Annotated in this window: 54 protein-coding genes, 1 tRNA gene and 1 pseudogene (1 of these 56 cut by a window edge); 24 read left to right on the top strand and 32 right to left on the bottom strand. The window is 70.2% G+C overall.

Annotated elements, in window-relative coordinates; all coding sequences use genetic code 11:
• A protein-coding gene (locus AB0G04_RS29975; protein WP_360989280.1) for a DUF4307 domain-containing protein crosses the window boundary here: on the top strand, window positions 1–43 show its 3' portion. The gene continues 377 nt to the left of window position 1, outside the view; the window shows 43 of its 420 coding nt (coding positions 378–420); its start codon lies beyond the left edge, outside the window; its stop codon occupies window positions 41–43.
• 191 nt (window positions 44–234) lie between these two features.
• On the top strand, window positions 235–729 hold the full coding sequence (gene greA, locus AB0G04_RS29970; RefSeq protein ID WP_360989277.1) for a transcription elongation factor GreA: 495 nt from the start codon (window positions 235–237) through the stop codon (window positions 727–729).
• Between the two features lie 186 nt (window positions 730–915).
• Here greA and ilvA read toward each other — a convergent pair whose 3' ends face one another.
• From ilvA to AB0G04_RS29955, 3 genes are read right to left on the bottom strand one after another with little or no spacing between them, the layout of a single operon-like run.
• Entirely contained in the window at window positions 916–2163 is a 1248-nt protein-coding gene (ilvA, locus tag AB0G04_RS29965) for a threonine ammonia-lyase (RefSeq protein WP_360989275.1), read from the bottom strand.
• Window positions 2164–2210: 47 nt separating this feature from the next.
• Entirely contained in the window at window positions 2211–3569 is a 1359-nt protein-coding gene (locus tag AB0G04_RS29960; RefSeq protein ID WP_360989272.1) for an amidase family protein, read from the bottom strand.
• A 24-nt stretch (window positions 3570–3593) separates the two neighbouring features.
• The gene (locus AB0G04_RS29955) at window positions 3594–4745 is read right to left on the bottom strand and encodes a cystathionine gamma-synthase (protein WP_360989270.1); all 1152 of its coding nucleotides are present in this window, start codon (window positions 4743–4745) and stop codon (window positions 3594–3596) included.
• A 24-nt stretch (window positions 4746–4769) separates the two neighbouring features.
• Here AB0G04_RS29955 and AB0G04_RS29950 point away from each other — a divergent pair, with 24 nt between their 5' ends.
• The 5 genes and pseudogenes from AB0G04_RS29950 to AB0G04_RS29930 form a co-directional block, all read left to right on the top strand.
• On the top strand, window positions 4770–5216 hold the full coding sequence (locus AB0G04_RS29950; protein ID WP_360989267.1) for an HIT family protein: 447 nt from the start codon (window positions 4770–4772) through the stop codon (window positions 5214–5216).
• 2 nt (window positions 5217–5218) lie between these two features.
• Window positions 5219–5881 (top strand): peptide-methionine (S)-S-oxide reductase MsrA, encoded by a 663-nt coding sequence (gene msrA / locus AB0G04_RS29945; RefSeq protein ID WP_360989264.1) that lies wholly within the window; start codon window positions 5219–5221, stop codon window positions 5879–5881.
• Window positions 5882–5984: 103 nt separating this feature from the next.
• The gene (locus AB0G04_RS29940) at window positions 5985–6215 is read left to right on the top strand and encodes a hypothetical protein (RefSeq protein WP_360989261.1); all 231 of its coding nucleotides are present in this window, start codon (window positions 5985–5987) and stop codon (window positions 6213–6215) included.
• On the top strand, window positions 6205–6516 hold the full coding sequence (locus tag AB0G04_RS29935; protein ID WP_360989258.1) for a type II toxin-antitoxin system PemK/MazF family toxin: 312 nt from the start codon (window positions 6205–6207) through the stop codon (window positions 6514–6516). The genes AB0G04_RS29940 and AB0G04_RS29935 overlap by 11 nt, the downstream gene beginning before the upstream one ends.
• A gap of 38 nt (window positions 6517–6554) precedes the next feature.
• A pseudogene (locus tag AB0G04_RS29930) lies at window positions 6555–6656 on the top strand (peptide-methionine (S)-S-oxide reductase); the annotation flags it as partial.
• A 552-nt stretch (window positions 6657–7208) separates the two neighbouring features.
• Here the strand turns inward: AB0G04_RS29930 and AB0G04_RS29925 are convergent.
• The 3 genes from AB0G04_RS29925 to AB0G04_RS29915 all read right to left on the bottom strand — a co-directional run bounded on the left by AB0G04_RS29925 (window position 7209) and on the right by AB0G04_RS29915 (window position 9047).
• On the bottom strand, window positions 7209–7772 hold the full coding sequence (locus tag AB0G04_RS29925) for a SigE family RNA polymerase sigma factor (RefSeq protein WP_360989255.1): 564 nt from the start codon (window positions 7770–7772) through the stop codon (window positions 7209–7211).
• Window positions 7769–8350 (bottom strand): permease-like cell division protein FtsX, encoded by a 582-nt coding sequence (locus AB0G04_RS29920; RefSeq protein WP_360989252.1) that lies wholly within the window; start codon window positions 8348–8350, stop codon window positions 7769–7771. Before AB0G04_RS29920 ends, AB0G04_RS29925 begins: the two co-directional genes overlap by 4 nt.
• 61 nt (window positions 8351–8411) lie before the next feature.
• A complete protein-coding gene (locus AB0G04_RS29915; protein WP_360989249.1) occupies window positions 8412–9047 on the bottom strand; it encodes a hypothetical protein in 636 nt (211 codons plus the stop codon).
• Between the two features lie 147 nt (window positions 9048–9194).
• Between AB0G04_RS29915 and AB0G04_RS29910 the strand changes: the two genes are divergently transcribed.
• Window positions 9195–9524 carry a hypothetical protein gene (locus AB0G04_RS29910; RefSeq protein WP_360989247.1) on the top strand — a complete coding sequence of 110 codons (330 nt, stop codon included), beginning with the start codon at window positions 9195–9197 and terminating at the stop codon, window positions 9522–9524.
• 18 nt (window positions 9525–9542) lie between these two features.
• Here the strand turns inward: AB0G04_RS29910 and AB0G04_RS29905 are convergent, their stop codons facing one another.
• Window positions 9543–9716, bottom strand: a complete 174-nt coding sequence (locus AB0G04_RS29905) for a hypothetical protein (RefSeq protein ID WP_360989244.1) — start codon at window positions 9714–9716, stop codon at window positions 9543–9545.
• A gap of 116 nt (window positions 9717–9832) precedes the next feature.
• On the opposite strand from AB0G04_RS29905, the gene AB0G04_RS29900 reads away from it, so the two are divergent.
• The 4 genes from AB0G04_RS29900 to AB0G04_RS29885 all read left to right on the top strand — a co-directional run bounded on the left by AB0G04_RS29900 (window position 9833) and on the right by AB0G04_RS29885 (window position 14004).
• Complete coding sequence (locus AB0G04_RS29900) at window positions 9833–11251, top strand: CYTH and CHAD domain-containing protein (RefSeq protein WP_360989242.1); 1419 nt, start codon at window positions 9833–9835, stop codon at window positions 11249–11251.
• Between the two features lie 45 nt (window positions 11252–11296).
• On the top strand, window positions 11297–12238 hold the full coding sequence (gene ppk2 / locus AB0G04_RS29895) for a polyphosphate kinase 2 (RefSeq protein ID WP_360989240.1): 942 nt from the start codon (window positions 11297–11299) through the stop codon (window positions 12236–12238).
• Between the two features lie 341 nt (window positions 12239–12579).
• The gene (locus AB0G04_RS29890; RefSeq protein WP_360989237.1) at window positions 12580–13482 is read left to right on the top strand and encodes a ribonuclease Z; all 903 of its coding nucleotides are present in this window, start codon (window positions 12580–12582) and stop codon (window positions 13480–13482) included.
• Window positions 13483–13500: 18 nt separating this feature from the next.
• Window positions 13501–14004, top strand: coding sequence for a GNAT family N-acetyltransferase (locus AB0G04_RS29885; RefSeq protein WP_360989235.1), 504 nt, complete (start codon window positions 13501–13503; stop codon window positions 14002–14004).
• A gap of 325 nt (window positions 14005–14329) precedes the next feature.
• Here AB0G04_RS29885 and AB0G04_RS29880 read toward each other — a convergent pair whose 3' ends face one another.
• Entirely contained in the window at window positions 14330–14662 is a 333-nt protein-coding gene (locus AB0G04_RS29880; RefSeq protein ID WP_360989233.1) for a hypothetical protein, read from the bottom strand.
• Window positions 14663–14823: 161 nt separating this feature from the next.
• Between AB0G04_RS29880 and AB0G04_RS29875 the strand changes: the two genes are divergently transcribed.
• Window positions 14824–15465, top strand: coding sequence for a hypothetical protein (locus AB0G04_RS29875; protein ID WP_360989230.1), 642 nt, complete (start codon window positions 14824–14826; stop codon window positions 15463–15465).
• Window positions 15419–15646: a hypothetical protein gene (locus AB0G04_RS29870; RefSeq protein WP_360989227.1), complete on the top strand. Its 228-nt coding sequence runs from the start codon at window positions 15419–15421 to the stop codon at window positions 15644–15646. The genes AB0G04_RS29875 and AB0G04_RS29870 overlap by 47 nt, the downstream gene beginning before the upstream one ends.
• Before the next feature lie 5 nt (window positions 15647–15651).
• On the opposite strand, the gene AB0G04_RS29865 is transcribed toward AB0G04_RS29870, so the two are convergent.
• On the bottom strand, window positions 15652–17010 hold the full coding sequence (locus tag AB0G04_RS29865; RefSeq protein ID WP_360989224.1) for a cystathionine beta-synthase: 1359 nt from the start codon (window positions 17008–17010) through the stop codon (window positions 15652–15654).
• 3 nt (window positions 17011–17013) lie between these two features.
• The gene (locus tag AB0G04_RS29860; protein ID WP_360989221.1) at window positions 17014–17358 is read right to left on the bottom strand and encodes a YkvA family protein; all 345 of its coding nucleotides are present in this window, start codon (window positions 17356–17358) and stop codon (window positions 17014–17016) included.
• 143 nt (window positions 17359–17501) lie between these two features.
• On the opposite strand from AB0G04_RS29860, the gene AB0G04_RS29855 reads away from it, so the two are divergent.
• From AB0G04_RS29855 to AB0G04_RS29845, 3 genes are all read left to right on the top strand, one after another.
• Window positions 17502–18524: an SGNH/GDSL hydrolase family protein gene (locus AB0G04_RS29855; protein WP_360989219.1), complete on the top strand. Its 1023-nt coding sequence runs from the start codon at window positions 17502–17504 to the stop codon at window positions 18522–18524.
• Between the two features lie 16 nt (window positions 18525–18540).
• Window positions 18541–19329, top strand: a complete 789-nt coding sequence (locus AB0G04_RS29850; protein ID WP_360989217.1) for an SGNH/GDSL hydrolase family protein — start codon at window positions 18541–18543, stop codon at window positions 19327–19329.
• Between the two features lie 70 nt (window positions 19330–19399).
• On the top strand, window positions 19400–20641 hold the full coding sequence (locus AB0G04_RS29845) for an acetyl-CoA C-acetyltransferase (RefSeq protein ID WP_360989215.1): 1242 nt from the start codon (window positions 19400–19402) through the stop codon (window positions 20639–20641).
• Between the two features lie 298 nt (window positions 20642–20939).
• Here the strand turns inward: AB0G04_RS29845 and AB0G04_RS29840 are convergent, their stop codons facing one another.
• The 17 genes from AB0G04_RS29840 to eno form a co-directional block, all read right to left on the bottom strand.
• The gene (locus tag AB0G04_RS29840; RefSeq protein WP_360989212.1) at window positions 20940–21251 is read right to left on the bottom strand and encodes a hypothetical protein; all 312 of its coding nucleotides are present in this window, start codon (window positions 21249–21251) and stop codon (window positions 20940–20942) included.
• Window positions 21252–21573: 322 nt separating this feature from the next.
• On the bottom strand, window positions 21574–22413 hold the full coding sequence (locus AB0G04_RS29835) for a Bax inhibitor-1/YccA family protein (RefSeq protein ID WP_360989209.1): 840 nt from the start codon (window positions 22411–22413) through the stop codon (window positions 21574–21576).
• A 181-nt stretch (window positions 22414–22594) separates the two neighbouring features.
• Window positions 22595–22679: transfer RNA gene (locus AB0G04_RS29830), tRNA-Leu, on the bottom strand.
• Between the two features lie 56 nt (window positions 22680–22735).
• Entirely contained in the window at window positions 22736–24094 is a 1359-nt protein-coding gene (locus AB0G04_RS29825; protein ID WP_360989207.1) for an NAD(P)/FAD-dependent oxidoreductase, read from the bottom strand.
• Window positions 24095–24181: 87 nt separating this feature from the next.
• A complete protein-coding gene (locus tag AB0G04_RS29820) occupies window positions 24182–24736 on the bottom strand; it encodes a hypothetical protein (RefSeq protein ID WP_360989204.1) in 555 nt (184 codons plus the stop codon).
• A gap of 13 nt (window positions 24737–24749) precedes the next feature.
• A complete protein-coding gene (locus AB0G04_RS29815; RefSeq protein WP_360989201.1) occupies window positions 24750–26105 on the bottom strand; it encodes a DUF58 domain-containing protein in 1356 nt (451 codons plus the stop codon).
• Window positions 26098–27087, bottom strand: coding sequence for a MoxR family ATPase (locus AB0G04_RS29810; protein ID WP_360989199.1), 990 nt, complete (start codon window positions 27085–27087; stop codon window positions 26098–26100). The genes AB0G04_RS29815 and AB0G04_RS29810 overlap by 8 nt, the downstream gene beginning before the upstream one ends.
• A 27-nt stretch (window positions 27088–27114) precedes the next feature.
• The gene (locus AB0G04_RS29805) at window positions 27115–27693 is read right to left on the bottom strand and encodes a hypothetical protein (protein WP_360989196.1); all 579 of its coding nucleotides are present in this window, start codon (window positions 27691–27693) and stop codon (window positions 27115–27117) included.
• Complete coding sequence (locus tag AB0G04_RS29800) at window positions 27690–28391, bottom strand: DUF4129 domain-containing protein (protein WP_360989193.1); 702 nt, start codon at window positions 28389–28391, stop codon at window positions 27690–27692. The genes AB0G04_RS29805 and AB0G04_RS29800 overlap by 4 nt, the downstream gene beginning before the upstream one ends.
• Window positions 28392–28433: 42 nt before the next feature.
• The gene (locus AB0G04_RS29795) at window positions 28434–29186 is read right to left on the bottom strand and encodes a uracil-DNA glycosylase (protein ID WP_360989190.1); all 753 of its coding nucleotides are present in this window, start codon (window positions 29184–29186) and stop codon (window positions 28434–28436) included.
• Window positions 29187–29296: 110 nt separating this feature from the next.
• The gene (locus AB0G04_RS29790; protein WP_360989187.1) at window positions 29297–30295 is read right to left on the bottom strand and encodes a hypothetical protein; all 999 of its coding nucleotides are present in this window, start codon (window positions 30293–30295) and stop codon (window positions 29297–29299) included.
• Complete coding sequence (locus tag AB0G04_RS29785) at window positions 30292–30621, bottom strand: PadR family transcriptional regulator (protein WP_360989185.1); 330 nt, start codon at window positions 30619–30621, stop codon at window positions 30292–30294. Before AB0G04_RS29785 ends, AB0G04_RS29790 begins: the two co-directional genes overlap by 4 nt.
• 69 nt (window positions 30622–30690) lie before the next feature.
• Window positions 30691–31602 (bottom strand): Ppx/GppA phosphatase family protein, encoded by a 912-nt coding sequence (locus AB0G04_RS29780; protein ID WP_360989182.1) that lies wholly within the window; start codon window positions 31600–31602, stop codon window positions 30691–30693.
• A complete protein-coding gene (locus AB0G04_RS29775; protein ID WP_360989180.1) occupies window positions 31599–32093 on the bottom strand; it encodes an amino-acid N-acetyltransferase in 495 nt (164 codons plus the stop codon). Before AB0G04_RS29775 ends, AB0G04_RS29780 begins: the two co-directional genes overlap by 4 nt.
• Window positions 32090–32593 carry a DUF501 domain-containing protein gene (locus AB0G04_RS29770; protein ID WP_360989178.1) on the bottom strand — a complete coding sequence of 168 codons (504 nt, stop codon included), beginning with the start codon at window positions 32591–32593 and terminating at the stop codon, window positions 32090–32092. Before AB0G04_RS29770 ends, AB0G04_RS29775 begins: the two co-directional genes overlap by 4 nt.
• A gap of 10 nt (window positions 32594–32603) precedes the next feature.
• Window positions 32604–33173, bottom strand: a complete 570-nt coding sequence (locus AB0G04_RS29765) for a septum formation initiator family protein (protein WP_360989175.1) — start codon at window positions 33171–33173, stop codon at window positions 32604–32606.
• A 99-nt stretch (window positions 33174–33272) separates the two neighbouring features.
• Window positions 33273–34556 (bottom strand): phosphopyruvate hydratase, encoded by a 1284-nt coding sequence (eno, locus tag AB0G04_RS29760; RefSeq protein WP_360989172.1) that lies wholly within the window; start codon window positions 34554–34556, stop codon window positions 33273–33275.
• A 171-nt stretch (window positions 34557–34727) separates the two neighbouring features.
• On the opposite strand from eno, the gene AB0G04_RS29755 reads away from it, so the two are divergent.
• Together AB0G04_RS29755 and AB0G04_RS29750 are read left to right on the top strand one after the other, a co-directional pair.
• Window positions 34728–35408, top strand: coding sequence for a hypothetical protein (locus tag AB0G04_RS29755; protein ID WP_360989169.1), 681 nt, complete (start codon window positions 34728–34730; stop codon window positions 35406–35408).
• Window positions 35409–35873: 465 nt separating this feature from the next.
• Complete coding sequence (locus tag AB0G04_RS29750; RefSeq protein ID WP_360989166.1) at window positions 35874–36578, top strand: hypothetical protein; 705 nt, start codon at window positions 35874–35876, stop codon at window positions 36576–36578.
• A gap of 91 nt (window positions 36579–36669) precedes the next feature.
• On the opposite strand, the gene AB0G04_RS29745 is transcribed toward AB0G04_RS29750, so the two are convergent.
• The 4 genes from AB0G04_RS29745 to mfd all read right to left on the bottom strand — a co-directional run bounded on the left by AB0G04_RS29745 (window position 36670) and on the right by mfd (window position 43818).
• The gene (locus tag AB0G04_RS29745; protein ID WP_360989164.1) at window positions 36670–38286 is read right to left on the bottom strand and encodes a DUF885 domain-containing protein; all 1617 of its coding nucleotides are present in this window, start codon (window positions 38284–38286) and stop codon (window positions 36670–36672) included.
• A gap of 95 nt (window positions 38287–38381) precedes the next feature.
• Window positions 38382–39341 (bottom strand): nucleoside triphosphate pyrophosphohydrolase, encoded by a 960-nt coding sequence (locus tag AB0G04_RS29740; protein WP_360989161.1) that lies wholly within the window; start codon window positions 39339–39341, stop codon window positions 38382–38384.
• A complete protein-coding gene (locus AB0G04_RS29735) occupies window positions 39338–40153 on the bottom strand; it encodes a hypothetical protein (RefSeq protein ID WP_360989159.1) in 816 nt (271 codons plus the stop codon). Before AB0G04_RS29735 ends, AB0G04_RS29740 begins: the two co-directional genes overlap by 4 nt.
• Window positions 40154–40182: 29 nt before the next feature.
• A complete protein-coding gene (mfd, locus tag AB0G04_RS29730) occupies window positions 40183–43818 on the bottom strand; it encodes a transcription-repair coupling factor (protein WP_360989157.1) in 3636 nt (1211 codons plus the stop codon).
• 189 nt (window positions 43819–44007) lie between these two features.
• On the opposite strand from mfd, the gene AB0G04_RS29725 reads away from it, so the two are divergent.
• From AB0G04_RS29725 to ppc, 5 genes are all read left to right on the top strand, one after another.
• Entirely contained in the window at window positions 44008–45783 is a 1776-nt protein-coding gene (locus AB0G04_RS29725; protein WP_360989155.1) for an enoyl-CoA hydratase-related protein, read from the top strand.
• 3 nt (window positions 45784–45786) lie between these two features.
• A complete protein-coding gene (locus AB0G04_RS29720) occupies window positions 45787–47583 on the top strand; it encodes a glycosyltransferase family 2 protein (protein WP_360989153.1) in 1797 nt (598 codons plus the stop codon).
• Window positions 47580–49526, top strand: coding sequence for a galactose oxidase early set domain-containing protein (locus tag AB0G04_RS29715; protein WP_360989150.1), 1947 nt, complete (start codon window positions 47580–47582; stop codon window positions 49524–49526). Before AB0G04_RS29720 ends, AB0G04_RS29715 begins: the two co-directional genes overlap by 4 nt.
• A 4-nt stretch (window positions 49527–49530) precedes the next feature.
• Window positions 49531–50511, top strand: a complete 981-nt coding sequence (locus AB0G04_RS29710) for a glycoside hydrolase family 6 protein (RefSeq protein ID WP_360989147.1) — start codon at window positions 49531–49533, stop codon at window positions 50509–50511.
• 100 nt (window positions 50512–50611) lie between these two features.
• Complete coding sequence (ppc, locus tag AB0G04_RS29705) at window positions 50612–53407, top strand: phosphoenolpyruvate carboxylase (RefSeq protein WP_360989144.1); 2796 nt, start codon at window positions 50612–50614, stop codon at window positions 53405–53407.
• A 1929-nt stretch (window positions 53408–55336) separates the two neighbouring features.
• Here ppc and AB0G04_RS29700 read toward each other — a convergent pair.
• On the bottom strand, window positions 55337–55618 hold the full coding sequence (locus tag AB0G04_RS29700; RefSeq protein ID WP_360989506.1) for a pentapeptide repeat-containing protein: 282 nt from the start codon (window positions 55616–55618) through the stop codon (window positions 55337–55339).
• Between the last annotated feature and the right edge of the window lie 834 nt (window positions 55619–56452).

The raw sequence follows: 56452 nt of genomic DNA, 5'->3' as shown, positions 1-56452 counted from the left end.
GGGCTCCGTCGGTGACGTGATGGGTTGCCGCGCCGCGGACTGACAGCGTCCGGCCGAGATCCGTCCGGCCGAGATCCGTCCGGCTGAGATCCGTCCGGCGTTGAAATCCGACAACAATTCAGCTTCCGGACGGCCCGCATACCGCTGGTAAGCTTGGTAATTCGCTGCGTTCAGCATGCCTCCGGTGAGGGCGGCATGTTTCAACACTGCCCAGTTCCAGCAAGGAGATCGACCGTGTCCAGTTCCGAGGCGCCGAAGACCTGGCTCTCCCAGGACGCTTACGACCGGCTGCAGGCCGAGCTCGACGAGTTGATCGCCAATCGCCCGGCGATAGCGGCGGAGATCAACGCCCGGCGCGAAGAGGGTGACCTCCGGGAGAACGGCGGCTACCACGCGGCGCGTGAGGAGCAGAGTCGCCAGGAAGGCCGCATCCTCTACTTGAAGGAGTTCCTGCGGAACTCGGAGGTCGGCGAGATCAAGGCCGCCGACTCGGTGGGGCCCGGCTCGGTCGTGACGATCTACTTCGACGACGACCAGAGCGACACCGAGACGTTCCTGCTGGGCTCCCGGGAGATCGCCTCCACCACCAAGCTCAAGGTCTACAGCCCGGAGTCGGCGCTCGGCCAGGCCATCCTCGGCTCCCGCCCCGGCCAGACGGTCACCTACGCGGCGCCCAGTGGCGCGGACATCAAGGTCACCGTGGTCGAGTTCGGCCCGTTCGAGGGCTGATCCCCGCCTGATGAGCGAGCCCGCGGCCGATCGCTGTGGGCTCGCTTCATGAGAGACGCCGGCTCGCCCCACGAGAGAGCCGGCTCGCCGCAGGAGAGAGCCGGCTCGCCGCACGAGAGACGCCGGCTCGCCCATGAGGGAGCCGTGGGCCCGCCTCATGGAGGAACTCGCCCCTGACGGAACAGGTCAGGGCGTCGTGTCGGCCAGCAGGGCCACCCGGTAACCCGCGTCCCGCAGCGCCTTGATCAGCGCCGACGAGTGGGCCGGGCCACGGGTCTCCACCGACAGCGCCACCTCCACCTCACCGAAACTGAGCCGCGGGCTCTGCCGGGAATGGTTCACGTCGACGACGTTCGCCCGGTGCTCGGCGATCTCCCGCAGCAGCCGGGCCAGCTGACCAGGCCGGTCCGTGCAGCGCACCGCCAGCCGCAGGAACCGCCCCGCCGACGCCAGCCCGTGTTCGATCACCCGCAGCAACAGCATCGGGTCGATGTTGCCGCCGGACAGGATCGCCACCACCGGGCCGGCATGCGGCACGTAGGCGCCGGTCAGCAGGGCCGCCGCAGCCGCCGCACCGGCCGGCTCGACCACCGACTTGTGCCGCTCCAGCAGCACCAGCAACGCCGCCGACAGATCCTCGTCGCTCACCGTGACGACCTCGTCGACGAGCTTCGCGACATGCGCGAATGTCAGATCACCGGGCCGCAGCACGGCGATGCCGTCCGCGATGGTCGCGCACGACTCCAGCTTCCGCGGGGCTCCGGCCGCGAGCGACAGCGGGTACGCGGCCGCGCCGCTCGCCTGCACGCCGACGATCCGGATGTCCGGCCGCAACGCCTTGGCCGCGACCGCCAGCCCGGAGATCAGCCCACCGCCGCCGACCGCGGTCACGATCGTCGTCGCCTCCGGGCACTGCGCCAGGATCTCCAGTGCCACGGTGCCCTGCCCGGCGATCACGTCCGGGTGGTCGAACGGGTGGATCAACACCGCACCGGTCGTACGGGCGAAGTCGTTCGCCGCCTCCAGCGCGTCGTCCACGCTGGTCCCGGCATACTCGACCGCCGCGCCGTACCCCTTGGTGGCCGAGACCTTGGGCAGCGGTGCGCCCTCCGGCATGAAGACGGTGGCGCGGGCGCCGAGCAGACCGGCCGCGAGCGCCACCCCCTGGGCGTGGTTGCCGGCGCTGGCCGCGACCACACCCCGGGCCCGCTCGGTGGCCGACAGGCGGGAGATCCGGGTGTACGCCCCACGCACCTTGTACGACCCGGCCCGCTGCTGGTTCTCGCACTTGAGCCACACCGGCACCCCGGTGATCTCACTGAGCGGCCGGGACGGGATCAGCGGCGTCTCCTTCACCACCCCGGCTAGCAGGTCGCGGGCGGCCTCGACGTCGGCGAGGGTGAGAAGGTCGAGCGGTGTCCCAGCAGCGGTCATGAGCACCTATCGTGCCACCCGGTCATCACCCCGGCCCATGGCGCCCGTTACACCAGTGCGTGCCGCTGCCAGGGATTGGCGACCTCGAACTGACCGGCCACCGAGAGCATCAGCAGTTCGGAGCCGGGCGGGCCGACCAGCTGCACGGCAAGCGGCAGACCGTCCGGCCGGAAACCGACCGGGATCACGATCGCGGGCAGCCCGGCGTAGTTCCACGGCGCCGCATAGGGCGCGTACGACGCGTTGGCCCACATGTTCTTGCGCCACGGCGACGCCGAGTACTGCACGGCCGGCGGCGGGGCGGTGGCCAGCGCCGGGGTGAGCAGCAGATCGATCGACCTGTCGGCGAAGAACTGGATGGACCGCTCCCGCCAGGCCGCCCGCTGTTTCTCTCGGACCAGCCCGGCCCGCGTCATGGCCCGGCCGAGAGCGATGTGGCGGCGGGTGCGCGGCTGCAGCCGCTCCAAGGGCAGACCTTCGGAGTTCTTGTACGCCCCGGCGAACCAGGTCGCCAGCACGCCGAGAGCCACACCGGCCGGGTAGACCGGATCCGCGGTGACGGTGTCGTGCCCCGCCTCGACAAGCAGTTTCGACGCCTTGGCGACTGCCGAGACGTTCGGCTCGTCCGGTCTGACGCCGACGGCCGGGGAACGCACCGACACGCCGATCCGCAGTTTCGAGGGCTCGACCAGTTTCGGCGGGGTCAGGCCGGCCAGCACCGAGAAACCGAGCACGGCGTCGGCCACCGTGGTGGTGAGCACACCGTTCTCCACCAGGCCGAACCAGTCCTTGTCGCCGAAGTCGACCGGCACGACGCCGCGGCCCGGCTTCAGCCCGACCAGGCCGCAGCAGGCCGCCGGAATCCGGATCGAGCCGAGCCCGTCGTTGCCCTGCGCGATCGGCACCAGACCGGCCGCCACCGCGGCGGCCGAACCACCGGACGAGCCGCCCGGGGTCCGGTCCAGGTCCCACGGGTTGCGCGTCGGGCCGTCCTCGTCGTCGGTGACGGCCCACAGACCCATCTCCGGCATCCGGGTCACCCCGACGACCACCGCGCCGGCCCCGCGCAGCCGCCGGACCACCTCGTGGTCCTCCTCGGCGACCTCGGGGGTACGCGCGGCAGCCGAACCGTGCCACGTCGGCAGGCCGGCCACCGCGGTGTTCTCCTTCACCGCCACCGGCACGCCGGCCAGCGGAAGGTTCGCCAGGTCCTCCTGGTCGTCGACCTTCTCCGCCTCGGTGATCGCCTCGACGCCGCGGACCACGCGGAACGCGCCCAGCGCCGGGTCGGAGATGGCGATCTGCTCCAGATGGTCGGCCACGACCTGGGTGGCGGTCGCGTCTCCACGTCGCACCGCACGGGAGATCTGTTTGGCGGTTGCGCCCACCCAGGTCGTCGATTCCATCGCGCAGTATCTCCAGCGTCGGTCTTATCCGAGGGCCTGCTCGAGGTCGGCGAGCAGATCGTCAACGGTTTCGATGCCGACAGACAGTCTCACGAGATCGGCGGGAACCTCAAGCGCTGAGCCCGCAGCCGACAGATGTGTCATCTGGCCCGGGTGCTCGATCAGCGACTCGACGCCACCGAGCGACTCGGCGAGCACGAAGAGCTTCGCCCGGTTGCAGATGGCGATCGCCGCGTCCGGGCCGCCGGCCGCGCGGAACGACACCATGCCGCCGAACCGGCTCATCTGCTTCGCCGCGACCTCGTGACCGGGGTGGGTGTCCAGGCCCGGGTAGAGAACGCTCGCGACGGCCGGGTGCTCACGCAGGTAGCCGACGATCCGCTCGGCGTTGTCGCAGTGCCGGTCCATCCGTACGCCCAAGGTCTTGATCCCCCGGAGCGTCAGCCACGCGTCGAACGGACCGTTGACGCCGCCCATCGCGTTCTGATGGAAGGCCAGCTCGTCGCCGAGCCCGGCGTCCGCGGTGATCAGCGCACCACCCACCACGTCCGAGTGCCCACCCAGATACTTGGTGGTCGAGTGGATCACCACATCGGCGCCGAGGGTGATCGGCTGCTGCAGGTACGGCGAGGCGAACGTGTTGTCCACCGCGAGCATCGCGTCGTACTCGTGGGCGAGACCGGCCAGCTGAGCGACGTCGTTGACGTTGAGCAGCGGGTTGGTCGGCGTCTCGGACCAGATCATCCGGGTGTGACCGGGCCGGAAGGCCGCCCGCACCGCGTCGATGTCGTCGAGCGGGGCCGCCGTCCAGTCCAGGCCCCACCGCTCGGCCACCTTGCTGAACAGGCGGAACGTGCCGCCGTACGCGTCGTTCGGGATGACCACGTGGTCGCCGGGCCGGCACACCGTACGCAGAAGGGTGTCCTCGGCCGCAAGGCCGCTGGCGAAGGCCAGCCCACGCTGCCCGCCCTCGATCGCGGCCAGGCACTCCTGCAGAGCGTCCCGGGTCGGGTTGCCGGATCGGCTGTACTCGTAACCCAGGCGGGGGGCGCCGACGGCGTCCTGGGCGTAGGTGCTCGTCTGATAGATGGGCGGCACCACCGCGCCGGTCCGCGGATCCGGCTCCTGGCCGGCGTGGATGGCGAGGGTGTCGAACCCGTAGCTGTTAGCCGTCATGTTGCGCAAGGCTAGTCTCACCTGATGGCGGACTGCGTGTTCTGCGGCATCGTTTCGGGTTCCGTTCCGGCGTTCACGGTGGCGGCCTCGCCGGCCGGCATCGCTTTCCTCGACATCCGCCCGGTCTTCAAGGGTCACGTCCTGGTGATCCCACGCCCGCACATAGTCACGCTGCCCTCGCTGGACGCCGACCTCCTGCCGGACTACTTCCGCTTCGTCCAGCTGATCTCAGCGGCCGTGCCCGCCGCGCTCGGAGCCCAGGGCACCTTCGTCGCCATGAACAACATCGTCTCCCAGTCGGTGCCGCACCTGCACACCCATGTGGTCCCCCGCACCAAGGGCGACGGCCTGCGCGGCTTCTTCTGGCCCCGCCACAAGTACGACAGCGACGACGAGGCCGCGTCGATCGCCGGCACCATCGGTAAGGAATACCTTCGTCTCAGCGTTGCAGAGAGCGGACGAAGGGAGTGACCGTGTTCCTGCGGCACAAGAAGTTCGACCTGCCCACCGCCGACACCGCCGCACCCGGCCGCGACGCCGAGATGCCGGTCGCCGCCACCCACACCGTGCTGGGCACCCCGTTGAAGGGCCCCTGGCCGGCCGGCCTCGAGGTAGCGGTCTTCGGGATGGGCTGCTTCTGGGGCGCCGAGCGGATCTTCTGGCGCCTGCCCGGGGTGTACTCCACCTCGGCCGGTTACGCCGGCGGCTTCACCGCGAACCCCACGTACGAGGAGACCTGCAGGGGCACGACCGGGCACACCGAGGTGGTCCAGGTCGTTCACGACCCTGCCAAGATCAGTTACGAGGACCTGCTGAAGGCGTTCTGGGAGAACCACGACCCCACCCAGGGCATGCGCCAGGGCAACGACGTCGGCACGCAGTACCGCTCGGCGATCTACACCACCACGGACGCCCAGGCGGCCGCCGCGGCGGCCTCTCGAGACGCCTTCCAGCCGGTGGTGACGGCAGCCGGCCGCGGCACCATCACGACCGAGATCAAGCCGCTCACCAGGTACTACTACGCCGAGGACCATCACCAGCAGTACCTGTCCGACGTGAAGAACCCGTATGGCTACTGCAACCACGGCCCGAACGGGATGACCTGCCCGATCGGCGTCGCCAAGAGCGGCGCCTGACGTCTGGACTCGCACCACGACAGGCCGCTGGGCTCCGGCTCTGCGGCCTGTCCGGCCTTACGGTGACTTGGCTACCCACGCGCCGCGTCATACACTTTGTCTTATGTCAACGATTACGTTTCGTGCAGACGATGCCGTCGACCAGGCGCTGGCCGACCTCACTTCGGGCGATCGTGATCGGTCGCAGGTCATCCGCGAGGCAATCCTTGCGGCCTGGCGCACCCGGCGTGAGGAGCAAATCCGAGCCGAGGCCGAAGCGGTGGCCGCTGACCCCGAGGACCGCGCCGAAGCACGCGCGGTGCTGGCGGACATGGATTCGCTCCGTGCGGGGTGATGTGTACCGGCTGAAAGCACCGCGCGATGCGCGCGGTCATGAGCAGCGCGGAAATCGCTACGCGGTCGTCGTTCAGTCGGACCTCCTGCCGCTGTCCACATGGCTCGTCGCGCCCACGTCCACCAGCGCACGACCGACCAGCTTCCGCCCAGAGATCGAGGTTCAAGGCAAGAACACCTATGTCCTGGTCGAGCAGACCGCCGCCGTCGACCCCGAACGACTCGGCGAGTTGATCGGTCATCTCACCAGGCCCGAGCTCACAGCCGTTGACGACGCGCTCCGCACCGTTCTGCATCTATGAATGCCACGGAATGCACGAGCTCAGACGGGATCCGCAACCACCAGCAGTACCTGTCCGACGTGAAGAACCCGTATGGCTGCTGCAACCACGGCCCGAACGGCATGACGTGCCCCATCGGCGTCGCCAGGACCGCCGGCTGACTTTTCGGTCGCCTTCGGGTGAGAGGGGCTCGCCTCCACCACCCAGACGATCCGACGATCAGGATCCGGGCAGTACCAGATGCGACCTCCTGAGGTCACCTCGTACTGCCATTGATCCAGCCGCCTCCCGCCGACTTCGCGGGTGGCCAAGGCTCCGCGGAGGCGGTGCTGCCGCGCCGGGTTCTCCGGCGCGGCGGGCCGCTCGGTGAGAACAATCCAGGCCTCCCCAGTGTTGGATCGTGCTGTCTGGCACAGCTGCTCCCACCCCTTGGCGGCCTCCGTGGTCGCTTCCCACCCGTCCGGGTGGCGCCACCCGGTCGCCTCGCTTACCTGGCATCGCCGTCCGCCTTGACCGGAGCGGTCACCGAACCGAAGTCTTCGGTCAGCGGCTCGGTCAGCCGACGCAACAACGGCGGGTCGGCATAAACAGCGGCGGTAGCCTTCCACTCCCGGCGGCATCAAACACTCCGAGAGTCCCGCCCCGTGACAATGGCGAGGAGAGATCGCCGAGACCGCCTGGCCACCCTTGACCGGGTGCACCTGACCGGGCGGTCACTGCCGGGCGAAGTCCTCGCCCAGCAGGTCCCGCAAGCGGGCCAGCGCCCGCATGCTCTGCATCTTCACCACCGAGACGGAGACGCCCAGGATCTCGGCGACCGTCTCGACGCTGTGGTCCTCCCAGTGCCGCAGCACCACGATGGCCCTGTCCCGCAGCGGCAGGGTGGACAGCGCACGCATCAGCGTGACGTGCAGTTCCGCGGCCTGCTCCGCCGGGTGGCCGGGGCGGTCCGGCAGGTCGGCGGACACCACCTCGGCACTGCTGCGACGTTTGCGCTGATCGAAGACGGCGTTCATCAGCACCCGGCGGCTGTACGCCTCCAGGTCCGCGGTACGACCGATCCGCGCCCACGACGAGTACATCCGGGCCAGGGTCAGCTGGGTGAGGTCCTGCGCCAGGTGCCAATCCCGGCACATCAGGTACGCGGTACGCCGCAGCCGTGGTGTCGCGGCGGCCACGAACGCGGTGAACTCCTCGTCGCGTACGGCCCGGTCCGTCCGCCTGGTCAGGCTCCAGCGGGGCCGGGACGACGCGGTGTCCGCCGTTCGCCGGCTCACGGGCACACTCCGCCGGCGACGTATGCGACGCCGGGACGGCCGGCGTACCCGGCAACGATCTTCGAGTACTCCGCCGGTCCCGTCAGTTTCAGCCGGAACGAGTCGGTCACCGACGACGGGTCGATGGCGGCGACGAAGTCGGGGCTGTCACTCCACAGTTGTTTCAGCCTCTCGTACACGACTTCCCGGCTGTCGAAGCGCACGTTCCGGACGAGCGGATCGGCGTGCAGAGCGTCCCGGAGGGCGTCGTGTTGCTGTTCGGAGCTGTCCGGCCGCAGGGAGATCCAGACATCGGTGGCGTTGTCGGACGCCGGCCAGGTGCACTGCGGCTCCGTCTGCGCCACCAGCGCCAGGGCCTCCGGGATCCATGGCGGCGGACCGGTGGGTGCCGGGGTGAGGCCGAGCGCCGCCACGACGGCGACTGCAGCGGCCGCCATGGCGCCGCCGGCCAGCAGGCCGTGGCGCCGCCGGCGGATGCCTCTGCCCTGAGCCATCACCTGCCGGGCGAAGTCCCCGTCGGGCAACGACGGCTCGTCGTCCAGCGCTCGGTCGAACAGGTCCTTCAGATGGTCCGGCACGGCTCGCTCCCGGGGTTGTCGGCGTCCTCCCCCTACATGACCGCCTGGAGGCCGGGATCGGTCACCTCCCCCGGCCCGGTGCCGTGAGATCCGGGAGGAGATCTGCCCGCTGAAGCAGGCGCAGCCAGGCGTCGGTGAGTTCGCCCTTGTCCCGGCCCTTCCGGATGCGGTGTTCGAGCATGCCGGGACCGAGCACGAGCGAGACCAGCTCGGGGTAGCGCGGCCCGAAGACCCACTCGGTGAAGAAGGTGACCGCGTCCGGCGCGATCGGGTGGTGGACGTCCTCGACGGCTTCCCAGTCGATGTTCTCCTGGAACCACATCCAGTCCTCGACGTAGTACACGTCGCCGTCGACCGGGTCGAGGGAGATGGTCTCGCCACCTCGTACGCCGAGGCGGCCTTCTGTCCGGGACCGCCACGACCGCATCTCCCAGCCGAGGTCGATCGGCGCGGGCCGGAGCATCTCGATGTCGGGACGTGCCCGCCATCCCTCGATCGAGCGCAGCTCGTCGGGGCAGTCGAACCGGAAGAGCGGACCGTCGACCCATTCGAACAGCCGGTACGCGGCGACGGCGGCCGGCGGCGCGGCCTCGGGAGCCTCCGGCAGGGCGAGTGGTGGCCCGATCTCGACCGCCAGACCGGACCCGATCGCGGCTGCCCGGCACCGGTCGACCCTGATGCGCAACTCTTCCAGCATTCGGATCATTCTCGGCTACGGAGGGGTTGATCAGGTGGGGTGGCTGGTGGCAAGTCGGCAGCCCAGATTTCACGCTGCCGATCGAAAAAAATCGACATGTCCTGAAATCCCGCTCAGACTCGAAATCGAGCCAGCGGGAGGTGCACGATGTCCCCGATCTACCACCACAACGATGAGGAGCGGGCGGCCTGGGATCTTGCCGAGTCTCTGCTTCAGCAGGCGCGCGCGATGATGCGTGAGGCCGAGGCCGCGCTCGACATGTGGCGGACCGGCAAGGAGATGAACAGACTGCGCTGCGAACGGCGCGGCATCAGCACCACCGATGCCGAGATCCGCTGGTCCGCGTCGGCCAACGCGAAGAACGCGCTGACCAACAACAGTTTCCACGTCGGTCTCGCCACTATGTACTACAACGCGGCGACCGCGAATTACGCCCGTGCCCTTTACCTGCACAATCGCGACGACGCGCGGCTGTGACTCGCGGCGGAGCCGGCCTCAGCTCTCCGGTGCGTCGTCGGACTGGGTGGTGGCCGGCGGGCGGGGCGGGTCGGCCTGCGCGGGAGCGGAAGGCACCGCGAGTGCCAGGCCGAGGACCGCGCCGGCGCCGATGAGGCGCAGGCCGGCGAGTGAGACGGCGAGAGGGATCTGGCGGCGTTCAGACTTCTCCATGCAGCACTCCATTTCGCTGGCCGGGCCACCGGGATGGCGCCGGCCGGGCCACCACCATGACAGCCGAACCTGAGACACCGCTGTGCACAGGGCCTCCTGGCAGGCACCATGTACAGGTGGAGATCGCCACCGAGACCGAGCGCAAATACGACGTCCCCGCGACGTTCGAACTTCCCGACCTGGTCGGCGCCGGAGCAGTCGCCGGCGCCGACGATGCCGAGATCCACGATCTCGATGCCACCTACTTCGACACCGAGGACCTCCGCCTGATGAGAAACCGGCGGACTCTTCGGCGGCGCAGCGGTGGTAACGACGCCGGGTGGCATCTGAAGACGCCAGGGGACGGTTCCGGGCGTACCGAGCATCGGCTGCCCGCCGACGGGGACACGGTTCCGGACGAGCTGGTCGCCGTGGTCCGGGCAATCGTGCGGCGTCGCCCGCTGGGGCCGGTCGCCCGGCTGCGGACACACCGGGTGGAGACGCCGCTGCGCGACGCCGACGGCCGGACCCTGGCGCTGGTGGCGCAGGATCAGGTCCGCGCCGAGTCGCAGGGCGAGGAGAGCACCTGGCAGGAGATCGAGGTCGAGCTGGTCGACGGCGACACCGCGGTGCTCGACGAGGTGGAGCGGCGGCTGTTCGAGGCCGGCGCCCGCCCGGCGGAGGGCCCGTCGAAGGTGGCGCGCGCGCTGGCCGGCCGGCTGGCCTCCCTCGACAAGGGCACGACCAAGGGCAAGGTCAACCCCGTTCTGCGGTACGCCCGTGAGCAGCGCGACGCCATCGTGGGCCACGACCCCGCGGCCCGTCGTGGCGAGCCCCGGGCCGTGCATCAGATGCGGGTGGCGACCCGGCGGCTGCGGAGCACCTTGAAGACGTACAAGCGGTCGTTCCCGGAGTCGGATCTGCGTGACGAGTTGCGCTGGCTGGCCGCGGTGCTCGGCGCGGTCCGTGACCCGCAGGTCCTGGAGGAGAAGCTGCTCGGGCTGGTGACTGATGCGGGCGACGAGTTCGCTCCGGCCGCCGAGCGGATCCGTGCCCATCTGGAGGACCGGATCGAGAGCGGCCGCGCCGATCTGGTGGCGGCTCTCGACTCGGACCGGTACCTGACTCTGCTGGACCGCATCGACGAAATGGTCGCCACGCGCAAGCTGGAGATCCCGGATCCGGTCGAGCGGGCCCGCCAGGTCCTGGCGAAGGCGGACCGGAAACTGGACGAGGCGCTGGACAGCGGGGTGGAGGAGGAGATCCACGACTCGCGGAAGGGCTTCAAACAGGCGCGTTACGCGATCGAGCTGATCGCGCCGGATGCGGGCAAGTCCACGAAGCGCCTGGTCAAGGCGTTGACCGCGCTGCAGGACGGGCTGGGCGCCTACCAGGATTCGAACATCGCCCGTGAGGTGCTGCGCGAGCTGGGTGAGAACAATTTCCATTTCGGGGTGCTCTACGGCCGGCAGGAACAGGTCGGGCGCGAGACGCTGGCCGAGGTGCCCACTCTGGCGAAGGCGGCGCGCCGGCGAAAAGTTCGGCGAGTGTTCTGATCGAGTCGGTTGTGGTCCCGGTCCTGGCGGGTATGAATCGTTGCCATGCAACCCGAGCACGACCTTGCGGCCACCCAGCCCTACTCCGGCCCGATCGCCGAGCTGTCCGGCTACCGGGTCGTCGACGACGAGGACGACGACCCTCAGCTGCTGAATGCCGACGGCGAACCGGTCGACACGTGGCGCGAGGACTACCCGTACGACGAGCGCATGTCCCGCGCGGACTACGACCATGACAAGCGCCTGCTGCAGATCGAGCTGCTGAAGCTGCAGAACTGGTGCAAGGACACCGGTCAGCGGCTGCTGATCCTGTTCGAGGGCCGGGACGCGGCCGGCAAGGGCGGCACGATCAAGCGGTTCATGGAGCATCTGAACCCGCGGGGCGCCCGGGTCGTGGCCCTGGAGAAGCCGAACCAGCGCGAGAGCACCCAGTGGTTCTACCAGCGCTACATCAAGCATCTGCCGGCCGGTGGCGAGATCGTGCTGTTCGACCGGTCCTGGTACAACCGGGCCGGCGTCGAGCGGGTGATGGGCTTCTGCGACCGCAAGGAGTACCTGGAGTTCCTCCGCCAGACCCCGGAGCTGGAGCGGATGCTGGTCCGGTCGGGGATCCACCTGGTGAAGTTCTGGTTCTCGGTCACCCAGGGTGAGCAGCGGACCCGGTTCGCGATCCGGCAGGTCGACCCGGTCCGGCAGTGGAAGCTCTCACCGATGGACCTGAAGTCGCTGGACCGGTGGGACGACTACACGGAGGCCAAGGAGGCGATGTTTTTCTGGACCGACACCGCGGACGCCCCGTGGACGGTGGTGAAGAGCAACGACAAGAAGCGGGCCCGGCTGAACGCGATGCGGCACGTGCTCAACCGGTTCAAGTACGACGGCAAGGACGAGGACATCGTCGGCGTCCCGGATCCGGAGATCGTCGGGCCGGCCTCGCTCGTGGTGGAGAGTCCCAACGATTCGCCGCAGGTATTCCCTCGGCTGTAGTGATTCAAAATCATTGGCGCTCCCTCCGGCGGCTGGATAACGTGGCCGTACACGTGAAGGGAGGTGGTCCGAAGTTGTATAGCATCGGGACTCGTGAGGTGGCTGTCCGCTAGCCGCTGTCCTTGACAGCTTGGCTGGTCGCTGCCGAGTGAACCTGCTTGACAGCAACCAGATTCAGGGTCTTCAGCTCTTGAAGACAGTCGAGACCGTGTGGCAGCGGTTGCGGCGAATACCAGACAGCTACCCGACCCCTGGGGATCCGGCCTTGTCCGACCGGACCACGTTCGCATCGCGAGCGCGGAAGTCCCCAGGGGTCGCTTTATTTCCCGGGGAGGTCCGAGATGCGTGAGCTGGCGATTCTCGGTTCGGCGAGTCAGGTGCCGACCCGGCACCGCAACCACAACGGTTACCTGCTCCGCTGGGACGACGAGGTGATCCTCTTCGACCCGGGCGAGGGCACCCAGCGCCAGCTGCTGATGGCCGGCCTCCCGGTCACCCCGATCCGCCGGATCTGCATCACCCACTTCCACGGCGACCACAGTCTCGGCCTGCCCGGAGTCCTGCAGCGCATCTCCCTGGACCGGGTGCCGCATCCGGTGCATGTCCACTACCCGGCCGGCGGGCAGGAGTTCTACGACCGGCTCCGGCATGCCACCAGCTACTGGGACAACGCGGACATCGTTCCGGGTCCGGTGGGCGCCGGTTTCGCGGTGGAGACGTCCGCGGGGCGGCTCACCGCTCTGCCGCTGCGGCACCCCATCGAGACGTACGGCTATCGCCTGGTCGAACCGGACTCGAGGCGGATCGTGCCGGCGCTGCTGGCCGAGTACGGCGTCAGCGGCCCGGCCGTCGGCGAGTTGCAGCGCACCGGCCGCCTCGGTGACGTGACCCTTGAGCAGGTGAGTGTGGCCCGGCCCGGCCAGAGTTTCGCCTTCGTCATGGACACCGGCCTGTGTGACAGCGTGTTCGAGCTGGCCCGGGGTGTGGACATGCTGGTGATCGAGTCGACGTTCCTGTCCGAGGACGCGGAGCTGGCCGCTCAGGTGGGGCATCTGACGGCGGGTCAGGCCGCCATGGTCGCGCGCGAGTGTGGCGTACAGCTACTCGTCCTGACGCATTTCTCGCAACGCTATCCGGAACCGGACCGCTTCCTGGAGGAGGCGCGCAAGGAGTTCGACGGCCCGGTGGTGATCGCCGAGGACTTGGCGCGGGTGACCGTGCCCGCCCGCCGGCCGACGGCGTGAGCCTGGTTCTCTGATGCCATGACCGTTTCGCTTCGCCCCGTCGACGACGCCGACCTGTTCGCGGTCGGCGCGCTGCATCACCGTTCCCGTGCCGCCGCATACGCCGGGCTGCTGCCGGCCGAGACGTTCGCCGCGCGCGGTCCGGAGGCGCTGGGTGCCTGGTGGGAGGAGCGGTGGAAGTGGGAGCGGGACACGCACCGGATGACCGTCGCCGAGGCGGACGGCGAGCTGGCCGGGTTCACCTATGTCGGCCCGAGTGAGACCCCCGGTGCCGCCGAGTTGTACGCGATCCACCTCGATCCGCCGCGCGCCGGTACCGGCATCGGCCGGATCCTGATGATCAACGCGTTGGAGCAGCTGGCCGGGTTCGGCGCCGAACGGGCCGTGCTGTGGGTGCTCGCGGACAATCCGGTGGCGCGCCGCTTCTACGAGAAGGGCGGCTGGACGCCGGACGGCGAGACCCGGGTGGCCCCGGTCAACGATCATCCGCTGAAGCAGCTGCGCTACACGCATCCGTTGTGAGACCACGGAAGGCCCGCCGCGGGGTGCGCGACGGGCCTTCCGTGACCTGCTGGTTGAGCGGGAGCACGTGATCGAGTGAATGCGGGGGAACCTGTGATCACGTGCTCCCGCCCACCGCCCCGTCCGAACCGGATGCGCCTGGCCGGAGGCGCTCGATCAGCGGAGGCGTGCCGATCTGGGATCCGGTTCAAGGACGGGTCTGGGCGCGGGATACCGGTGCGCTGGCGGGGCGCGCCGGTGTCACCGCTGGTCGACGTCGACCGGGCCGGGAAGCCGTACTTGCCGGGGGACGGTCAAGCGTGTCGGTGACGTCGTGGTCGTCGGGTCAGACCTCATACCTCCGGTGGTCGTCGTTGCGGTGGTACGGGCCGGCACCGGTGTATCGGGTACCGATCTCGTCCACACCGGCCCGTCTCCCGGGCAGGGCGCGCATGCTGTTCAGGTCGTGCCGCAGCGTCCAGGCCTCGCGCCACGGCCGGCGGGCGACCGCGTCGGCGCGTTCGGCCAGGCGGCGGGCCGAACACGGCCAGCGCCATCCGCACCAGACGCATTTGCCGTCGGCGCCGGCCGCCACATGGCGGCCAAGCATGTGCTGCGCGTCCCGCCACAACAGGCGGTCCACGATGTCGGCGGGCGCCGCCTCGTCGACGTCGACCATTCCCTTACCCCTTCGTCCGGGAGTGGCTCGTAGCTCCGTCACGACACATACAACCCCAGTCGGCCATCAGTCGATCGGACTGTCTGTGCGATTGCGGCAACTATCCGTGACGATCCATGTACCTTGCCGGTCCGTCACCCACGCAGTACCACCTTCCGACCGTGATCGTCAAGAGGCGGCAGAAGTCCGAACCGGCGGCCGCGATCGCGGCCTTCTGGGCCTGGTGGGCGGCCGCCCGGCCGCGCGCCGAGAAGATGATCGAAGGGGCGCCCGACGACGGCCTCATCGAGGAGATCGCCGGCCTGGTCTCGGCGATCCACCCCGATCTGCACTGGGAGTTCGCCGCCGGCACCTCGAGCCGGCACCTGCTGGTGGTCAGCTCCGGCGGTTCGGCGGAGCTACGGTCCCTCGCCGAACGCTGGCGGCGGGCCGGACCACCACCGGACGAGACCTTCGGATACGCGGCCGCCCGGCAGGGGCGGCCCGACGCGCTGGACTCCGCCCGCCTCTCGATCGGCGGTCATGACCTGGACCTGGCCGACCTGCGGTTCCGCGCCGAGCACGACGACGAGCGAGACTGGGTGGACGTGGAGGTCTGGCATCCGGCCTTCGCGCAGATGCGGTCCGGGAAACCGATCCTCGCGATGGCGCAGACCCGGCTCCGGCCGGCCCGCTGGCCCGAGCACGACCTGCACATCCGGATGGACGTTGCCGTACCGGGCCCGGGACGAGAACGGGTTCCCGGCCCGGGAGACGATGCCCGCGCTGCACGCCCTCGAGGACCATGTCGCCGCGCACGCTGACGGCATGGTCCTGGTGGCCCACGAGACCACCGACGGGGTCCGCACGACGCACCTGTACGCCGACAGCCCGGTCGCCGCCGACGTGCTGAAGCCCCTGACCGCCGGCTGGCGGGACGGGCGTGTCCGGATCACCGTCACGCCCGACCCCGACTGGCAGCAGGTGGCACACCTGACTTCCTGAAGGCGCTAGCTCAGATGCGCCAGCAGGTCCTGCCTCGTCAGTACGCCGGCGGGCTTGCCGTCGACGAGGACCATCGCGGCGTCCGACTTCTCCAGCAGGACGACCGCCTCGGCCACCGGCTCGCCGCCACCGATCATCGGCAGTGGGTCGCCCATGTGCCGCTCGATGGTGTCGTGCAGGTGGGCCTGGCCGGTGAAGAGCGCGTCCAGCAGCGCCTTCTCCGAGATGGAGCCGGCCACCTCGCCGGTCACCACCGGTGGCTCGGCCTTGAGGACCGGGAGCTGGCTCACGCCGTACTCCCGCATGTAGTCGATGGCGTCGCGCACCGTCTCGGTCGGGTGCACGTGGATCAGCGGCGGGATCTCGGTACCCTTGCCGGCCAGGGCGTCGGCCACGGTGGGCGTGCCCTCCTGGGTGCGCAGGAAGCCGTACCGCGCCATCCATCTGTCGTTGAAGATCTTCGACAGGTAGCCACGGCCGCCGTCCGGCAGCAGCACCACGATGACGTCGTCGGGACCGGCCTTGCGAGCCACCTCGAGCGCGGCCACCACGGCCATCCCGCAGGAACCGCCGACGAGCAGGCCCTCCTCCCGGGCGAGGCGGCGGGTCATCTCGAACGAGTCCGAGTCGCTCACCTCGATCACCTCGTCGGTGACCTCCCGGTCGTACGCCGTGGGCCAGAAGTCCTCGCCCACGCCCTCGACCAGGTAGGGACGCCCGGTACCGCCGGAGTAGACCGAACCCTCCGGGTCGGCGCCGATGATCCGCACCGGCCCCTGCTCCTTGAGGTAGCGGCCGACGCCGCTGATCGTGCCGCCGGTACCTACGCCCGTCACGAAGTGGGTGATCTTCCCGCCGGTCTGATCCCAGAGCTCGGGGCCGGTGTCCTCGTAGTGGGAGCGCGGGTTGGCCGGGTTGCTGTACTGGTCGGGTTTCCAGGCACCGGGGATGTCCCGGGTCAGCTGGTCGGACACGTTGTAGTAGGAACGCGGGTCCTCCGGCGCGACGGCGGTCGGGCAGACCACCACCTCCGCGCCGTACGCCCGGAGCACGTTCTGTTTGTCCTCGCTGACCTTGTCGGGGCACACGAAGACGCACTTGTAACCGCGTTGCTGGGCCACCAGGGCCAGCCCGACGCCGGTGTTGCCGCTGGTCGGCTCGACGATCGTGCCGCCCGGCTTGAGCAGGCCCGCCTTCTCGGCGTCCTGCACCATCCGCAGCGCGATCCGGTCCTTGACCGAGCCGCCGGGGTTCAAGTACTCGACCTTGGCCAGCACGGTGGCGCTGATGCCTTTGGTCACGCTGTTCAATCGGACCAGCGGGGTGTTGCCGATGATCTCGACTACGTTGTCGTAATAGCGCACGCTTTACTTTACGACCATGTGGGGCCGAGTCCTCTCCCACTCCAGGAACCGTTCGGTCTCGGCGAGCACCGCGCCGGCCAGCCAGGTGACCGCGACCGCGTCGTCGACGAGCCCGAACACCCAGAGGAAGGCCTCGGGGACGACGTCGATCGGGGACACCACGTACGCCGTGGCGGCCGCCATCAGCGCGAGGCGCATGCCCCCGTCGTACTCCCCCCGGGAACTCGCTTTGATCATCCGAGGCAGCGCGCCGAGCCGCTGCGCGAGCGACGGCCCGCCCCGGCTGCCCGCCGTCAGCGCACGGGCGAGCGCGGTGAACGCTGCAGCACGTTTCAACGTTTTGGCCATCTCTGTTCCCCTCTCCGCCACTCAAGCATGACTTGGGTGCGCCATGATTGCCTCTCGCCATCGCGAGTTAGCCTCGAATTCCGACCGCACCCGCCGATCATGGTCAGCCGGCTGGTTCCCTTCGAGCGACAGCGAGGGAGACTATGAGCAGCATCGATGTGACCGATGCCCGGTGGCGGTGGATCAAAACCGCCGGCCGGGTCACCACAGCAGCCGCGGGGGTGACCGCCGTCTCGGCCGGGCTGTTGTGGCATCAGGCCTCCGAGGCGCGCCGGGTGATCCCGATGGCCGAGGCGCCACCGCCGCGCGGCGACGGTGTCTACGGCGCGAAATTCGGCGGCAGGCCGCTCAACCTGGTGATCCTGGGTGACTCGACGGCCGCCGGGTACGGCGTGCACCGCCCTCGCGAGACCCCCGGCGCCCTGTTCGCCACCGGCATCTCGCGCCGCCTGCGCCGCCCGGTCCGCCTGCACCGGCTGGCCGTGGTCGGCAGCGTCTCGGCCTGGCTGCCGTACCAGGTGGACGCCGCGCTCGAGTACCAACCGGACCTGGCGATCATCCTGATCGGCGGCAACGACGTCACGCACGTCTCGGCGCGCGACGCGGCCGTCCGTCACCTGGGTGACGCGGTGCGCCGGCTGCGCGCCGCCGGCTGCCGCGTGGTCGTCGGCACCTGTCCCGACCTCGGCGCCATCCAGCCGATCAAGCCGCCGCTGCGCTGGCTGGCCCGGCGGTGGAGCCGTCAGCTGGCCGCCGCCCAGACCGTCGCGGTGGTCGAGGCGGGCGGGCGCACGGTCTCCATCGGCAACCTGCTCGGCCCGATGTTCGAGGCCCACCCGGCACGGATGTACAGCGAGGATCGTTTCCACCCCTCCGCCGAGGGGTACGCCAGGGCAGCGGCCGTGATGATGCCGACGGTGATGGCCGTGCTCGGCACCGACGACCGTGCAGCGCTGCCGGTCGCCGAGGACGTCCGTGAACTGACCGAGGCGGCCGACGAGGCGGTCCGCGCACCGGGCACCGAAGTGGCACCGGCGGGCCGGTGGGCTCGGATGCGGCGTTACCGCTGGTTCAGTGCACGGCCAGCGACCGCGGCCCCCGTTCCCAGCGGTGACCCCGGAGGTGGGGCCGTAGGGTATACGCCAGAGGATCATCAGGTCGGCTGATGCAGGGAGGCGGGACATGGCCGGGCTGCCGGAAGGACTGACCAGGGCCGCGGCCACGAGCCTGCTGGCCGGGGCGGTGGGCGGAGTCGCGCTGATCGCCGGCGAGATGCTTGCCGCGAAAGCGAGGCGTTACGCCAAACCCACCATGGGCCTGGCACTGCGTACGTCGATGGGCCCGCAGAGCGCGCCGCAGCTGCGACTGGTACTGCTCGGCGACTCGGCCGCGGTCGGGGTGGGCGTGGAGTGGCTGTCCGACACCGTCGGTGGTCAGCTGGCGCGGCTGCTCGCCGACGGCTCTCCCGGAAGCGGGCAGCGGCACGTGCTGCTGTCCAGCGTCGGGGTGGCCGGTTCGCGATCCACCGACCTCGCCACGCAGGTGGCCCGCGCGCTGCTCGGCGACCGTCCGGACGTGGCGGTGATCCTGATCGGCTCGTACGACGCGGCTTCCGGGCGCGGTGCGGACGACTCGGCCGGGCACCTGGGACAGGCCGTCCGCCGGTTGCGTTCGGCCGGTGTCCAGGTGGTCGTCGGGACCTGTCCCGACCTCGGTGCCGCCCGTTCGCTGGCACCCCCGCTGCGGCAGATCGCCGGGCTGATCGGCCGGCGGCTGGCAAAAGCCCAGGCCAAGGCGGTGACCGACGCCGGCGGCGTGGTGGTCGACCTGGCCGCCGAGACGGGCGCGGTGTTCCGCGCCGACGCGGGCACCCTCTGCTACGACGGCTTCCACCCGTCCGCCGACGGTTACCGGGTCTGGGCTCACGCCCTCTATCCGGCGGTCGCGAAAGCCGCGATGTCCGGCGTCTGACGTTGGGTATTTTCACGGCGTGTGACAAATTCGCGCTTCCGACCATGTTACTGATGAGTAAACTGGGCGCATGCCGGAAGCTGTCATCGTCGCCACTGCCCGCTCCCCGATCGGCCGCGCCCACAAGGGCTCGCTGAAGGATCTGCGCCCCGACGACCTAGCCACCACGATCGTCGACGCCGCCCTGAACAAGGTGCCGCAACTCGACCGCACCCTCATCGAGGACCTCTACCTCGGCTGCGGTCTGCCCGGCGGCGAACAGGGCTTCAACATGGCCCGCGTGGTCGCCACCAAGCTCGCCCTGGACGGCCTGCCCGGCGCCACCGTCACGCGGTACTGCTCGTCCTCGCTGCAGACCACCCGGATGGCCTTCCACGCCATCAAGGCCGGTGAGGGCGACATCTTCGTCTCGGCCGGTGTCGAGACCGTCTCCCGATTCGCGCGCGGCAGCTCCGACGGCCTGCCCAGCGCCGCACAGGAACTGGTCGGCCCCTGGCACAACCCGGCCTTCGCCGAGGCCGAGGCCCGCACCATCGCCTCCGCGAAGAACGGCACCACCTGGCACGACCCGCGCGAGGACGGTCTGCTCCCGGACATCTACATCGGGATGGGCTACACCGCCGAGAACCTCGCCCAGATCAAGAACGTCACCCGCGAAGAGATGGACGAGTTCGGCGTACGCAGCCAGAACCTCGCCGAGAAGGCCATCGCCAACGGCTTCTGGGATCGCGAGATCACGCCGGTCACCCTGCCCGACGGCACGGTCGTGTCGAAGGACGACGGCCCCCGTCCCGGCGTCACCCTCGACGCGGTCTCCCAGCTCAAGCCGGTCTTCCGGGAGGACGGCCGGGTCACCGCCGGCAACTGCTGCCCGCTCAACGACGGCGCCGCCGCCCTGGTCATCATGAGTGACACCAAGGCCCGGGAGCTGGGCATCACGCCGCTCGCCCGGATCATCTCCACCGGTGTCACCGCCCTGTCGCCGGAGATCATGGGCCTCGGCCCGGTCGAGGCGTCGAAGCAGGCCCTCAAGCGGGCCGGCATGAGCATCGGCGACGTCGACCTGGTCGAGATCAACGAGGCGTTCGCCGCCCAGGTGATCCCCTCGTACAAGGACCTGGGCATCCCGCTGGAGAAGCTGAACGTGAACGGCGGCGCCATCGCGGTCGGCCACCCGTTCGGCATGACCGGCGCCCGGATCACCGGCACCCTGCTCAACTCGCTCGACTGGCACGACAAGTCGATCGGCCTGGAGACCATGTGCGTCGGCGGCGGTCAGGGCATGGCCCTGATCATCGAACGCCTCAGCTGATCTCTCCCCACCGGCACGGGCCCGGCACGTCGCACCACGTGCCGGGCCCGCACCATTTCCGCAGCGCGGTGACCTACGGTCCTGTCCACACCGCTTCGCACCACGTAGGCCGGGCGCCAACTTGCAGCGTGGTGAGCCACGGCTCGATTCGCGCCAGGAGTTCAGTTCGCTCAGGACGTGCGAGTGACTGCCGCATGAGCCCGGCGGCCGCGTCGGGGCCGGTGCGGCCACCTGCGGCGCGCGGTAGTCCGGAACGGGGTGGTTCGGCTGGACTGTTCCTTCCGTACCGTAAAGGGATTCAGATTTTCCTGCGGACCTCGTCAACCGCGGTGGTGGCGCGGTCCAGGAGGTCGGCCGAGGGTGCGGCGGCCAGGAGGTCGTCGGCGAGGACCCGGAGCTGGTCGCGAAGCACCAGGTCGTGGATGTGCGGTACCGGGCGCGCCGGACGCTTCTCGGCCTCGGCGCCCAGGTCGGCGAGGTGCTGCACGAGGTCGCGCACCTGCTGCGAACGGGTCACCGGCGCGGCCGGCGCGGAAGCACGCCACCGGCGCTCGTCCCAGTGATGGATCTGGGTCAGCAGACGCTCGATGGAGGCGGCGAAGTCGGGCACCCGGCGACGATACCCGCTCGGGAAACGGCAGACCCGGCCGGGAAACGGCGGCGCTCTTGCAAAGCGGCATGCGGGAGCTGACCACCCGGCCGGAGGCGGACCGGCCCGAGGCAGACAGCAAACCGCCCGGGAAACGACGAACCCGGCCGGAAAACAACGGCGCCGCCTCGAAACGACGAACCCGGCCGGAAACGGCGGCGCCGCCTGGAAATGGCGAACCCGCCCGGCGCGTGAGGCGCCGGGCGGGTTCGCTTCGGTTCGGGGACAACGCCCGGTCCGTGGGGAGACGGGCCGGGCGTTGCCGGTGACGACGGACGAACCGTCAGTCGTCGCCGCCTTGGAAGAAGCTCAGCAGGCGGAGGATTTCGATGTAGAGCCAGACAAGGCCGACCAGGATGCCGAACGCCGCGGTCCAGGAGTAACGGCGCGGCAGACCCATCCGCACGCCCTCCTCGATCTCGTTGAAGTTCAGGATGAAGCTCAACGAGGCGACCACGATGCAGATCAGGCTGAAGCCGATGCCCAGAGCGCCGTTGGACCGCAGGCCGGTCTCGACGTTGAACATCGCCAGCACGAAGTTGATCAGCATGACCGCGAAAAGACCGGCCATGATGGCGATCATTCCGCGGACGAACTTCGGCGTCGCCCGGATGACGCGTGCCCGGTAGAGGCCCGCCATCACGAAGAAGACGCCGAACGTGGCGATCACGGCCTGCAGGACGATGCCCTGGTAGCCCATGATGTCCTGGAAGAACTTGCTGACCATGCCGACGAACACGCCCTCGATGAGGGCGTACGCGATCACGAGAGCCGGGTTGGCCACCCGCATGAACGAGATGACCAGGCCGAGGACCAGGCCGGTGAGTGCCGCACCGATCCAGGCCGGGCCGACCAGCGCGTTCGGGATGAGCATCCACGCGGCCGCGGCGGAGGCACCCGTGATGCCGAGCAGCGTGACAGTCTTGACGACGACGTCGTCGACCGTCATCGGCGCCACGGCCGGAGGAGCGGAGGGGTAGCCCGTCGCTGTGGGGTAGGGATCGCCATAGGCGGGCTGACCGTAACCCGGCTGCGCGGCCGGCCCGTATGGCCCGTACCCGGCCGCTCGCTCCCGCTCGGCCGCCTGGCCGAGGCGCGAGAGCACCGGGTTAGATGTCTTCACTGTTTCCAGCCTCCCTTGGAGTGGCGACGCTATGCCGCCTGTGCTCAAGGGTAAGCCGTACCTGCCGTCGGCGCCGTACCACCAAGCTGTGAGCAGCCTGAAAATGAGACCTTCCGGTGCAGCTCAGAGCATGTGTGAATGTGATCACGGTCGCGGCGGAGCTGCCGCGACCGTTCGGCGCTGGTGCCCGGGGCGGGTCTCGAACCCGCACGCCTTTTGGGCAGCCGCTTTTAAGGCGGCCGTGTCTGCCATTCCACCACCCGGGCGGCCTGCGAACACCGTAACCGGTGCCGACCGGGCAGTGGAAACGGCATTGCCCGGATCAGCGGGACCCGGCGGCCACCTTCTTCTCCGGGGGCAGCTCCACGGCAGGGGTCACCTCGGTGAACTCCTCACGCGGACGATGCAACTGACCGAGCGCAACAGTCTCGCGCTTCAGGAACAGCGCAAGCGTCCAGTCGGCGAGGACCCGGACCTTGCGGTTGAACGACGGGATCCTGCTCACGTGATATGTCCGGTGCATGATCCACGCCGGGTAACCCTTGACCTTGACACCGTAAACGTGCGCGACGCCCTTGTTGAGGCCGAGACCCGCGACGCCACCGACGTGCTTGTGCCGGTACTCCTTCGGCGCGCCGCCGAGGATCACCTGGGCGATGTTGTCGGCTAGCACCTTGGCCTGGCGGACCGCGTGCTGGGCGCTCGGCGAGCACCAGCCACCGGGGTTCGTCAGGTCGGGGACCTGGGCGCAGTCGCCCGCGGACCAGGCACCGTCCCACACCTCACCGGTCTCGCTGTCCGCTACCTGAAGGGTCGGCAGGCAGTTGACGTGGCCCTTCGGACCCCGGGGAAGATCGGTGCTGTCCAGCATCGGCGACGGCTTGACGCCGGCCGTCCAGACCAGCGTCTCGGCGCGGAACGTGTCACCGTCGGAGAGCACGATCCGGCCGTCGACGCAGGACTGCAGGAAGGTGCTCAGCCGCAGGTCGACACCACGGCCGGCGAGCTGGCGGGCGGTGTAGGCGCCCATCTCGGGGCCGACCTCCGGCAGGATCCGGTTGCTGGCCTCGACCAGAATGAAGTGGACCTCCTTCGGGTCCAGCTCCGGGTAGTACTTCAGAGCGTCCGCGACGACGTCCTGCATCTCGGCGAGCGCCTCGATGCCGGCGAAGCCACCACCGACGAACACGAAGTTCAGGGACGCCTTGCGCACCTCCTCGTCGGGCGTCGCGGCGGCGACGTCCAGGCGGTCGAGGATGTGGTTACGCAGGTAGATGGCCTCACCGATGGTCTTGAGGCCGATACCCCGCTCCTTGAGACCGGGGATGGGCAGCGTCCGCGAGACCGAGCCGGGCGCCACGATGATGTGGTCGTACTCCATCTCGTAGGCGGGGCCGTCGATCGGCTGGACGGTCACGGTCTTGCGCGCGTGCTCGACCCGGGTCACCTCACCGGAGACGATGCGGCACTTCTTCAGCTCCCGACGCAGCGGCACCACGGCGTGTCGCGGCGAAATGTTACCGGCCGCTGCCTCAGGCAGGAACGGCTGGTAAGTCATGTGAGGAACAGGGTCGATCACGACGATCTCGGCCCGGTTGCGGTTCAGCTTCTTGGACAGGCGGAGGGCGGCGTAAAGCCCGACGTGACCTGCTCCTACGACGACTATGCGCGGCGGATTCACAGCCCTATTGTCGCGCGCGGAAGGCATCCCATGCGCCGTTCTGTGACGATCACAACGGCTGAAGTCAAGTGACGAAACACTCGGAATTCACTCGCGTCGGGCCATACGTGATAGGACCATTGTCACAGCCGTCGCTGCCACGAGACCGACGAGAGTGGCCAGCTGGAAGGCATCGCCGCCCAGGTCAGCGGTCAGGCCGAGCGCCAGGACGATGACGACCGCCGAGATCAGTACGACCAGCATGGCGCGGCCCAGCCAGAGCGCCGGGACCTCGAAGTTGACCATCGCGTCGTACGGCAGCACAGCCGCCAGCGCCGTCAGGGTGTGCGCCAGATAAAGCAGTCCGGCAAGGGCCAGCACCCGCCAAAGCTCGACCGGCGAGCCGTACCCGGCGGTGTCGATCAACCAACCGGCGATCGCGGCGAGCGCCGCGGCCGTGCCGCCCCGGCCCCGCGGAGCCAGCGCCGGCCAGATCACCAGGCCCAGCACCACCGCCATGATCCGCGGGCTGGACAGCAGCTCGGCCGGCCACGCCACGCCGACCGCGAGCAGGCCGGTGAAAAGGACGCCGCAGCGGACGGTGAACGGCACCGCGGTGGCCCGCCCGGCCGCCTTCCGCCACCGCTCGGCGCGTGTGCTCATTCCGGTCAGCATGTCAGCGCCCTCTCGGAACCGAGGCCAGCCGGGCCACGTCGCGCAGCACCAGGTCGAGGCTGCCCGCCCCGGCCCACGCCACCACCGGCACACCGTGCTCGCGCAACCGGCCCAGGACGTTCTCCCGCTCGATCCGCCACAACCGGGTGGCCAGCGGGGTCCACTGGTTCTTCACCGGTGGGGCGGCCTCCGCCGGAAGCGTGTCGACCGCGACCACGTAGCGGCCGGACTGGGTGAGCTGGGCCAGCATGTCCGCGGCCCGTGGGTCGACCAGCGGGGTGAGCACCACCACCAGCGCCGACGAGGAGACCTGGTGCGCGCCGAGGACATGCTCGTACTGCTCGGTGGCGGCCGGGTCCGGACGGACGTCGAGCAGCCACTCGAGGACGGTCAGGTACTGCCGGCGACCGGACGCGGGACGCAGCCGCCGGCCGCTCGCGCCGTACTCCAGCAGTGAGACCCGGTCGCCCCGGTGCAGATAGTGCTCGGCGATCGCGGCCGCCGAGCGGACCGTGGTGTCCAGCACCGACGAGCCACCGCGGACACCGCCGGAGAGGCCGATCTCGCCCAGTACGTCGAGCAGGAGCAGCACCTCGGCGTCCCGGTCCGACAGGGTGGAGGCGACGTGCAGGTCACGGGTCCGCAGCGAGACCCGCCAGTCGATCCGGCGCAGCCGGTCACCGGGCGCGAACTGCCGGACCCCGGCCAGCTCCCCGCCCTCACCGGGACGCCGCGAGCGATGCGCGCCGACCAGTCCGGCCGCGGCCGGCATCACCTCGACCGCCTTGAACGGCTCGGTGATCGGGTACACCCGGACGCCCTGTGCCGGAGTGACGATCGGGCGGCAGGCCAGCAGGCCACCGCACGCCGCGGCGCGGGCCGCGGCCGGGCCGACGTCCTGCCGGCCCCAGCGCAGTGCTTCACCGGGCAGGTCGATCGTGGCCCAGCCGTCGGCCCCCACGGTCAGCGCGAACGGCCGATCCGAGTGCTCGAGGCGCAACCAGGACGAGGTCCGGGTACGGACCACCACCAGGTCGTAGTCGAGCGCGTCCGGATTGGCGACGGTCAGACCGGCCGCCACCTCGCCGCCCTCGACCAGGTGTGACTCGTCGGCGCTGATGGTGATCTCGGGGGCGGCCGACGGGATGCGGCGCAGGTTGATCGCGGCGCCGATCGCGAACGGCGCCGCGAGCAGCACCAGATCGACCCGGCCCAGCGCCACGCCGAGCAGCAGGAGCAGGCCGGTGAGCAGCACCGACCGGCCGAGCGCCCGGGTGGGCGCCCAGATCGGACCGGACTGCGGGTCGGCCGTGCCCGCAGCGGGCACGGCCGGGCGGAGGCGCAGCAGGTCAGTCATGCCGGGCGTACGTCGGAAGCGCCCCACTGGCCGGGGCGGGCACCGCGGTGAGCACCTCCTGGACCACGAAGGACGGATTCACCTGGCGCAGCCACATCTCCGGCCGTAGCGTTATCCGGTGGGCCAGGGCGGGAATCGCCACGTCCTTCACGTCCTCGGGCACCACGTAGTCCCGGCCGGCCATCGCGGCGCGGGCCCGAGCCAGCAGGAGCAACGCGAGCGAGCCACGGGGCGAGGAGCCGACCAGCACCGCACCGTGCTCCCGGGTCGCCGACGCGAGCGCCACGATGTAGCGGCCGATCGAGTCCTCGACCGCGACCGTCTCCAGCGCGGCCTGCATCAGCTGGAGCGTGCGGCCGTCCACCACCGGGGTCAGGCTGGACTCCTCCTGGCGCCGCGACATCCGGCGCTGCAGGACCGACCACTCCTCCTCGGCCGTCGGGTACCCGAACGACACCCGCAGCATGAAACGGTCCAGCTGCGCCTCGGGCAGCGGGTACGTTCCCTCGTACTCGATCGGGTTGGCTGTCGCGATCACGTGGAACGGAGGGTCCAGCCGGTACGTGACGCCCTCCACCGAGACCTGCTTCTCCTGCATCGCCTCGAGCAGGGCGGCCTGGGTCTTCGGCGGCGTCCGGTTGATCTCGTCGGCCAGCAGCATGTTGGTGAACACCGGGCCGGCCCGGAAGGCGAAGTCGCCCTTGCGCTGGTCGTAGAGGAAGGATCCGGTCACGTCGGCGGGCAGCAGGTCGGGGGTGAACTGGAGCCGCCGGAAGTCGAGTCCGAGCGCCTGCGCGAAGCACCGGGCGGTCAGAGTCTTGCCCAGGCCCGGCATGTCCTCCAGCAGCACGTGGCCGCCGGCCAGGATGCCGGCCAGCACCAGTTCCAGCGAGTCCCGCTTGCCCACCACAACGGAGCCGACCGAGTCGAGGACCGCCCCGGCCAGCCGCCCGACCTCGTACGGGGGAAGAGCCTGCGTCACCGGCGCACCTTTCTCACAGTCGTTCTCTCACAGTCGTTCCATGGCATCTAGATAAGTCTCGACGTCGCGGGCCTTGAGCGCGCGCCGGCCCGGGCCGGACAGCGCCGACCACAGGTCGTCGCCGAGGAGTTCCCGGGCCCGGCGCGGGTCACTGGCCCGGGTGATGCCGTGCCGCAGGCGCAACCGTTCGTCGGTCAGTTCCGCGAGCACCGGCAGAACGTTACGCGCATACAGATCGGGATCCGAGTGCGCCCGGTCCAGGTTCTGTTCCCAGCGGCGCACGGCGGCCCGGAGCGCGTCGGCGGTCGGCGGGGTACCCGATCCGATCCGCGAACGCAGCCGCGGAGCGGGCGGCGGGGCCACCACCGTCACGGCGTGGATGACCAGCCGCAGACCGATCAGCAGGGAGACCAGCAGGAGCAGCGAGATGCTGGTGTCCAGCGCGCGCAGCCCAGCCGTGACGACTACGGTGACCAGGCCGATGACCAGGGCGTTGGCGGCCAGCGTGAAGGCGATGGAGCGTCGCTTGGCGACGGACTCCGGCTCCTCGGTCCGTGGCTGGCCCTCGGCGATGTCGAAGAGGTCGTCGAGTCCGCCGTCGCTCATGCCGGTGCCCCGCTCCGGGCGGCGCCCAGGTCGGCGCGCAGCCGTTCCAGGGCGGACCGGGCCTGCTGGCGCATCTGGTCGTCGACGGTGTGGGTCGCGTATCGCGCCTCACGGTAGACCGCGAGCAGGGCCGCTAGCACAGCCGCGTCGACCCGCTGTTCGGCGAGCAGCCGTCCGACGTAGTCGGTGGGGCTGTCGCCCGGGTGCCGAGGGGTTCCGGCCGCGGCGGCCGCGTCCTCCAGCCGCACCCAGCAGGCGATGACCGCCCGGCGCGGGTCACGGTCGGTGTCGGACAGTTCCTCCAGACCCGCGTCGAGCGCCGCGACCAGGTCGTCGGCGGTCTGCGCGGCCCGGCGGGGCTGATGCCGGCCGGTGCGGGCCGGACGGCGGCGCAGGTAGTCGCGCATCAGCGCCCAGGTCAGGCCGCCCACCATCAGCAAGGCACCGACAATGAGGACCACAAGCGTGGCGGTGCCGACCCACTCGGGCAGGCCCTGCGCCGCCTCCGGGACCGTGTTCTCGAGGGAGGGGTTCACGGACGGCTCGGGCGGCAGCAGGGGCGGGCGGGTGGTGGGGGTCGCATCCGGCTCGATCTGGTCCAGCTGGGGCGCGGACCGGGTGGCGGCCAGCGAGATCACGAAGAGCAGTCCGAGGACGGCGGCGAGGGGCCACCATCGGCGCAGTGCTGCGAAGTCCATTGCGGGCTCAGATCCGTGACTCGGGGATTGTCGGCGCTCGCATCATGCCAGGCCCGCCAGATCCTTCGCACGGCTGAACACCTCGTCGAGCATCGCCGGGGTCAGCCGCCCGGTGAAGGTGTTCTGCTGGCTGACGTGGAAACAGCCGAGCAGAACGGGCGCTCCGGGCACGCTGACCTGGGCACCGTGCCCGAATTTCGGGCGCGGCACCGGTGGCCGGACACGGTAGGCAGCGGCCATCGCGGGCCACCACGCGGCCCACGCGAACGCACCGAGCGCGACCACCACCCGCAGGGTGGGCCGGACCAGTTCGAGTTCGCGGCGGAACCAGGGTGCGCAGGTGTCGCGCTCCTCGGGCAGTGGTTTGTTGTCCGGCGGGGCGCAGCGCACCGCCGCGAAGATCCGGGTGTGCCACAGGGCCAGACCGTCGTCGGCCGAGACGCTGGTCGGCTGGTTCGCCAGGCCGGCCCGGTGCAGGGCCGCGAAGAGCACATCACCGGAGCGGTCGCCGGTGAAGATCCGCCCGGTGCGGTTGCCGCCGTGCGCGGCCGGCGCCAGGCCGAGAATCGCGATCGAGGCGTCCGGCGGCCCCATGCCGGGTACCGGACGGCCCCAGTACTCCTGGTCCCGGAACGACGCGCGTTTCACGCGGGCGATGCCGGTGCGCCACTCGACCAGACGCGGGCAGGCGAAACAATCCGCGATCCGGGCATCGAGCACGCTCAGCGAGGCCGTCCCGGCCGCCTGAGCGACAACTTCCTCGGGGGTACGCGGTGAGCTGTCGGACGGTTGCACGGGTCCAGCACATCACCCTCGCGTTCCGGCCGCTCGGCGAGCCCGGCGGAAGTGCTCCGACCAGGACGTCGTCGCGGAGCCCGTAAGCACCCCACGACGACGGACCGTGGTCAGCCGCCCGGGGTCGGCGCAGTGGCCGGAGCCGGCTGCTGCTTGTCGCCGTCGCCCGCCGGGCCTGTGGACGAACCTGTGGACGGCTCGCCCGACGGGGCGGCGGCCGGTTCTGCCGACTGGAACGGCGCCAGGACGGGGCAGTACGGATAGCCCGGGTTGGCGATCGGCACCGGGTTGCCCTCGGCGTCCCAGCAGTTCGGGTCCCCGAGCCGGATCGGCTGCCCACTCTGGTCGTAGAGCTGCACGCCGACGAGGAGCTTGCCCTGACCGTCGTAGACGAAGACGTCGCGGACGTCGGAATACGGACTGCCGGGGTCGACGTAGCTCACCTGGTCGTAGTAGCGGTCCCGCTGGGCGGCCGAGTCGACCTCGAAGAAACCCGCCACCGCGAAGATCACCAGGAACGCGGTGCCGAACCGGAGCAGCCGCCGCGGCCAGCGCGCGGCCGGCCGGCCCTGGCGTCCCAGCCAGATCGAGCCCAGAATCCCGAGAGTGAGCAGGAACATGGCGGTGAAGTCGTCGCCGCCGGCCCGCGGCAGCAGGCCCAGCGGAGTGTCGTGGTCGTGCAGCATGAAGGCCACCGCCATCGCCGCCAGATAGCCCCGCAGCACCCACCAGGCGGGCCGCAGCAGGGTCAGGAACTCGCTCGCCCGTGAATAGCCCAGGGCCGGCCCGGCCCGCTCGTCGGCGCGCTGCAGCACCCGGTTGATCCGGGCCCGGTGCCGCGCTGCGGTCGCTGCGATGCGCGACTGCTCACCCGGCACCTCGGCGGGCTGGCCGAGAACGAATCCGGCGCTGGCGCTGAGCTCGGCCGCATAGGCGTCCGGTGGGCCGAGGCGCTCATGAAGCGAGCCGCCGCCCTCGGCGAGGACCTCGGCAAGATGCTCGGGCAGGTCTTCGAGAAGCTCGTCCCGGACCGTGTCCGGAAGCCCGCCGAGCGCCTGCCGGACGCCCTCGACGTAGACGGCGATCTCGTCCTGTGCCGTGAGGTTCACGCCTTCCCCCGCTCGCGAAGCAGATCTTCCATGATCGATGCGAACCCGTGCCACACCTTGCCGGATCGCTGCAGTTCGGCGCGACCGGCCTCGTTGAGTGCGTAGTACTTCCGGTGCGGGCCCTCGTCACTGGGCACCACGTAGCTGTTCAGCAGGCCGCCGTTGAAGAGGCGGCGCAACGTGCCGTAGACCGAGGCGTCACCGACGTCCTCCAGGCCGGCCGAACGCAGGCGGCGCAGGATGTCGTAGCCGTATCCGTCCTCGTCACGGAGCACGGCCAGGACCGCCAGGTCGAGCACGCCCTTGAGAAGCTGTGTCGGATCCACGTTGAGCACACTACTGCGCAATCCGAAGTACCGTCAACGGCGTGGTACCCACTGGGATGCGTTACCGGGTCAGGCCAGGCCGAACGCGATACCGTCGAGGATGTCGTGCTCCGAGGCGATCACGAAGTCGTGGCCGGAGCGCTCGCTGATGATCTTCATGATGAGGGCACCGGCACCGATCACATCGGCCCGCCCCGGATGCATCACCGGCAGGGCCAGCCGCTCGGCGACCGTCATCGCCAGCAGTTCGCCGGTCACCCGGGCGACGGTCGGGGTGTCGACCCGGCTGTGGTGGATACGCGCGGAGTCGTACGCCTCGAGGTGGTGAGCGATAGCGGCGACCGTGGTGACCGTTCCCGCCAGGCCGACGAGCGTCCGCGCCGAACGCCCGGAGACGGCCGCCAATGCCGTGTCGACGGCCTCGACGATGTCCGCCTCCGCCGCCGCCAGTTCCGCCGCCGCCGGCGGATCGCTGTGCAGGTGCCGCTCGGTCATCCGGACGCAGCCGATGTCCATCGAGATGGCGTGCTCGACCGTGTCCGTGCCGGTGACGAACTCGGTGGAGCCGCCACCCAGGTCGTAGACCAGATAGGGCTCCGGCGCGTCGAGACCGCGGACCGCCCCGTCGAAGGAGAGCTGCGCCTCCTGCGCCCCGGTGATCACCTCGGGGTCGACTCCCAGCACACCGCGGACCATGTCGCGGAAGTCCTGGGCGTTGGAGGCGTCCCGGCTGGCCGAGGTGGCGCACATCCGCACCCGGGTGACACCCAGCTCGGCGATCTCGGCGGCATAGCCGAGCAGCGCCTTACGGGTCCGCTCGATCGCGGCGGGAGCGAGCATCCCGGTCCGGTCGACACCCTCACCCAGCCGGACGATCTCCATCCGCCGCGACACGTCGGACAGCTTGTCCCCCGCCACGTCGGCGATCAGCAGCCGGACGGCGTTGGTGCCGCAGTCGATGGCGGCGACCCGGGTACTCATAGGTGCAGCAGCATTCTCGTGTTCCCCAGCGTGTTCGGCTTGACCCGTTCGAGGTCCAGGAATTCGGCGACACCCTCGTCGTACGACCGCAGCAGCTGCTCGTAGACGCCGTGCGGCACGGCCGCCCCGTCGATCTCGGTGAACCCGAACGACCCGAAGAAACGGGTCTCGAAGGTGAGGCAGAAGACCCGGCGAACGCCCAGCTCACGGGCCTGATCCAGGAGCGCTGAGACGATCCGGTGGCCGATCTTCTGTCCGCGCAGGCCGGGGTCGACGGCGACCGTACGGATCTCCGCAAGGTCCTCCCACATGACGTGCAGCGCGCCGCAGCCCGCCACCCGGCCGTCCTCCGACTCCGCCACCCAGAACTCCTGCACCTGCTCGTACAGCGTGACGGTGGCCTTGCTGAGCAGCCTGCGGTCGGTGGTGTACGTGTCCACCAGGGAGCGGATCGCCCGGATGTCCCCGGTCCTCGCGCGACGGATCCTCACTCGTCGGCCGCGATCCGGACGCAGGGGCCGCCCGCCCAGTACGGCTCGATCGCGTCGCGTACCTCGTCACCGAACGGATTGATGCCCCGGCCGGCGGCCAGCGCGTGCCCGAGATGGACGTGCAGGCACTTCACCCGGTCCGGCATGCCACCGGCGGACACGTGCGTGATCTCCGGCACGTCCTCGATCGCGGTGCGACGGTCCAGATAGTCCTGGTGCGCGGCGGCATACTTCTTCGCCAGCTCGGGATCGGTGCTGAGACGCTCCTGCATGTCGCGCATCACACCCGCCGACTCGAGCCGGCTGCACGCGGCCGTGGCGTGCGGGCACGTCAGGTAGAACAGGGTCGGGAACGGCGTGCCGTCGTCCAGGCGCGGGGAGGTCTCCACCACGTCGGGATTGCCGCAGGGGCAGCGGTGCGCGATCCCCCGGGTACCGCGGGGACGGCGGCCGAGCTGGGCCGCCACGATGTCGAGGTCGGCGGGTGTGGGTTCTTCCATCGGTTAAGGATCAGTCCTGTGGCTTCGCGTTGGCGGGCTGCTCTGCATTGGCGGCTTCGACACTGCTCCACAGCGTGTCGTACCACCGGTCCGGGGGCGCGGCGGGGGTCTGCTCGGCGGCCGCGGCCTCGTCGCCCTCGTCGGGCACCACGGTGAGGGGTGTCTCGCCCGGCCGCACGTAGTTGAATCGTTCCCGGGCCTGGATGCGCAGGTACTCCGGGTCCTTCCACTTCTCGAGCTTCTTCGCCGACTCGGCGATCTTCTCCCGCTGGGCGGCCAGCGCCGCCTCCATCTCGGCGATCTGGGACTCCTGCTCCAGATACACCCGGAGGGGGTACGTGTAGGCGAGCGCCAGAACGACGACGAGAGCGATGAGGACGGTGGCGCGGCCGGTCAGCGCCCGTGGCCGGGGAGCATCGGTGCGTTCGGCGGCCGAGCCGCCGGTGGAGCCCGCGGAACTGCGGCGGGCGCTCCTGGTGCGGGACGGCTCCGTCCGCTTGCGAGGCGGGGTGGCACGACTGTCCCGCCCGGAGCGGCGACGGGCCGGACCCTGGCCGCTCGGTGTGCGGCGTTCCGTCATCTCCGCCCTCCCTCGCTAGCCGTCATCCATGACACCCGCCCTGAGAAACTATGCCTCCCGGAGCGGGTGTCACCAACTCGATGATCTGACGCCGGGCCGTCAGCCGACCCGGTAACGCGGGAACGCGCCCGCTCCGGCGTACCGGGCGGCGCTCTCCAGCTGCTCCTCGATGCGCAGGAGCTGGTTGTACTTCGCGACCCGGTCGGACCGCGCCGGGGCACCGGTCTTGATCTGGCCGGAACCGACCGCGACGGCCAGGTCCGCGATGGTGACGTCCTCGGTCTCGCCGGACCGGTGGCTCATCATCGTCTTGAAGCCGGCCCGGTGGGCCAGGTCCACGGCGTCCAGCGTCTCGGTGAGCGAGCCGATCTGGTTCACCTTGACCAGCAGGGCGTTGGCGGCGCTCTCGGCGATGCCGCGGGCCAGGCGCTGCGGGTTGGTGACGAACAGGTCGTCGCCGACGATCTGGATCTTACCGCCGAGCTGAGCGGTCAGCGCGCTCCAGCCGGCCCAGTCGTCCTCGCCCAGCGGGTCCTCGATGGAGACGATCGGGTACTCGTCGGCCAGCTTGGCGTAGTAGGCGATCATCTCGTCGGTCGACTTCGGGGAGCCCTCGAAGACGTACGCCCCGTCCTTGTGGAACTCGGTCGCGGCGACGTCCATGGCCAGCACGATGTCGCTGCCCAGGGTGTAACCGGCGGCCTGCACGGCCTCGGCGATCAGGTCCAGGGCCGCGGCGTTGGTCGGCAGGCTCGGCGCGAAGCCGCCCTCGTCGCCGAGGCCGGTGGACAGGCCCTTCTTCTTCAGCACCGACTTGAGCGCGTGGTAGACCTCGGCACCGGACCGGACCGCCTCGCGGAAGGTCGGCGCACCGATCGGAGCGATCATGAACTCCTGCACGTCGACGTTCGAGTCGGCGTGGGCGCCACCGTTGAGGATGTTCATCATCGGCACCGGCAGCAGCGCGGCGTTCGGGCCACCGAGGTAGCGGAACAGCGGCAGCTCGGCCGAGACGGCGGCGGCCTTCGCCACGGCGAGCGACACGCCGAGGATGGCGTTCGCGCCGAGCGACGACTTCTCCGGGGTGCCGTCGATGTCGAGCATCTTCTGGTCGATCAGGCGCTGGTCGGAGGCCTCGTAACCGACGAGCTCCTCGACGATCTGCTCCTCGATGTTGGCGACCGCCTTCTCGACACCCTTGCCGAGGTAGCGGCCCTTGTCGCCGTCGCGGAGCTCGAGCGCCTCGAACGCGCCGGTGGAGGCGCCGGACGGCACCGCCGCGCGGCCGACCGAACCGTCGTCCAGGCCGACCTCGACCTCAACGGTCGGGTTGCCCCGGGAATCGAGGATCTCGCGGGCGACGATTGCTTCAATGGTGGCCATTGGTCGTGTCGCTCCCTAACGTTTGTCCGAATACAGTTTCGGTCCGCGACCCTGCGGGCCGACCACACCGCAGAGCGTATCGAGTCCGGCCATGACGCGTTCGCGCGGCCGGTGAACTGCCTTGCCGGATCACCTCAAACCTGCGGCGATCCTGCCGAACCAGTGGGCACTATGACCAGTAGCCTGTTTCCCGCCGACGGGTCGCGTGTCGAGTTGGACAACGGGGGCCGAAGCCTCCCGGATGTCCGCGTGGTCCGGGTCACCGAGACCACCGTGACGCTGTCCCTCGCCCTGTCCGACGTCGCATTCACGGCCGGTTCCGTGGTGACTCTGCGCTGGCCGGCCGGACCTCGCGGCCGGTATTCGCAGCACGGAACCGTGCTGAAGGTCGACGAGAACCGGATCGAGGTCACCTTCCTCGGCGAGCCGGAGATCGAACAGCTGCGCAACTACGTGCGCGGGGGCGGCGGCGAGAGCATCCTGCTCGTACGCGCCGACGAGCCGCAGCGCATCGGGCAGGTGCACGACCTGAGCGAACGCTCGGTGCGTGCCCACTTCAGCGACGTCGACCTGCGGCCCGGCGAGGAGATGCTGCTCCGGCTGCAGCTGGGCGAGGAGGTCGTCGAGTTCCCGGCGATCGCCTACCGGGTGGCCCAGATCCGCCAGCAGGTACCGGTGCGCGGGCCGCTGGTCACCGAGATGGTGGCGATCTTCGAGCAGGACGAACGACAGGCGAAGATCATCCGGCGGTACGTCCTGCGCCTGCAGTTGCAGGCCAGACGCGAGGCGGCGGCTGCCGACGCCCTCGCTCGGGAGGTCCTGGCCGACGCCACGGCGGCGACCGCCGGATAACCGGGCGGAAATGGAATTCCGATAACCGGCCGCAGGACCCTGTGAATAGGGGGCCTACGGCCGGTTAATTGTCGTGCCATAAGCCCTCAAATCATCGACGCCGGTCCACGGATACTCGATTGCGCGGGGTTGCGCGGGTGCGTCAGGGTGGTCTCCGTGCCCGCCACCCCGCGCCGCATGAGCCCCGGCCCCGCCGAGCCACCCGGCGACCCACGGCGCCGCCGGCCCCTCACCACCGCCGAGCCACCCGGGGACGCCTCCGGCCGCTCGAGCCCCAGTACCGCCGAAGCACCCGGGGACCCCTCCCGCCGCTGCGGTCCCAGTACCGCCGACGCACCCGGACACCCGTGGAGCCGCTCGGGTCCCGGTACCGGCGAGCCACTCGTTGCCTTTTCCGGCCGCCGGCGCCCCGCGGTCGCCGGTCGGCTCCGTGGCACCCGGCGCCGTCGGCGGTCCGCTTCCCTGATGGTGCTGCTGGCGGTTGCGGCCGTGGCCGGCACCGCCGGCTGCACCGACCTCGACCAGGCCAGCGCGGCCGGTGCCGGTGACGGGGACCTGGTGTCCGAGACAGCCGACCGGGTGGCCGCGGCCGACGGGCAGAGCTGGACCGCCACGTACCGGCTGGCCGGCGGCGAGGCCGCCCGGGTGGCCCGCTCGCAGAAGCCGTCCCGCATCGCCTTCACGTTCCCGTCCGGCGTCATGATCATCACGCCGGAGGCCGCCACCCGATGCACCCGGACCGCCGGGAGGACCACCTGCACCGACGCCGACCGGCGGGACGGCGAGGAGGGGCCGCCCGCCACGACGGGCCTGATCGCCCCCGCCGCGATCCTCGACATGCTCGAGTCCGCAGCGATCGACCCGGACATGGCCGTCACCCCGCGGGAGACCACGATCGCCGGACGGCACGCCTCCTGCCTGAAACTGGGCGGCGTCGACCAGTCCGCCGCACCGGACTTCGAGGTCTGCGTGACGGTCGAGGGCACGGTGGCCGCCTTCGCCGGCACGGTGGCCGGCGCCCCGGTCGAGATGACGCTGACCGACTACCGCGCCGAGGTCGACGAATCCGACTTCACCGTCCCGCCGAACGCCCACCTCGATCGTGGTGACCTACGGACTGCTCCGCATCCCACATCACCACACAGCGCCGCACCCACGCCCTCGCGGTGACCAGCGGCGCAACCCCACCACACATCACCACACCGGTCCCGCGGCGGGGCATGGCGCGGCAGCGCAGGTCGACGCCCCAGGCGGGGCGGGATCAGACGCCGAGGAGGGTCCGCAGGTGGCGGGGCGGAGGTGAGCCGTGCGCCAGCATGGCGTCGTGCCAGGCCTTCGGGGTGGCGCCGAACGGACGGGCCGCCGCGATGGCCGCGACCTCGGTGTACCCCACGAAGTAGGTGGACAACTGGGTCGACGTGAGCAGGGCACGCCGCCACTTGCCGGCCGCCTCGCCCTCCTCCTGGAACCCGCGACCGGTCATCAGTTCCATCGCCTCGGTCTCGGGCAGGTCCTCGCAGTGCGTCAGCTGGTCGATGATCGCGTTGAGGCTCATCCGTAGCTGCATCTTGAGCTGCTGCATCCGTACCGGCAGGCCGCCGAAGCCGTAACCGGCCATCAGCTCCTCGGCGTAGACCGCCCACCCCTCCACGAACGGGCCCGACCAGCTGAGGGCGCGCACCCGGGTCGCGGCCCGGAAGCGGCGGGAGTGGGCTAGCTGCAGGAAGTGGCCCGGCATCGCCTCGTGGACGGTGAGGTTGCGCAGCATCTCGTCGTTGTACTCGCGGTAGAAGCTGGCGATCCGCTCGGCCGGCCAGTCGGCGGGGGCCGGCGCGATGCAGTAGAAGGTGGGCACGTCGGCGGTCTCGAGCGGGCCGGGCGGGTCGCAGTATGCGACGGCGACGCCGCGGGCGAACTCCGGCATCTCCTCGATCACACACGGGTCCTCCACCAGCGACATCAGATCGTGCTGCCGTACGAACCCGGTCGCCTCGTCCATGGTGCCCTTGGCAAGCCCGACGATGGTGGTGTTGTCCGGATGCTTCTCGGCGATCCGGGCGAGGGCGCGGCGGACCGTCTCGTCGTCGGCCGGGCCGCCGGCCAGTTCGGAAGCCGTCTCGCGCAGCGCCGTACCGACCCGGTCGAGGTTGGCCCATGCCCGGCTGAGGACCTCGGCGGCCGGCAGTTCCGTGTCGAGGGTGTGCCAGAGCCGCGCCTCCCACAGACGGCGCCCGAGGCGCGGGTCGCGGCCCGGGTCGCCGCCCTCCAGCCGGCTGCGCAGCCAGGTGTCGAACTCGCCGAGCGCGGCCAGTGCCGCGGCGGCGGCCGGTTCGACGACCGAGCGCATGCCGGGTTCGCGGGAGAGGAGCACGGGCAGCTCGCCGCGGATCAGCCGGGCCGTGCCGGCGAACTGGCCGACCGCCGTCTCGGCGTGGACGCGGGGCACGTCGCGCAGCATCGCGCGGGCCGTGGCCAGCGCGTCGGGGATCGCGGTGAGCCGGCCGGCGAGACTGGTCAGACGCTCGTCCAGCGGCGCGAACGACCGCGCCATCAGTCCGTGCAGCAGCGGGCCGGGGTTGTGCTCGAGCGGGTTCCACTCGTGTTCGCGGATCTCGGTCAGTTCGAACAGGTCCCGCTCGACCCGGGCGGTGAGGATGGCGTGGTCGACCTGGTCCTCGGGGTCGAGGCCGTCGGGGTCGACGCCGCTGAGCACGTCACCGGCGTCGCGCAGCATGGCGACCCGCCCGGACACTGCGGCGGCCGAGTGGTCGGGCAGTCGGTCGTCGAATCGGTGGTCACCCGCGTAGGAGGCGGTAACGGGGTCGCTCTCCAGTAGGGCATCGACGATCCGCTCGGCAAGCGGTACGAACTCCGGCATGCCGTGAAACCTACTGAACCTTTTTCAAGCTCGCATGGGGAGCAGCCGCACGGTCCGCTGATCGGTACCCGGGCGGACAGGCGGGACAGCCGGAGCTATCCGGGGCGACCGGCTTTCTCGGCGGCACGTACCGCGTCGGCGAAGGCCAGTGCGGCGGCCCGCAGCTCGGCCTCGGCGTCGAGACCGGCGGCCCGGGCCTCAGCGACCACCCGCAGCAGGAGACCGCCGAGGTCGTCACCGTCCGGCAGGGGCACCTCGACACCCGCGCGTTCCACCCGGTGCAGGATCTTCGCGGCCAGGGCGAGGGCGGGCTGGCTGAGCGCGATCCCGTCGAGAACCGAGTCGCGGGCCTTCTCCTCGCGTTTGATCCGCTCCCAGTTGGCGGTGATCTCCTCGATGTCGGCGACCCGCTCACCGGCGAAGACGTGCGGGTTACGCCGGATCATCTTGTCGACCAGATCGCCGGCGACGTCGTCGATGCTCCACCGGTCGCTTTCGGCGCGTTCCTCGGCGAGGCGGGCGTGCAGCACCACCTGCAGCAGTACGTCGCCGAGTTCCTCGCGCAGCGCGCCGAGGTCACCGCCGATGATCGCGTCGTACGCCTCGTAGCTCTCCTCCAGCAGGTACGGAGCGAGCGTCTGGTGGTTCTGCTGCCGCTTCCACGGGTCACCGCCGGGTGAGACGAGCCGGTCCATCACCTCGACGGCGTCCAGCAGCCGGGCGCCGGGTGGGTCCCATGAGCCGTACATCTGCTCGAGCTCGGCCAGGCCGGGTTCGCGGACCAGCCGCAGACCGAGCTGCCGGGCGAACGACAGGTCGCCGTGCGGCCCGGCGAGCCAGACCGCGGCCGCCTGCCCGGCGATCACGTCGAGGAACCCCTGGGCGTCGGTGTCGAGGACGGTCACCGGCACGCCGGCCGCCCGCAGTGCGGCGGTCTGGGTGCTCTCGGCGCCGGTGTAGACCGGATGCGCCCGGACCGTGTCCCATGCCTCCGCGGTCAGGAGTCCGGCCGGCAGCCGTGGCGAGGTGACGAGCAGGACGATCCGGACGCTCAAGACATGTCCGTCACCGGCAGCGGCTCGTAGTCGCCGAAGTCGGTGGTGAGCAGGTCGCGCTTGATGGTCTCGGTGTCGATCCGCAGCACGGACACCTGGAAGGGCTCGTAGCGCGGGTTGACGGTGATCCCGAGGTCGGTGGCGACCGCCTGGATCTGGTCGCGCACCTTGGCCACGCCGGCGACCAGCTGCTGGTCCTCCGCGGGCAGCGTGCTCTTCCAGGTGGCGAAGTCCTGGCCGGGCTGGACGCCGCCGACCGCGACGAGCTGGTCGTAGATGGACTTCAGGTCGGCGTCGGCCGGTGTGCCGCCGGTCCCGAGGGACCGCAGCAGGAGGCTGTGCAGGACCAGGATCTCCACCTTGATGCGCGCGTAGTCGGTCCCGACGGGCAGCTTCTGTTCGGCGGCGATCTCGTCGATCGACAGGCCGGCGGGCATGGTGACGCCACGCTGGTCCGCGACCCGGTCGTAGAGGTCCCGCGTGACCAGGGCGTGCACCACGTCGACCCGGCTGAACGGCATCCGCACCGGCGGCGCCGTGATGGTCGGCGCCGGGGTCACCTTCTCACCCTTGTCCTTGAGCTGCTGCTCCTTCTCACGCTGCGCCTTCTCGGCCTCGGCCGCCTGAGCGCGCGCCTGCTCGGTGAGACGGTCGTGTCCGTTGTCCCAGATCTCCTGAACCTGCTGCTCGGAGATCTTCTCGGTGTCACCGAGATAGGCCGCGACGGATGACTCGGTGCGGCAGGCGGAGAGCCCGCCGACGGCGAGGGACGCGGCGACAACGGCGGAGGCGAGTCGGCGAGCACGAGACATGGTCAACACTCTCTCACGGTCATTGTGATTTACGTCGCCCGGCCCGTACCGGCTTTGGCGACCTCGGGTTTCACCGGTTCGCCGAGGACGTCCTTGAGCAGCTGGGCGCACCACTGGAGCAGCGCCTGGTCGCGCAGGAGCTCGCCGCCGATCCGGCGGGTGCTCGGCCGCGGCACGCTGACCTGGTCGGCGCCGGGCTTGTAGACCGAGTCCGGGTGGTACCGCTTGAGCCGCAGTTGCTTGGAGTCGGGCAGGCCGAGCGGCGAGAACCGGATGTGCTTGCCCTGCATGGAGACGTCCGCCAGGCCGTAGGCGCGGGCGACCTGCCGGAACCGGGCCACCGCGATCAGGTTGACGACCGGGGCGGGCGGTTCGCCGTACCGGTCCTTCATCTCGCCGACCACCTCGTCGAGCCGGGCCTCGTCGCGTGCCTCGGCGAGTTTCCGGTACATCTCGAGGCGCAGGCGCTCGACCGAGATGTACTCGGTGGGCAGGTGCGCGTCGATCGGCAGGTCGATCTTGACCTCGGTCTCCTCCTCCTGGCGCTCGCCCTTGAACTGGGCCACCGCCTCGCCCACCATGCGCACGTAGAGGTCGAAACCGACGCCCTCGATGTGTCCGGACTGCTCGCCGCCGAGCAGGTTGCCGGCACCCCGGATCTCCAGGTCCTTCATGGCCACGTACATGCCGGCACCGAGTTCGGTGTGCTGTGCGATGGTGGCCAGCCGCTCGTGGGCGTGCTCGGTGAGCGGCTTGTCCCGCGGGTAGAGGAAGTACGCGTACGCCCGCTCGCGCCCCCGGCCGACCCGGCCGCGGATCTGGTGCAGCTGGGCGAGACCGAGCAGGTCGGCGCGCTCCAGGATGAGGGTGTTGGCGTTCGGGATGTCGATGCCGGACTCGACGATCGTGGTGCAGACCAGGACGTCGAACTCCTTCTCCCAGAAGCCGACCATCACCTTCTCGAGCTGTTCCTCGCTCATCTGGCCGTGCGCCACCGCGACCCGGGCCTCGGGCACCAGCTCCCGGAGCTTGCGGGCCGCCCGGTCGATCGACTCGACCCGGTTGTGCAGGTAGAAGACCTGACCGTCGCGCAGCAGCTCGCGGTGGATGGCGGCGGCGACCTGCTTCTCGTCGTAGGCGCCGACGTACGTGAGCACCGGGTGCCGTTCCTCCGGCGGGGTGGCGATGGTGGACATCTCCCGGATGCCGGTGATGGCCATCTCCAGGGTCCGCGGGATCGGGGTGGCCGACATGGTCAGCACGTCGACCGAGGCCCGCAGAGCCTTGAGCTGCTCCTTGTGCTCGACGCCGAAGCGCTGCTCCTCGTCCACGATGATCAGGCCCAGGTTCTTGAACCGGGTCGACTTGGAGAGCAGCCGGTGCGTGCCGATGATGATGTCGACGGTGCCGTTGGCCGCGCCCTCCAGGGTGAGGGTGGTCTCCTTCGGCGTCTGGAACCGGGACAGCTGCTTGATCTGCACCGGGAACTGGCTCATCCGCTCGGTGAACGTGTTGAAGTGCTGCTGGGCCAGCAGCGTGGTGGGCACGAGCACGGCCACCTGCTTGCCGTCCTGCACGGCTTTGAACGCCGCTCGTACCGCGATCTCGGTCTTGCCGTAACCCACGTCGCCACAGATCAGCCGGTCCATCGGGACCTGCAGTTCCATGTCTTGCTTGACCTCGATGATCGCGGCCATCTGGTCGGGCGTCTCGGTGTACGGGAACGCGTCCTCCAGCTCACGCTGCCACGGGGTGTCCGGGCCGAACGCGTGGCCCGAGGACGCCTGCCGGGCCGCGTACAGCTGGATGAGCTGGGCGGCGATCTCCTTGACCGCCTTCTTGGCCCGCGCCTTGCTCTTCTGCCAGTCGGAGCCGCCCATCTTGTGCAGGGTGGGCGACTCGCCGCCGACGTAGCGGGAGAGCTGGTCGAGCTGGTCGGTCGGGACGAACAGCCGGTCACCGGGCTGGCCGCGCTTGGACGGCGCGTACTCGATCACCAGGTACTCCCGCTCGGCGCCGTTGACCGCGCGCTGCACCAGCTCGATGTAGCGCCCGATGCCGTGCTGCTCGTGCACCACGAAGTCGCCGGTCTTGAGCTCCAGCGGGTCGATGGTGTTGCGCCGGCGGGCCGGCATCTTGCGCATGTCCTTCGTGGACGCGCCGCGGCCACCGGAGATGTCGTTCCCGGTGATCACCGCGAGCCGGGACGCCTCGTCGACGAATCCGTGGTTCAGCCCGCCACAGGTGATCAGCAGCTGCCCGTCGCCGATCGCCTCGGGGATCGAGTCGACGGTGCTCACCCCGAGGCCGGCGTCGCGCAGCAGCTCGGCGGCCCGCTGTGCGGTCCCCTTGCCCTCGAACACCAGCGCGACGGCCCAGCCCTGGCCGGTCCACCCGGCGAGGTCACCGGCGAGCCGCCCGGTGTCGCCGTGGTACAGCGGAACGGGCTGCGCGGCCAGCGCGATCGCGTCACCGAGGTCCGGGGCGACCTCGACCCGCGGAGTCTCGAGCCAGGGCGTATCGGATTCCGGCGCATCCGCCGTGGCCAGGCCGAAGGGTGAGAGGGTCCACCAGGGTTGCTTGAGGACGGCCGCGTGTGCGCGTACGTCCGCAAGGCTCTTGAAGGCGACCGCGCCCACGTCGATCGGTGCCTGGCCGCCGACGGCGGCCGCCGCCCAGGAGGCCTCCAGGAACTCGTCCGATGTACGGGTGAGGTCGTGCGCCCGGGTCCGGATCCGTTCCGGGTCGCAGAGCAGCACATGGGTGCCCGCCGGCATGCAGTCGATCAGCAGTTCCATGCTGTCGGTGCCGCGCAGCAGAGCGGGTGCCAGCGACTCCATGCCCTCGACCGGGATGCCCTCGGCCAGCTTGTCGAGGATCTCGGCGAGTTCGGGATGCTCGGCCGCGAGAGAAGCGGCCTTGGCACGCACCGCCGGGGTGAGCAGCAGCTCCCGGCAGGGCGGCGCCCACAGGTGCGGAACCTGGTCGATGGTGCGCTGGTCGGCGACGGCGAAGGTGCGAATCTCCTCCACCTCGTCGCCCCAGAACTCGACCCGGGACGGGTGCTCGTCGGTGGGCGGGAAGACGTCCAGGATGCCGCCGCGGACCGCGAACTCGCCGCGCTTGGTGACCAGGTCGACCCGTGCGTACGCCATGTCGGAGAGCCGCCGGGCGACGTCCTCGAGTTCCGCCTCACGACCGGCGACCAGCTCCACCGGCTCCAGGTCGCCGAGGCCCTTGAGCTGTGGCTGCAGCAGCGACCGGACCGGGGCGACGATGACCCGGAGCGGGTCGTCGCCGGGGTGGGCCAGGCGGCGCAGCACGGCCAGGCGGCGGCCGACCGTGTCCGAGCGCGGCGACAGGCGCTCGTGCGGCAGCGTCTCCCAGGACGGGTAGACGGCGACCAGGCCCGGGTCCATCAGGCAACCGAGCGCGTCGGCGAGGTCGTCGGCCTCACGCGAGGTGGCGGTGACGGCCAGGACCGGACGCTGGGCACCGCCGAGGGCAGTAGGCCCGGCAACGGTGGCCACCACGAACGGCCGCAGCGAGACCGGCGCCGTCAGGTCGAGCGCGTCCGAGTCGACGAAGCCTTTAGCTGCCAGGTCGCGTGCACGGGCGAGGCCACGATCGCGCAGAGCGGCAGGAATCAGACCGGACAGTTGCATGACGAGGGACCCCCCGAGGGCACGACGAACAGCCCCGCTCCAGGTGGAGGACGGGGGTGTGCCCCCATGTTAGTCCGACACGCTGACAGATCCCGCACTGCGCGTGTTATCGCACTGCATGTCCGACATGTGGGCCGAACCGCCGTGGAAGAGTGCCCCGACGTTCGCACGATTAAGGGGGAGGCAAACGTGCGGATCTTGCTTCTCTGCTCGGCTTTCAACGGTCTGAGCCAACGCGTCTGGTGCGCTCTGCGCGATGCCGGGCACGAGACCGGGGTGCTGCTGGCGACCGGCGAGCGGGACATCACCGAAGGGGTGCGGGCGGCCGGCCCGGACCTGATCATCGCGCCGTACCTGGTCCACCGGGTACCGGCCGCGGTGTGGCGCAACTGGCGCACGATCATCGTGCACCCCGGCCCGGTCGGTGACCGCGGGCCGTCCTCGCTGGACTGGGCGATCAGCGACGGCGTGCACACCTGGGGGGTGACCGCGCTGCAGGCGGTCGAGGAGTTCGACGCCGGCCCGATCTGGGCCACCCGTACGTTCTCGATGCCGGCGCAGCCGCCGCGCAAGTCGGCGCTCTATGCCGGCCCGGTCGCCGACGCCGCACTGGAATGCGTCTTCGAGGTGGTCGCGAAGGCCGCCGACCCCGGATTCGTCCCGGTGCCGGCCGCCGACGCACCGGCCGGTACCCCCGGCGCCCGGCTGCGGCCGGCGATGCGGCAGGCCGACCGGGCCTTCGACTGGGCGGAGCCGACCGGGACCGTGCTGCGCCGGATCCGCGCCGCGGACGGCTCACCCGGCGTGCGCACCGAGGTGGGTGGCCTCGAGGTGTACGCCTACGACGCGCACCCGGGACTCGCGCGCGGCCACCGGCCGGGCACGGTGATCGGCCGCCGCCAGGGTGCCGTGCTGGTGGCCACCGGCGACGGCAGCCTCTGGCTCGGCCAACTACGCCCGGCTGCCACCGGCGGGATCAAACTGCCCGCGACCAGCGTCCTCGGCGACCGGCTGCGCGGTGTGCCGCACTCACCGGCACCGGCCGGCGTCGACCCGGAGGTGCCGGGTGTGTTCCGGCAGGTCCGCTACCGGCGTACCGGGGCGGTCGGCTGGCTGCACTTCGACTTCTACAACGGCGCGATGTCGCCCGGCCACTCACGGCGCCTGCTGACCGCACTGCGGCACGCGATCGGGCAGGACACCCGGGTGCTGGTGCTGCGCGGCGGTACCGAGGCGTTCAGCAACGGCATCCACCTCGGTGCGATCGAGGCGGCGGCCGATCCGCACGTCGCCGCGTGGGCCTCGATCCAGGCCATCAACGAGGTGTGCCGGGAGATCATCACGTGTACCCGGCAGGTCGTGGTGGCGGCCTACGCGGGCAGCGCCGGGGCCGGCGGGGTGATGCTCGGACTGGGCGCGGACATCGTCGCGGCCCGGGACGGGACCGTGCTCAACCCGTACTACGACATGGGGTTGTTCGGCAGCGAACTGCACACCTACTCGCTGCCGCGCCGGGTCGGCGCCGACCTGGCGCAGCGGCTGATCGACGACAAGCTGCCGGTGAGCACCGCACATGCGGCCCGGATCGGCCTGGTGGACGAGGTCGGGCCACGGCACCCGGAGGCGTACGGCCGATGGCTCACCGCCCTGGCCGAACGCCACGGTGACGTGACCGCCTCCCGCCGCCGGCGTGCCGCGAAGGCGAGGCGGCTCGCCGCCGAACGGATTCCGCTGGACGTGTACGAGACCCGCGAGCTGGCCGAGATGAGCCGCGACATCTTCACCGACCGTTCCGGGTTCGCCGCGGCCCGCCGGGCGTTCGTCCACAAGCTGCGCCCCGGTTGCACGCCTCGGCACCTGCTGCTGGCCGCCAATGCCGGGCCGGCCGTGACCGCACGGCAACGACCTGCGAACAGCGGCCCGGTGGCCGCCGCCCTGCGCCCCGCCGTACCGGTGACGGCCTGAACGATGAGCATCCTGCACACCCCGGACCCCGGGGCTACTCAGCCTGTCCCGCTCATCGCCAAGGTGCCGCCGCAGCGTCCGCCGACCGGCCGCACCCCGATGCCCAGCGACGAGATGGGCAGTACCCATGTCCTCCCCCGGCAGTCGGCATACAGCGCCTACAGCGTGCTCGCCGGACCGGCCCGGGAGGCGCCCGCCGACGGCGAGACGTACCGGGTCGGCATGCGGCGACTGGACCGCAGCCGTCCGATCCGGACGCTGCTGATCACCCTGTTCGCCTTCGCCTTCGAGAGCACCTTCTTCGGCTGGCTGGTCACCTCGATCGAGATGCCGGACCAGCGGCTGCACACGATCCTGTACCTGGCGACCGGCTTCATGATCGTGGCGACCGCGGTGATCGAGCTGTTCCGCCTGGTCAACGTCGTGACCCTGTGCCTTTCCACGCTCTGGGCACGGGATCCGCAGCCGGTGGTGCCGGACACCACGCTGCGGGTCGCGTTCCTCACCACGATCGTGCCCGGCAAGGAGCCGGTCGAGATGGTGGAACGGACCCTGCGAGCCGCCCGCCAGGTGCGTTACGACGGGCCGTACGACGTGTGGCTGCTCGACGAGGGCGACGACCCGGTGGTCAAGCTGATGTGCCGGCGGCTCGGTGTGCGGCACTTCTCCCGCAAGGGGATCGAGGAGTTCAACACCGCGAGCGGCCGGTACAAGACGAGGACCAAGCACGGCAACTACAACTCCTGGCTGACCGCGCACGGCGGCGGGTACGACGTCTTCGTCTCGGTCGACCCCGACCACGTCCCGGCACCGAACTTCTGCGAGCGGCTGCTCGGCTACTTCCGCGACCCGGACGTGGCGTTCGTGGTGGGGCCGCAGATCTACGGCAACTACGACAACCGGGTGACCCGCTGGGCCGAGTCGCAGCAGTACCTGTTCCACTCGCTGCTGCAGCGGGCCGGCAACCGGCGCGGCATCGCCATGCTGGTCGGCACCAACAACGCGGTACGCATCGCGGCGATCGAGCAGATCGGCGGCCTGCAGGACTCGATCACCGAGGACATGGCCACCAGCCTGGAGATGCACGCCACCCGCAACCCGGTCACCGGCCGGCGCTGGACCTCGGTCTACACCCCGGACGTGCTGGCCGTCGGCGAGGGACCGTCCTCGTGGACCGACTACTTCACCCAGCAGCACCGCTGGTCCCGGGGCACCGACGAGGTGGTGGTGCGCCGCTTCGCCACGATGGTGTGGCGGCTCGGCCCGGCGCGGGCGCTGCACTACGGGCTGCTCATGTCGTACTACCCGCTGACCGCGGCGGCGTGGCTGCTCGGTGCGCTGAACGCGGCCTGCTTCCTGCTGCTGGGCGCGAAGGGCGTACAGGTGCCGGGCGAGGTCTGGCTGATGCTCTATGTGGACGCCGCGCTCTTCCAGGTCGGCCTCTACCTGTTCAACCGGCGGCACAACGTCAGCCCGCACGAGACGTCCGGATCGTCGGGACTGGCCGGGATGCTCGCGTCGACGCTGTGCACGCCCATCTACGTGTCGTCGTTCGTGTCCGCGGTGCTGCGCCGCACGACCGGTTTCGTGGTGACCCCGAAGGGCGACTCGACAAGCCCCGACCGGTTCGCCACGTTCGCGTCCGGCCTGCGCTGGGCGCTGCTCTACGCCGTACTGCTGGCCGTCGCGCCGTTCATCGACCACGTCGACCCGGCCATGTACGCCTGGCCCGCTCTCAACCTCGCCATCTGCCTCACCCCGGTGACGCTGTGGCTGATCTCCCGAAGGAAAACGGCATGAAGCCCCGCACGCGTCCGTCCCTCGCCCGCCGTACGGTGAGCGGGCTCGTCACGCTCGTGGTGGTGGCCGTCGTGGCGATCGCGAACCGCCCGATGGTCGCCGTCGCCGCCGAGGCCCTGCACACGTACCAGATCAATCGTCAGTCCTACAAGGAGCGCCACGGGCACTGGGCGCGACTGCCGGTGCCGCGCGGCTTCAAGGTCAACGCGATCCACGCGGCGCTGCTGCACACCGGCAAGGTGCTGATCATCGCGGGCAGCGGCAACAACAAGGACGCGTTCGAGGAGAAGTCGTTCCGGACCGTGCTCTACGACCCCCGCGACGACGAGTTCACCGAGGTGCACACACCGACCGACGTGTTCTGCGCCGGGCACACCTTCCTGCCGGACGGCAAGCTGCTGGTGGCCGGCGGCACCAAGTCGTACGAGGTGCTGGAGGCGGACGTGGAGCACGCCGCCGGGGTCATGAAGATCAAGAACGAGTCGCCGGACGGCCCGCGGGCCTTCCCGAAGAACACCCGGCTGCTCTCGGCGACCGGTGAGGCGTACCGGACCCGCGCCAAGCTGACCGTCCCGGCGGCCCGCAAGGTGACGCACGGTCCGCACGCGACGTTCCACGCCGGCGAGGCGGAGGTCTGGGTCGACGCCGAGGCGAAGGGCGACCGGCCGGTGGTGACAACGCCGGCCCAGTATGCGATCGAGGGCCTGACCGGCACCGACGTCCGCAACGTCTACGGCATCGCCGAGAAGATCACCAGGGAGAAGCAGGAGTACGGCGGGGACCGCACCTCCTACGAGTTCGACCCGGTGACGGAACGTTACGTACGCACCGGCGACATGCGCGACCACCGGTGGTACCCGACCCTGATCGGCCTGACCGGTGGTGACGTGATCGCGGTCTCCGGGCTCGACCAGTTCGGCCGGATCCTGCCCGGCCGCAACGAGCGTTACCTGCCCGCGCAGCGCCGCTGGGTGGCCGCGCCCGAGCTGAAGCGCTACTTCCCCACCTATCCCGGCCTGCACCTCACGGCCGACGGGCGGGTCTTCTACTCCGGCTCCAACTCCGGGTACGGCTCGGACACCGAGGGCCGCACGCCCGGACTGTGGAACGTCGAGCGCAACACCTTCCAGGTGGTGCCCGGCCTGCGGGACCCGCACATGAACGAGACCAGTTCCTCCGTACTGCTGCCGCCGGCCCAGGACCAGAAGGTCATGATCCTCGGCGGTGGCGGGGTCGGCGAGTCCGAGGAGTCGACCGCACGCACCGACATCGCCGATCTGGACGCGCCGAGCCCCCGCTACACGCCCGGCCCGGACCTGCCGAAACCGGTCCGCTACCTGTCGACCGTGGTGCTGCCGGACGACACGGTCCTCACCACCGGCGGCTCGTCCGGATACCGGGGCGGGCCCTACCGGGGCGAGCCGCGCAGCGACCTGTTCAACTCGCAGATCTACCACCCGCGGCGCAATGCGTTCGAGAAGGCCGCCGAGTCGACGGTCGGCCGCAACTACCACTCCGAGGCGATCCTGCTGCCCGACGGCCGGGTGATCACCATGGGTGGCGACCCGCTCTACGACAAGACCGGGAAGAACGCCGGCACCTTCGAGCAGCGGATCGAGATCTACAGCCCGCCCTATCTCTTCCGGGGTGAGCGTCCGGAGATCACCGGCGGCCCGGCCACCGTCGATCGGGGGTCGAGCGCCTTCTTCGGTACGCCGGACGCGGCGCGCGTCGCCACGGCGCGACTTCTCCGGCCCAGCGCGGTCACCCACGTCACCGACGTCGACCAGCGGTCGGTGGCGCTCGGTCTGCAACGTTCCGCGGACGGCGTGCGGGTGACAGTGCCGGAAGAATCCGGTCTCGTACCGTCTGGGTGGTACATGCTGTTTCTTGTGGACGACAAGGGAATCCCGTCGACGGCTCGCTGGGTCCGGGTGCGCTGACCGGATGGGACGGCACCGCACTCCGGCCATGATGCTCGCCGTACTGCTCGGCGTCACCACGGGCAGCGTCATGCTGCGTGACCCCGCCGAACCCGCGCCGGCGAGCGCCGCCCGGCTCTACGTGGACCCGGGCGGCCTGGCACCCCGCTACCTGCGCAACCTGCGGCTCTCCGGACGCCACGCGGAGGCCGCGGTCATCCGGCGGATCGCCGACCAGCCCGCCGCGACCTGGTTCACCGACGCGCGGGCCGGGTTCGCCGACCGGGCCCGGCAGCTGGTCACGGCGGCCGGCGCGGCCGGGCGGACACCCGTCATGACGCTGTACTTCATCCCGCACCGGGACTGCCGGCAGTACTCGGCCGGGGGTGCGCGCAACGCCCGTACGTACCGTAATTGGATCTCCTCGATGGCCGCCGCGATGCGCGGGCACCGCGCCCTGGTCATCCTCGAACCGGACGCCGTGGCCCACGCCGTGCAGGGCTGCCTGGGGCCGCGCGCCGCCGCGTCCCGCTACGCCCTGCTCGCGCACGCCGTCGACACTCTCCGGGCCCAACCCGGCGTCGCGGTCTACCTCGACGCCGGCCACCCCGGATGGATCCCCGCGGAGCGGATGGCGCCGGCGTTGCGGCGGGCCGGCGGCACCCGCGCCCGCGGGTTCGCGCTCAACGTCGCCAACTTCGAGAGAACCACGACCAATCTGCGGTACGGAACAGCGCTCTCCCGGCTCCTCAGCGGCCGCCACTTCGTCGTCGACACGAGTCGCAACGGCAACGGGCCGGCCCGCCAGGGCAAAGGCGACCGGCACTGGTGCAACCCGCCCGGACGCCGGCTCGGGCACGTCCCGACACTGCGTACCGGGCAGGCACTCGTCGATGCGTACCTCTGGGTGAAACGCCCCGGCGAATCCGACGGTGCCTGCGGTGCCGGAGCCCCGGCCGCAGGTCAGTGGTACCCGGCCTATGCACGGAGTCTCACCGGGTCATGAGACTCTTGACTCAATTCGCCCCCTGACCGGGGCCCGCCGATAACATCGGCGAAGTCGGGACAGCGCCGTCCTGGAGCCATCCGAGCGAAGGAGCGCCCCGATGACAGAGCAGCCTGCCCTCGACGAGTTCGAGGGATCCGACGCCGCACTACGTGCCGATATCCGCCGGATCGGCACGTTGCTCGGTCAGACGCTGGCCCGGCAGGAGGGCCGACCCCTGCTCGACCTGGTCGAAGAGGTCCGCGCCCTGGTGCGCCAGGACGCCCCGGCCGCCGCCGACCGGCTCGCGTCGATGGACATCACCACCGGCACCAAGCTGGCCCGCGCCTTCTCCACCTACTTCCACCTGGCCAACATCATCGAGCAGGTGCACCGCGCCCGTGACCTGCGGCGCCGCCGGGCCAGGAACGGCGGCTGGCTCGACCAGGCCGCCGAGCGGATCGCCGAGAAGGCCGTGCCGGCCGACGAGATCGCCGCCGCCGCCCGCCGCCTCGCCATCCGCCCGGTTTTCACGGCGCACCCGACCGAGGCCGCCCGCCGCTCGATCCTGTCGAAGCTGCGCCAGGTCGCCGACTCACTCGACGCCGAGTCGGCGGCCGCCGCCCTCTACGGCGCCACCGACACGACCGCCTCCACCAAGCGGTTCGCCGAGCTCATCGACCTGCTCTGGCAGACCGACGAGCTGCGCCTCGACCGGCCCGACCCGACCGACGAGGCCCGCAACGCGGTCTACTACCTGAAGGACCTGTACGCCGACGCGGCCCCGCAGGTACTCGACGACCTCGCCGACACGCTGCGCCGCCTGGGCGTCGAGACGGCACCCACCTCCCGGCCGCTCACCTTCGGCTCGTGGATCGGCGGCGACCGCGACGGCAACCCGTTCGTCACGCCGAAGGTCACCAGCGAGGTCCTGCTCATCCAACATGAGCACGGGATCCAGGCCACCGAGAAGGCGATGGACAAGCTGATCGACGAGCTGTCCGTCTCCCGGCGGCTGCGCGGCGTCTCCCTCGACCTGTCCGCCAGCCTCGCCCAGGACCTCGACAACCTGCCCGAGGTCGCGGCCCGCTTCCGCCGGGTCAACGCCGAGGAGCCGTACCGGCTGAAGGTCCGGGCGATCAAGGCGAAACTTGCGAACACCCGCGCCCGGCTGGTCAACGGCACCCCGCACGTGCCCGGCCGCGACTACCTCGGCAGCGACGAGCTGATCAGCGACCTGGAACTGATGCGCGCCTCGCTGGCCCGCAACTCCGGCCAGCTGTCCGCCATCGGGGTGGTGTCGACCGCGATCCGCAACGCCTCCGCGTTCGGCCTCCAGCTGGCCACCCTCGACGTGCGCGAGCACGCCGAGAAGCACCACGAGGTGCTCCAGCAGATGTACGCCCAGGTCGGCGAGGTCGACGACTACGCCACCCTGGACCGCGTCTCGCGTACCAAACTGCTCGCCGCGGAACTGACCGGCCGGCGGCCGCTGTCGAACATCGACACGCCGCTCACCGACTCGGCCCGCAAGACCTTCGACGTTTTCCACACGATCCGCAAGGCGCAGGAGCGCTTCGGGCCGGACGTCATCGAGTCGTACATCATCTCGATGACCCTCGGTGTCGACGACGTGCTCGCCGCCGCCGTGCTGGCCCGCGAGGCCGGCCTCGTCGACATCCACACCGGGCGGGCCCAGGTCGACATCATCCCGCTGCTGGAGACCCCCGCCGAACTCGACGCCGGTGGCGACCTGCTCGACGAGATGCTCTCCATCCCGGCCTACCGGGAGATCGTCCGCGCCCGCGGCGACCTGCAGGAGGTCATGCTCGGCTACTCGGACTCCAACAAGGAGGCCGGGATCACCACCAGCCAGTGGCGGATCCACAAGGCGCAGCGTTCCCTGCGTGACGTCGCCGCCCGGCACGGCGTCCGGCTTCGGCTCTTCCACGGCCGCGGCGGCACCGTCGGCCGTGGTGGCGGCCCCACCCACGAGGCGATCCTGGCGCAGCCGTACGGCACGCTCGACGGCGCCATCAAGGTCACCGAGCAGGGTGAGGTCATCTCCGACAAGTACACGGTGCCCGCACTGGCCCGGGAGAACCTGGAACTGACCGTCGCCGCGGTCCTCCAGGCCACGCTGCTGCACACCAGCATCTCCGTCGACCCGGTCCACCTCGACGTGTGGGACTCGGTCATGGACACCGCCTCCGACGCGGCGTTCGCCCAGTACCGTTCGCTCGTCGAGGACCCCGACCTGGCCGCCTACTTCTGGGCCGCCACCCCGACCGAACTGCTCGGCGCCCTCAACATCGGCTCCCGCCCGGCCAAGCGCCCCAACGCGGACGCCGGCCTGAGCGGTCTGCGCGCCATCCCGTGGGTGTTCGGCTGGACCCAGACCCGGCAGATCGTCCCCGGCTGGTTCGGCGTCGGCACCGGCCTCGCCGCCGTCCGCGCCGCCGGCCTCGGCGACGAACTGGACGCCATGCACACCAACTGGCAGTTCTTCCGCACGTTCCTGTCGAACGTCGAGATGATGCTCGCCAAGACCGACCTGTCGATCGCCCGCCGCTACGTGGAGACCCTGGTCCCCGAAGAGCTCCGGCCCATCTTCACCAAGATCGAGCAGGAGTACGCCCTGACCGTCCAGGAAGTCCTGGCGATCACCGGCGGAACCGAACTCCTCGCCAACCAGCCGGAGCTGAACCGCACCCTCAGCGTCCGCGACACCTACCTGGAGCCGCTGCACCACCTGCAGGTGGCACTGCTGCGCCAGTACCGCGACCTGGGCGAAGCCGGCCGCCAGATGCCGACCGCCCCGGGCGCCCGCCGCGGACCGTCCGACTCCACCGCCCTGGAGCGGGCCTTGCTGACCACGGTCAACGGCATCGCCGCCGGCATGCGCAACACCGGCTGACCCGGCCGCCGATCAAACGAGGGCCCGCACCGGATCCGGTGCGGGCCCTCGCCATTTCCTGATGGTGCATTCCGTGCCCTTGTCCGGAAGCCATGCCCTGTTCCCGCGGCTCCCGCCCGGTGCCGCAACACGCGCCTTGTTGCGGCTCTCCGGCGTTGTTCGGCTCTCGGGCCTTGTCGGCTGTGCCTTGATCCTCTTCCTCCCCCTTGTTTTGGCTCGCTCTGGTTTTGCCACCTTGCTCTACGTCAGCCGCTTCCTTCCTCTCTTCCACCTTGTCCGAATCGCCCGCCTTGTTGCGCGGCCTCTCCTGCCTTGTTCCGCCTCCCCACCTTGTTCCGCCGTCTCTTCGGCCTTGTTCGGCGCCTCTCGCCTTGTCCGCTGCTCCGGCCTTGTCCCGGGTCTCGCGCCTGCCGCCTCTCTTGCCTGTTTGCAACTGCCCGCCAGTCCGTCCTTATGGCGGCTCCGCCAGGCCAACCTCCGCAAGCACCGGAACACCATCGCCCTCACAGTCGTCCGCTTACACCACCGCTATCGCTTACCGAGACTCCTCAGTCCTTCCAGCGGTCCGCTGGCACCCCCTCCCCTTTCCATCAGCCGATCTGCACGCATTCGTCCTCCGTCCGCCGCGATCCCACCCACCACCACGGCTCGGCCTTCCACAAGCGATCCGCACGCATTCGTCCTTCCGCCCGCCGCGATCCCACCCACCACCACGGCTCGGCCTTCCACCAGCCCATCCCCTGCCACGTCCTCGCCTCCCCAGCCCTCGCGCCGGCACGTGCTCGGCCTACCACGGGAACGCATTCGCTATTCCACCGTTCCCCCACCGCCACGCATTCGCCGTTCTACCAGCCCGTCCGCCACGTACTCGGCCTCCCACCAGCCCACTCACCGCCACGCATTCGCCGTTCCACCAGCTTGCCCGCCGATAGCTTCCCGGGCACCCACACGAGAACGAAGTTGCTCCAACATCTGTCCGCCGGCGTCTCTGACTTACGTGCCGAAAGTCGTGCAAATTGGCATGATTGAGTGCTTACACTTCAACGCGATAGCGGGGAAGAATTTACACATGGGACAGGGGTCGTTGTTCGACAGGGCGCAGATTTCGGCGATGCGCGATCGGACCGCTTCTCGCAGTTATTCTGCCGCTCGTGAAGAGTTCCGCCGGGAGCACGAGAGGCATCGAGCGTGGGGATTGCAACGCCGTCATGCCGAGAAGCTGCTACGCATTCGGCAGGCCGAGCAAATACCGCCAACTGCACCCAGCGAGATCCCTGCCGAATCCGCTTCGACCCCGGCGGTTGCTACCGGCCGGCAGACAGCCCCCGCACTCGAGACGCCTTCCGTCGCGCATGGCTCGACACCCGCGTCGGCGCAGCGTGATGAAACGATTCGGGCTTCCGGCAAACCGCCCACAGGGTCCACGCCTACACAGCCCACGATGTCCCACCTCACGCCGGGCCAACCGCAAACAGCACACAGGCCCTTGCAGTCCCCGGCATCCCAGCCGAAGCCCGAACAAGAACAAAAAGCACCCGCACCCACACAGCCCCAAGAACTTTCCTCATCGCCGCAACACTCGGATGCGATATCAGATTTTGGCCAGGCGAGACGTGGGGCGCCCATCCCCAAGCCGGACAGGCAGCTGATAGCGCAGAAGCCGGACCGGCAGCTGATAGAGCATTTATCGACTGGCGCCACGAGGGCACTGATGGCAATCATTTCGCAATTGGCTTTAGGGATACGGTGGCTTGATCCACCAACGCTTCGATCAACTCACCATAGGCGCCTATTGACTGATAATGGCCGCCACGGTGAGCCACCCAAAGCCGCAGGCGGCCATTACGATTCGGCATGCATTGGCCGCCGCGCGGTTGCCGAGGAGAAAGCATGCGGTGTTGATCTTCCGCTACCACGGATTTCTTTGTTTTACTTGGTAATGCAGCCATATCGCAAGAGGCTGGCCGAGATCGGCTCGGCGCCAGTCAGGTCGGTGGCGCTCGGGTCAGTCGAAGTCAGCTCAGCCAGGATCAGGTCGGCCTGGATCAGGTCGGCCAGAGTCGGCTCGGCCAGGATCGACTCGGCCCGGATCAGGTCCGCCGGAGTCGGCTCGACCGGGATCGGGTCGGCCCGGATCAGGTCGGCCCGGATCAGGTCGGCCCGGATCAGGTCGGCCCGGATCAGGTCGGCCCGGATCAGGTCGGCTCGGATCAGGTCCGCCGGGATCGGCTCGACCGGGATCGGGTCGACCGGGATCCGTCTGCCACTCGCAGCGTCCGTCCACCCGGCGCAGCGAAAGCGCCGTGTGCAAGGTCGACGCCTATGCGGCTTACGTCTGGCCGGAACAAGCAGTATCAGCCCGGGAGCTCTATAACCCCGGGAGCTCTATAACGAGTTGAGACTCCAGGTCGGTCAGCTCGCCGGCGGCCGGCAACGGCTCCATACGTCGCCGTGTGGCTCCGTTCCGAAGACGTCTGCGACACCGCCGTGTTCGGGCATCACTGCAAGCCTCAGGCGTCCGACCAGGGAACTCTTCGAACAGCTGGGGGGAATCGCCAGACGGCAGGTGTGGCAGCGACTTCGAACAGCGGCACATCGATCTCAGCTCGGTGTCCAACTCCAGCGCGCTAGTCAGATCGAAGGACCTGCGACTCGTAGCCGCGCGAAGGCAAGCACCGCTATGCCGAAAGCAGGAACGGCCAGCCGAAGGCAGACGGCGGACCGAAGGGAGATCCGGTGATGCCACGCCTGGCGGGACCGTGGGGGAAGGGATTGGCCCGCCGCCCGCGGGTGGGAGCGCGGACGACAGGCCTAAGGGGGATTCGGTGATGTCACGCTGGCGGGACCGTGCGGAAAGGATCGGCCCGCCGCCCGCGGATGGAAACGCGGACGACAGGCCGAAGGGCGATTCGGTGATGCCATGACTGACGGGACCGTGCGGAAAGGATCGGCCCGCCGCCCCCCGGTGGGGTCGGCGGCGGCGGGCGCGGGGGATGAAGGAAGGGGCCCCGGGAATTTGGGAAAACCAGTAAAGGGGGGGGGTGA

It is taken from the genome of Actinoplanes sp. NPDC023801 (genome assembly GCF_040639655.1).
GTDB lineage: Bacteria > Actinomycetota > Actinomycetes > Mycobacteriales > Micromonosporaceae > Actinoplanes.
Note: the sequence above shows the minus strand (reverse complement) of the source record. Positions and strands in the feature narration are given on the sequence as shown.

What these genes read in the sequence shown, in the direction of transcription:
- ilvA (WP_360989275.1), bottom strand. Translation starts at nt 2,163, where the DNA reads ATGACCGCTGCTGGGACACCGCTCGACCTTCTCACCCTCGCCGACGTC.
- AB0G04_RS29960 (WP_360989272.1), bottom strand. Translation starts at nt 3,569, where the DNA reads ATGGAATCGACGACCTGGGTGGGCGCAACCGCCAAACAGATCTCCCGT.
- AB0G04_RS29955 (WP_360989270.1), bottom strand. Translation starts at nt 4,745, where the DNA reads ATGACGGCTAACAGCTACGGGTTCGACACCCTCGCCATCCACGCCGGC.
- AB0G04_RS29950 (WP_360989267.1), top strand. Translation starts at nt 4,770, where the DNA reads ATGGCGGACTGCGTGTTCTGCGGCATCGTTTCGGGTTCCGTTCCGGCG.
- AB0G04_RS29940 (WP_360989261.1), top strand. Translation starts at nt 5,985, where the DNA reads ATGTCAACGATTACGTTTCGTGCAGACGATGCCGTCGACCAGGCGCTG.
- AB0G04_RS29915 (WP_360989249.1), bottom strand. Translation starts at nt 9,047, where the DNA reads ATGCTGGAAGAGTTGCGCATCAGGGTCGACCGGTGCCGGGCAGCCGCG.
- AB0G04_RS29910 (WP_360989247.1), top strand. Translation starts at nt 9,195, where the DNA reads ATGTCCCCGATCTACCACCACAACGATGAGGAGCGGGCGGCCTGGGAT.
- AB0G04_RS29905 (WP_360989244.1), bottom strand. Translation starts at nt 9,716, where the DNA reads ATGGAGAAGTCTGAACGCCGCCAGATCCCTCTCGCCGTCTCACTCGCC.
- ppk2 (WP_360989240.1), top strand. Translation starts at nt 11,297, where the DNA reads ATGCAACCCGAGCACGACCTTGCGGCCACCCAGCCCTACTCCGGCCCG.
- AB0G04_RS29890 (WP_360989237.1), top strand. Translation starts at nt 12,580, where the DNA reads ATGCGTGAGCTGGCGATTCTCGGTTCGGCGAGTCAGGTGCCGACCCGG.
- AB0G04_RS29885 (WP_360989235.1), top strand. Translation starts at nt 13,501, where the DNA reads ATGACCGTTTCGCTTCGCCCCGTCGACGACGCCGACCTGTTCGCGGTC.
- AB0G04_RS29880 (WP_360989233.1), bottom strand. Translation starts at nt 14,662, where the DNA reads ATGGTCGACGTCGACGAGGCGGCGCCCGCCGACATCGTGGACCGCCTG.
- AB0G04_RS29870 (WP_360989227.1), top strand. Translation starts at nt 15,419, where the DNA reads ATGCCCGCGCTGCACGCCCTCGAGGACCATGTCGCCGCGCACGCTGAC.
- AB0G04_RS29860 (WP_360989221.1), bottom strand. Translation starts at nt 17,358, where the DNA reads ATGGCCAAAACGTTGAAACGTGCTGCAGCGTTCACCGCGCTCGCCCGT.
- AB0G04_RS29855 (WP_360989219.1), top strand. Translation starts at nt 17,502, where the DNA reads ATGAGCAGCATCGATGTGACCGATGCCCGGTGGCGGTGGATCAAAACC.
- AB0G04_RS29850 (WP_360989217.1), top strand. Translation starts at nt 18,541, where the DNA reads ATGGCCGGGCTGCCGGAAGGACTGACCAGGGCCGCGGCCACGAGCCTG.
- AB0G04_RS29845 (WP_360989215.1), top strand. Translation starts at nt 19,400, where the DNA reads ATGCCGGAAGCTGTCATCGTCGCCACTGCCCGCTCCCCGATCGGCCGC.
- AB0G04_RS29820 (WP_360989204.1), bottom strand. Translation starts at nt 24,736, where the DNA reads ATGAGCACACGCGCCGAGCGGTGGCGGAAGGCGGCCGGGCGGGCCACC.
- AB0G04_RS29815 (WP_360989201.1), bottom strand. Translation starts at nt 26,105, where the DNA reads ATGACTGACCTGCTGCGCCTCCGCCCGGCCGTGCCCGCTGCGGGCACG.
- AB0G04_RS29805 (WP_360989196.1), bottom strand. Translation starts at nt 27,693, where the DNA reads ATGAGCGACGGCGGACTCGACGACCTCTTCGACATCGCCGAGGGCCAG.
- AB0G04_RS29800 (WP_360989193.1), bottom strand. Translation starts at nt 28,391, where the DNA reads ATGGACTTCGCAGCACTGCGCCGATGGTGGCCCCTCGCCGCCGTCCTC.
- AB0G04_RS29780 (WP_360989182.1), bottom strand. Translation starts at nt 31,602, where the DNA reads ATGAGTACCCGGGTCGCCGCCATCGACTGCGGCACCAACGCCGTCCGG.
- AB0G04_RS29770 (WP_360989178.1), bottom strand. Translation starts at nt 32,593, where the DNA reads ATGGAAGAACCCACACCCGCCGACCTCGACATCGTGGCGGCCCAGCTC.
- AB0G04_RS29765 (WP_360989175.1), bottom strand. Translation starts at nt 33,173, where the DNA reads ATGACGGAACGCCGCACACCGAGCGGCCAGGGTCCGGCCCGTCGCCGC.
- eno (WP_360989172.1), bottom strand. Translation starts at nt 34,556, where the DNA reads ATGGCCACCATTGAAGCAATCGTCGCCCGCGAGATCCTCGATTCCCGG.
- AB0G04_RS29755 (WP_360989169.1), top strand. Translation starts at nt 34,728, where the DNA reads ATGACCAGTAGCCTGTTTCCCGCCGACGGGTCGCGTGTCGAGTTGGAC.
- AB0G04_RS29750 (WP_360989166.1), top strand. Translation starts at nt 35,874, where the DNA reads ATGGTGCTGCTGGCGGTTGCGGCCGTGGCCGGCACCGCCGGCTGCACC.
- AB0G04_RS29745 (WP_360989164.1), bottom strand. Translation starts at nt 38,286, where the DNA reads ATGCCGGAGTTCGTACCGCTTGCCGAGCGGATCGTCGATGCCCTACTG.
- AB0G04_RS29735 (WP_360989159.1), bottom strand. Translation starts at nt 40,153, where the DNA reads ATGTCTCGTGCTCGCCGACTCGCCTCCGCCGTTGTCGCCGCGTCCCTC.
- mfd (WP_360989157.1), bottom strand. Translation starts at nt 43,818, where the DNA reads ATGCAACTGTCCGGTCTGATTCCTGCCGCTCTGCGCGATCGTGGCCTC.
- AB0G04_RS29720 (WP_360989153.1), top strand. Translation starts at nt 45,787, where the DNA reads ATGAGCATCCTGCACACCCCGGACCCCGGGGCTACTCAGCCTGTCCCG.
- AB0G04_RS29715 (WP_360989150.1), top strand. Translation starts at nt 47,580, where the DNA reads ATGAAGCCCCGCACGCGTCCGTCCCTCGCCCGCCGTACGGTGAGCGGG.
- AB0G04_RS29710 (WP_360989147.1), top strand. Translation starts at nt 49,531, where the DNA reads ATGGGACGGCACCGCACTCCGGCCATGATGCTCGCCGTACTGCTCGGC.
- ppc (WP_360989144.1), top strand. Translation starts at nt 50,612, where the DNA reads ATGACAGAGCAGCCTGCCCTCGACGAGTTCGAGGGATCCGACGCCGCA.